Source organism: Pedobacter glucosidilyticus (genome assembly GCF_002483235.1).
Lineage (GTDB): Bacteria > Bacteroidota > Bacteroidia > Sphingobacteriales > Sphingobacteriaceae > Pseudopedobacter > Pseudopedobacter glucosidilyticum_B.
Genome location: NZ_DLHN01000033.1, coordinates 1 through 51777, shown reverse-complemented (window position 1 = coordinate 51777; position 51777 = coordinate 1). Strand labels below are relative to the sequence as shown.

The 51777-nt window shown below is 34.2% G+C and carries 45 protein-coding genes and 1 tRNA gene; 15 read left to right on the top strand and 31 right to left on the bottom strand.

The window, feature by feature from the left end:
- Nucleotides 1–144: 144 nt before the first annotated feature.
- Complete coding sequence (locus tag B2745_RS14165) at nucleotides 145–1137, bottom strand: D-alanine--D-alanine ligase (RefSeq protein ID WP_349681787.1); 993 nt, start codon at nucleotides 1135–1137, stop codon at nucleotides 145–147.
- Nucleotides 1138–1253: 116 nt separating this feature from the next.
- Here B2745_RS14165 and B2745_RS14160 point away from each other — a divergent pair, with 116 nt between their 5' ends.
- From B2745_RS14160 to B2745_RS14125, 8 genes are all read left to right on the top strand, one after another.
- Nucleotides 1254–2018: a PASTA domain-containing protein gene (locus B2745_RS14160; protein WP_304067957.1), complete on the top strand. Its 765-nt coding sequence runs from the start codon at nucleotides 1254–1256 to the stop codon at nucleotides 2016–2018.
- A gap of 7 nt (nucleotides 2019–2025) precedes the next feature.
- Entirely contained in the window at nucleotides 2026–2334 is a 309-nt protein-coding gene (locus tag B2745_RS14155) for a rhodanese-like domain-containing protein (RefSeq protein ID WP_304067955.1), read from the top strand.
- Between the two features lie 18 nt (nucleotides 2335–2352).
- Nucleotides 2353–3402: an endolytic transglycosylase MltG gene (gene mltG, locus B2745_RS14150; protein WP_304067953.1), complete on the top strand. Its 1050-nt coding sequence runs from the start codon at nucleotides 2353–2355 to the stop codon at nucleotides 3400–3402.
- A gap of 3 nt (nucleotides 3403–3405) precedes the next feature.
- Nucleotides 3406–3813 (top strand): acyl-CoA thioesterase, encoded by a 408-nt coding sequence (locus B2745_RS14145; RefSeq protein WP_304067951.1) that lies wholly within the window; start codon nucleotides 3406–3408, stop codon nucleotides 3811–3813.
- Nucleotides 3814–3822: 9 nt separating this feature from the next.
- Nucleotides 3823–4809 carry a YihY/virulence factor BrkB family protein gene (locus B2745_RS14140; protein WP_304067948.1) on the top strand — a complete coding sequence of 329 codons (987 nt, stop codon included), beginning with the start codon at nucleotides 3823–3825 and terminating at the stop codon, nucleotides 4807–4809.
- A gap of 2 nt (nucleotides 4810–4811) precedes the next feature.
- On the top strand, nucleotides 4812–5153 hold the full coding sequence (locus B2745_RS14135) for a cupin domain-containing protein (protein WP_304067946.1): 342 nt from the start codon (nucleotides 4812–4814) through the stop codon (nucleotides 5151–5153).
- A gap of 120 nt (nucleotides 5154–5273) precedes the next feature.
- Nucleotides 5274–5361, top strand: a tRNA-Ser gene (locus tag B2745_RS14130).
- Between the two features lie 196 nt (nucleotides 5362–5557).
- A complete protein-coding gene (locus B2745_RS14125; protein ID WP_304067943.1) occupies nucleotides 5558–6634 on the top strand; it encodes a glycoside hydrolase family 88/105 protein in 1077 nt (358 codons plus the stop codon).
- 83 nt (nucleotides 6635–6717) lie between these two features.
- Here the strand turns inward: B2745_RS14125 and B2745_RS14120 are convergent, their stop codons facing one another.
- The 5 genes from B2745_RS14120 to glgX form a co-directional block, all read right to left on the bottom strand.
- Nucleotides 6718–7260 carry a hypothetical protein gene (locus B2745_RS14120; protein WP_304067940.1) on the bottom strand — a complete coding sequence of 181 codons (543 nt, stop codon included), beginning with the start codon at nucleotides 7258–7260 and terminating at the stop codon, nucleotides 6718–6720.
- Nucleotides 7261–7587: 327 nt separating this feature from the next.
- A complete protein-coding gene (locus B2745_RS14115) occupies nucleotides 7588–8469 on the bottom strand; it encodes a mechanosensitive ion channel family protein (RefSeq protein ID WP_304067938.1) in 882 nt (293 codons plus the stop codon).
- Between the two features lie 57 nt (nucleotides 8470–8526).
- The gene (gene treY / locus B2745_RS14110; RefSeq protein ID WP_304067935.1) at nucleotides 8527–12675 is read right to left on the bottom strand and encodes a malto-oligosyltrehalose synthase; all 4149 of its coding nucleotides are present in this window, start codon (nucleotides 12673–12675) and stop codon (nucleotides 8527–8529) included.
- Nucleotides 12676–12692: 17 nt separating this feature from the next.
- Entirely contained in the window at nucleotides 12693–14492 is a 1800-nt protein-coding gene (gene treZ / locus B2745_RS14105; protein ID WP_304067932.1) for a malto-oligosyltrehalose trehalohydrolase, read from the bottom strand.
- A 2-nt stretch (nucleotides 14493–14494) separates the two neighbouring features.
- Nucleotides 14495–16612: a glycogen debranching protein GlgX gene (glgX, locus tag B2745_RS14100; protein ID WP_304067929.1), complete on the bottom strand. Its 2118-nt coding sequence runs from the start codon at nucleotides 16610–16612 to the stop codon at nucleotides 14495–14497.
- Nucleotides 16613–16738: 126 nt separating this feature from the next.
- On the opposite strand from glgX, the gene B2745_RS14095 reads away from it, so the two are divergent.
- From B2745_RS14095 to B2745_RS14080, 4 genes are all read left to right on the top strand, one after another.
- Nucleotides 16739–17401 (top strand): 3'-5' exonuclease, encoded by a 663-nt coding sequence (locus tag B2745_RS14095; protein ID WP_304067927.1) that lies wholly within the window; start codon nucleotides 16739–16741, stop codon nucleotides 17399–17401.
- 18 nt (nucleotides 17402–17419) lie between these two features.
- Entirely contained in the window at nucleotides 17420–19330 is a 1911-nt protein-coding gene (locus B2745_RS14090) for a DUF294 nucleotidyltransferase-like domain-containing protein (RefSeq protein ID WP_304067924.1), read from the top strand.
- A gap of 252 nt (nucleotides 19331–19582) precedes the next feature.
- A complete protein-coding gene (locus B2745_RS14085) occupies nucleotides 19583–20743 on the top strand; it encodes an ATP-binding protein (protein WP_304067922.1) in 1161 nt (386 codons plus the stop codon).
- Nucleotides 20736–20954: a winged helix-turn-helix transcriptional regulator gene (locus B2745_RS14080; protein ID WP_304067920.1), complete on the top strand. Its 219-nt coding sequence runs from the start codon at nucleotides 20736–20738 to the stop codon at nucleotides 20952–20954. The genes B2745_RS14085 and B2745_RS14080 overlap by 8 nt, the downstream gene beginning before the upstream one ends.
- Nucleotides 20955–21350: 396 nt before the next feature.
- Here B2745_RS14080 and B2745_RS14075 read toward each other — a convergent pair whose 3' ends face one another.
- The 20 genes from B2745_RS14075 to B2745_RS13980 form a co-directional block, all read right to left on the bottom strand.
- Nucleotides 21351–21626 carry a hypothetical protein gene (locus B2745_RS14075; protein ID WP_304067918.1) on the bottom strand — a complete coding sequence of 92 codons (276 nt, stop codon included), beginning with the start codon at nucleotides 21624–21626 and terminating at the stop codon, nucleotides 21351–21353.
- Nucleotides 21626–23179: an ATP-binding protein gene (locus B2745_RS14070; protein WP_304067915.1), complete on the bottom strand. Its 1554-nt coding sequence runs from the start codon at nucleotides 23177–23179 to the stop codon at nucleotides 21626–21628. The genes B2745_RS14075 and B2745_RS14070 overlap by 1 nt, the downstream gene beginning before the upstream one ends.
- 1 nt (nucleotide 23180) lies before the next feature.
- Nucleotides 23181–23714, bottom strand: coding sequence for a hypothetical protein (locus B2745_RS14065; protein ID WP_304067912.1), 534 nt, complete (start codon nucleotides 23712–23714; stop codon nucleotides 23181–23183).
- The gene (locus B2745_RS14060) at nucleotides 23714–23905 is read right to left on the bottom strand and encodes a hypothetical protein (RefSeq protein WP_304067909.1); all 192 of its coding nucleotides are present in this window, start codon (nucleotides 23903–23905) and stop codon (nucleotides 23714–23716) included. Before B2745_RS14060 ends, B2745_RS14065 begins: the two co-directional genes overlap by 1 nt.
- Nucleotides 23906–24504: 599 nt before the next feature.
- The gene (locus tag B2745_RS14055; protein WP_304067907.1) at nucleotides 24505–25626 is read right to left on the bottom strand and encodes a hypothetical protein; all 1122 of its coding nucleotides are present in this window, start codon (nucleotides 25624–25626) and stop codon (nucleotides 24505–24507) included.
- A gap of 21 nt (nucleotides 25627–25647) precedes the next feature.
- On the bottom strand, nucleotides 25648–26100 hold the full coding sequence (locus tag B2745_RS14050) for a hypothetical protein (protein ID WP_304067905.1): 453 nt from the start codon (nucleotides 26098–26100) through the stop codon (nucleotides 25648–25650).
- 607 nt (nucleotides 26101–26707) lie between these two features.
- Nucleotides 26708–27295: a hypothetical protein gene (locus B2745_RS14045; protein ID WP_304067902.1), complete on the bottom strand. Its 588-nt coding sequence runs from the start codon at nucleotides 27293–27295 to the stop codon at nucleotides 26708–26710.
- A gap of 71 nt (nucleotides 27296–27366) precedes the next feature.
- A complete protein-coding gene (locus B2745_RS14040; protein ID WP_304067899.1) occupies nucleotides 27367–28599 on the bottom strand; it encodes a hypothetical protein in 1233 nt (410 codons plus the stop codon).
- A 108-nt stretch (nucleotides 28600–28707) separates the two neighbouring features.
- The gene (locus tag B2745_RS14035) at nucleotides 28708–29952 is read right to left on the bottom strand and encodes a hypothetical protein (RefSeq protein WP_304067897.1); all 1245 of its coding nucleotides are present in this window, start codon (nucleotides 29950–29952) and stop codon (nucleotides 28708–28710) included.
- A gap of 160 nt (nucleotides 29953–30112) precedes the next feature.
- On the bottom strand, nucleotides 30113–30262 hold the full coding sequence (locus tag B2745_RS14030; protein ID WP_304067894.1) for a hypothetical protein: 150 nt from the start codon (nucleotides 30260–30262) through the stop codon (nucleotides 30113–30115).
- Between the two features lie 112 nt (nucleotides 30263–30374).
- Nucleotides 30375–31379, bottom strand: a complete 1005-nt coding sequence (locus tag B2745_RS14025) for a DUF4407 domain-containing protein (protein WP_304067891.1) — start codon at nucleotides 31377–31379, stop codon at nucleotides 30375–30377.
- A 9-nt stretch (nucleotides 31380–31388) separates the two neighbouring features.
- The gene (locus B2745_RS14020; protein ID WP_304067888.1) at nucleotides 31389–31970 is read right to left on the bottom strand and encodes a hypothetical protein; all 582 of its coding nucleotides are present in this window, start codon (nucleotides 31968–31970) and stop codon (nucleotides 31389–31391) included.
- Between the two features lie 9 nt (nucleotides 31971–31979).
- Complete coding sequence (locus B2745_RS14015; protein ID WP_304067885.1) at nucleotides 31980–32369, bottom strand: HNH endonuclease; 390 nt, start codon at nucleotides 32367–32369, stop codon at nucleotides 31980–31982.
- Nucleotides 32370–32410: 41 nt separating this feature from the next.
- The gene (locus B2745_RS14010; protein ID WP_304067882.1) at nucleotides 32411–33478 is read right to left on the bottom strand and encodes a type I restriction endonuclease; all 1068 of its coding nucleotides are present in this window, start codon (nucleotides 33476–33478) and stop codon (nucleotides 32411–32413) included.
- Nucleotides 33479–34212: 734 nt separating this feature from the next.
- Entirely contained in the window at nucleotides 34213–35391 is a 1179-nt protein-coding gene (locus B2745_RS14005; RefSeq protein WP_304067880.1) for a DUF4236 domain-containing protein, read from the bottom strand.
- On the bottom strand, nucleotides 35358–35540 hold the full coding sequence (locus B2745_RS14000; RefSeq protein ID WP_304067877.1) for a hypothetical protein: 183 nt from the start codon (nucleotides 35538–35540) through the stop codon (nucleotides 35358–35360). Before B2745_RS14000 ends, B2745_RS14005 begins: the two co-directional genes overlap by 34 nt.
- A 121-nt stretch (nucleotides 35541–35661) precedes the next feature.
- A complete protein-coding gene (locus B2745_RS13995) occupies nucleotides 35662–35862 on the bottom strand; it encodes a hypothetical protein (RefSeq protein WP_026902435.1) in 201 nt (66 codons plus the stop codon).
- Nucleotides 35863–36120: 258 nt separating this feature from the next.
- The gene (locus B2745_RS13990; protein ID WP_304067874.1) at nucleotides 36121–36786 is read right to left on the bottom strand and encodes a response regulator; all 666 of its coding nucleotides are present in this window, start codon (nucleotides 36784–36786) and stop codon (nucleotides 36121–36123) included.
- Between the two features lie 9 nt (nucleotides 36787–36795).
- Nucleotides 36796–38460 (bottom strand): tetratricopeptide repeat-containing sensor histidine kinase, encoded by a 1665-nt coding sequence (locus tag B2745_RS13985; protein WP_304067871.1) that lies wholly within the window; start codon nucleotides 38458–38460, stop codon nucleotides 36796–36798.
- Between the two features lie 128 nt (nucleotides 38461–38588).
- A complete protein-coding gene (locus B2745_RS13980) occupies nucleotides 38589–38741 on the bottom strand; it encodes a hypothetical protein (protein WP_304067868.1) in 153 nt (50 codons plus the stop codon).
- A 348-nt stretch (nucleotides 38742–39089) separates the two neighbouring features.
- Here B2745_RS13980 and B2745_RS13975 point away from each other — a divergent pair, with 348 nt between their 5' ends.
- The 3 genes from B2745_RS13975 (at nucleotide 39090) to B2745_RS13965 (ending at nucleotide 41410) form a co-directional block, all read left to right on the top strand.
- Nucleotides 39090–39992, top strand: a complete 903-nt coding sequence (locus B2745_RS13975; protein ID WP_304067865.1) for a hypothetical protein — start codon at nucleotides 39090–39092, stop codon at nucleotides 39990–39992.
- Nucleotides 39993–40638: 646 nt separating this feature from the next.
- On the top strand, nucleotides 40639–40926 hold the full coding sequence (locus tag B2745_RS13970) for a DUF1778 domain-containing protein (protein WP_304067863.1): 288 nt from the start codon (nucleotides 40639–40641) through the stop codon (nucleotides 40924–40926).
- Nucleotides 40916–41410, top strand: coding sequence for a GNAT family N-acetyltransferase (locus tag B2745_RS13965; protein ID WP_304067861.1), 495 nt, complete (start codon nucleotides 40916–40918; stop codon nucleotides 41408–41410). Before B2745_RS13970 ends, B2745_RS13965 begins: the two co-directional genes overlap by 11 nt.
- A 24-nt stretch (nucleotides 41411–41434) precedes the next feature.
- On the opposite strand, the gene B2745_RS13960 is transcribed toward B2745_RS13965, so the two are convergent.
- The 5 genes from B2745_RS13960 to B2745_RS13940 all read right to left on the bottom strand — a co-directional run bounded on the left by B2745_RS13960 (nucleotide 41435) and on the right by B2745_RS13940 (nucleotide 51452).
- Nucleotides 41435–41941, bottom strand: coding sequence for a hypothetical protein (locus B2745_RS13960; RefSeq protein WP_304067858.1), 507 nt, complete (start codon nucleotides 41939–41941; stop codon nucleotides 41435–41437).
- Nucleotides 41942–42057: 116 nt separating this feature from the next.
- Entirely contained in the window at nucleotides 42058–44610 is a 2553-nt protein-coding gene (locus B2745_RS13955; protein ID WP_304067855.1) for an AAA domain-containing protein, read from the bottom strand.
- A 257-nt stretch (nucleotides 44611–44867) separates the two neighbouring features.
- Nucleotides 44868–45548 (bottom strand): DUF6624 domain-containing protein, encoded by a 681-nt coding sequence (locus tag B2745_RS13950; protein WP_304067852.1) that lies wholly within the window; start codon nucleotides 45546–45548, stop codon nucleotides 44868–44870.
- 445 nt (nucleotides 45549–45993) lie between these two features.
- Entirely contained in the window at nucleotides 45994–48024 is a 2031-nt protein-coding gene (locus tag B2745_RS13945; protein WP_304067849.1) for an aceric acid hydrolase, read from the bottom strand.
- The gene (locus tag B2745_RS13940) at nucleotides 48024–51452 is read right to left on the bottom strand and encodes a glycosyl hydrolase (protein ID WP_304067846.1); all 3429 of its coding nucleotides are present in this window, start codon (nucleotides 51450–51452) and stop codon (nucleotides 48024–48026) included. Before B2745_RS13940 ends, B2745_RS13945 begins: the two co-directional genes overlap by 1 nt.
- Nucleotides 51453–51777 lie beyond the last annotated feature (325 nt).

The window sequence follows — 51777 nt, the reverse complement described above, 5'->3', positions numbered from 1 at the left end:
GGCCGTCTTTCGTTCTTCGGAAAGGAAAATTTAATTTTCAAAGGAACTTCCTGAATATCCACTTTTTGGGTATCTTTCTACTTTATACTTTATACTCAGTACTTTAAACTTCAGACACCCGTCCTCGGTCTTCGGACTACCTAACTACTTCCCCAACGCCTCCTCTATCAATAAAGCATAAAAATCTGTTGTGGTTTGTCCATTGGCTCTAACCTGCTGCGGAATAATACTATTAGCAGATTGCCCAGGAATCGTATTGATTTCAATAAAATAAAAATCCTGCTGATTAGACGCTAATATAAAATCTATCCTCACCATACCTTTGCAATTCAATTGTTGGTATGCTTTAGAAACTATTCTGCCTACCTTATCTTTTACACTAATATCAAGTTCTGCCGGAGTAATTTCTTCTGTAACACCATCCGTATATTTAGCCTCAAAATCAAAAAACTCTTTTTGGGTTTTAATCTCCGTGATGGGTAAAACCTTAATCTCACCTTTTTCTTTATAGATACCAACGGTAAATTCTCTTCCTGATATAAATTCTTCAACCAAAACTTCAGAACCCTCAGCAAAGGCTTTTTTAACAGCTTCATCTAAATCTGCCCAATCATTCACTTTAGACATACCGATGCTACTACCCCCATTATTAGGTTTAATAAATAAAGGAAGTTTTAGTTTCGCTTTAATTTTATCTTGACTGTATTCATCCATTCCAAATAATTGGATAGATTGTGCAGTAAACAGTTCATCTACATCTCTCACAATAGCTTTAGAATAAGCCTTATTCATGGTAATGGCAGAAGTTGTAGTATCGCAACTGGTGTAAGGCAAACCTATTAAATCAAAATAACCTTGTAGCTTTCCATCTTCACCTGGCTCGCCATGAATCATGATAAAAGCACAATCAAATGTTACTTTCTCGCCATTTACATGGATGCTGAAATCATTTTTATCAACAAAAGTTACAGTACCATCACCTACTTGGTAGTACCATTTATCTTTTTCTAATATAATTTTATAAACCTGATAAGGTGCTTTAGATAAACTTTCTTCTACCTGCGCTGCACTTCTTAAAGACACTACAGCTTCGCCAGTAAAACCTCCGGCTACTAGGGCAACATTCTTTTTGATCATGCGCCAAATATAATTTTAAATGATAACATATAACTCTTCGTGAACTAAAAAAAATTGATTCTATTTCCTGAATTTTGGCTAAGTTTGAGGTATTATTTTTGATTCAATTTTACTAAATGAATAAATTTTTCAAGTATCTGGCAACACCCGAATTTCGTAAACAGCTAATCATAGCTTTTGCTGCCATTGTAATTTTATTATTTAGTGTATTCTTAAGTTTAAGATATTATACTCGCCATGGCGAAGGCTTACCTGTACCAAATCTCAAAGGTTTAGACATAGAAAGCGCCATTAAACTACTTGAAGCAGATGGCTTTAGATACCAAATAGATTCTGTTTTTGTGATGGATAAAAAGCCTGGATTAGTTTTAGAGCAGGACCCAGACCCTGAGACAAATGTTAAAACCAATCGTATTATTTATTTAACAATTGTAAGCTCACAAACACCTGACGTTAGTTTTCCCGACATAGACCACATGACATTAGTAGAAGTACAAGCTATTTTAGCCAATTACGGTTTAAAACTTGGCGATACCACTTACAAAGCAGATATAGCCAGAGATGCTGTTTTAGCTTATTCTTATGCCGGACAACCTTTACGTGTTGGCCAAAAAATACCAAAAGGTTCTAAAATTGATTTAGTTTTAGGCGATGGTATGGGCGCCAGTGAAATTGAAGTGCCAGATTTACGCGGACTAACTTTAAGCGAAGCCAGATTTTCTTTAAAAGGCTCATCCTTAACTTTAGGAGATATTTTATACGAGGGCAATGTTAGCGATACTGCTAATGCTATTGTGATATCACAAACACCATCTGTACAAGATTCTGTTATAAAAGTTAGTATCGGTACGCGTATCAATTTGGTCTTATCTAGCCAATAATTTATTTATGGATGATATTATAGCTGATGAATTTCTAGCACTGCAACAATCAGGAGCTTTGGAACGCTATTTACTTTTAGATGTAAGAGAACCTTTAGAATTTCATACCCATAATGTAGGAGGTATCAATATACCGCTAGGAAAATTACAAAATCTAATTAGTGAAAACGACATTGACTTTGATACGGAACAAGCTATCATTGTGATTTGCCAAAGAGGATTGAGAAGCAAGACAGCTAAAAGCATCTTAAACCAAAACGGTTTTAAAAACGTTAGAAATCTTACCGGTGGATTATTAAAATTAAGACAGATATAAATTACTCTTTTACCCAATATGGCTCAAGAAAAAACATCCAATTTAAGAAAAATTGCCATTGCATTATTCATCATTGTATTTGCTGCTAGTGCTTTTATTTTACCTAAAATTTACTTCAAGTTCATCGCAGACAATGTAAACATTAGCGAAAAAACTTATTTATACATTCCTTCTGATGCAGATTTCAAGCAGGTTAAAGATTCCTTAGATGCTAAAGCACAATTTAAGCGTCCCGAGTATTTTTACGATTTAGCTAAAGAACGTGAGTTAGAAAAGAAATTTAAACCTGGTAAATATGCCTTAAAACCCGGTATGAATAACAGAGCAATTATTAACATGCTAATTGCAGGTAACCAAGAACCCGTTCAGGTATCTTTTAGGAATTTAAGACTTAAAGAAAATTTAGCTGCTGTTATTTCAAAAAAACTAGAGTTTGATTCTACACAATTTATGCAATTGCTAGATTCTACAGCTTTTATAAAGCAATATGGCTTTAATAAAGATAATGTGTACACACTTTTCATACCCAATTCTTATGAAATGTACTGGAATGTTTCTGCCGAAGATTTCTTCATCAGGATGCATAAAGAATACACTAGCTTTTGGAATACGGAGCGTAAACAAAAAGCAGAAGCTTTAAATTTAAGTCAGCAAGAAGTATCTATTTTAGCTTCTATTGTTGATGCTGAAGCTTTAATGGATAAAGAAATGCCTACCATTGCAGGTTTATACTTAAACAGACTAAAAAGAGGTATTAAATTAGAAGCAGACCCTACCGTGATTTTCGCTAATCAAGATTTCACCATCAGAAGGGTACTAAATAAACATTTAACTAAAGTATCGCCGTACAACACTTATCGTGTAACAGGTTTGCCTCCAGGGCCAATCATGATGCCTTCTATCAATGCAATTGACGCTGTTTTAAATTACGAAAAGCATAATTATATCTATATGTGTGCTAAAGAAGACTTTTCTGGCTACCATAACTTTGCCGATAATTTAGCAGACCATTTAGCAAATGCTCGTAAATTTCAACAAGCATTAAATCAAAGAAATATCAAAAAATAAGGCATGTTTAGCTACGAAACCAATATCAGAGTAAGATATGCCGAAACAGACCAGATGGGTTATGTTTATTACGGCAATTATGCAGCTTTTTATGAGGTTGCTCGTACAGAAATGCTGAGAAGTTTAGGCATGACATACAAGTCTATGGAACAAGATGGCGTGATGATGCCCGTATTAGAAATGCGAACCAAATATTTTAAACCTGCTAAATACGATGAAAACATCACCGTTAAAGTAACCATCAAGGAAAAACCAGGTATAAGAATTATTTTTCATTATGATATTTTTAATGAACAACAAGAACACTTGAATACTGGCGAAACAACTTTAGTGTTTGTAGATATGGAGAAAAACAGGCCATGCCTACCGCCAAGCAACTTCATGGAAAAAATTAGCGTATTTTTTGATTAACTTCGTTAAATGCAGTGGCTACATAACTTTTTATATAGGTTTAGATTTTATCAGCATATTATAGAATGGACAAAGGTTTTAATTTTACCGGGCTTTAGTCCGCTACCTTTTTATACCGTAGCTGTTTTTTTCTTTCAGGAAATCAAGAAAGACTCTTTAGTAAATAAAGCATCTTCTCTTGCCTATAATTTCATGATGGCTATCTTCCCATCCATCATTTTTCTTTTTACACTCATCCCCTATATCCCCATAGATAATTTCCAAGATCAATTAATGACAGTTATTGCCTTGGTATTACCAGAGAATGCTTATTTAGCTTTAGAATCAACCATTGAGGATATTGTTAAAAATCAAAATGGTAAATTATTATCCTTGGGTTTTATATTAGCCTTGTTTTTTGCTACCAATGGTATACATACATTAATGCAGGCTTTTAATAAATCATCCTTAATTATAGAAACCAGAGGATGGCTAAAGCAAAGAATAGTTGCTTTTAACCTTACTGTTTTAATTGCCTTTTCTATCATCATAGGTATAACTGTTCTTATTGTTGGCGAGTTTGTTATTACTACATTTAGAACGGGCTTAAACTTAGATAGTAATGGCTTTTGGATTTTTCTCATCACCATTACCCGCTGGATGATCATCATAGCTGTATATTTTATTACCACTTCTTTACTTTATAGATATGGCCCAGCAAATTCTAAAAAATGGAAGTTATTTAGTGCCGGTTCTTGGCTAGCTACCTTGCTTGCCATTATTAGTACCATAGGTTTTTCGTACTACATCAATAATTTTGGGGCTTACAACAAATTATATGGCTCCATTGGTACTTTGTTAGTGGTGATGATTTGGCTTTATATCAACTCGCTCATTCTCTTAATTGGTTTCGAGCTAAATGCCAGTTTAGATTTATCAAAAAGAAGTATCAAAATTGTAAAGCCAAGATTTAACTCTTTTAAAACAGAACCTCAAAATAAAATCAAAACATCTTAAATATGACCACAAAACAAGCGCCTTACCAACTTTCTAGTTTAATTACCGAAGAACAAATTAAAGAAGGATTAAGCAGACAAATTTTTGGTTATGATGACCAAGTGATGATGGTTAAAGTATTTTTTAAAAAAGATGTTATTGGTGATTTACACGCACACCCCCATGTACAGGTAAGCTATGTGGCAGAAGGAAGCTTTGAAGTTTATATTGGTGATGAAACCCAAATACTCAGAAAAGGTGATGGATTTTACATCAAACCCGAAACCATCCACGGTGTAAAATGCTTAGAAGATGGCATTTTAGTAGATGTATTTAATCCATTACGAGATGATTTCATCTCTTAAACCTATCATATACCCCATTCGGATAATTTTAATGTATTGATAAATAAAAAGTTAAGCCAAAAAAGAGAAAAATAACATTTTCTACTTTGGAGATTTGCTTTGAGTTTGTACTTTTGCGGCGGAGAGTTGGCAGAGTGGTCGATTGCGGCAGTCTTGAAAACTGTTGACTGTAACAGGTCCGGGGGTTCGAATCCCTCACTCTCCGCCAAGTATAGAAAAGCCTTAAAATCGCATAATTTTAAGGCTTTTTTGTTCTATTTTCTAAAAATAGAAACCTCTTTTCCAAGCCATTCTAACTCTAAAATTATTGCCAATTTAACTTAATACATTGCTAGTCGTGTTGCAATACAAAATCCGCCATTCAACTTATATTTACGATCATAACCAATGGCAACTCAACAACCATGAAAAAACTAGCTTTACAACTTATTTTTTTAAGCTTTGTAGTACATGTACAGGCTCAACAACCATTATCTACGCTTCAGGAATGGCCTAAAGGCTATCACCCAAAAGAAGTAGGCTTAAAAATAGTTAGTAATTTCTTGCCACGACCAAATATGCTAACACCACAAGATACTACCATACATTATGCACAAGTATGTACTTGGTATGGCAGTTTAACTTTTGCTCATCTCACTAAAAATAAATCCCTACAAAAACAACTGATTGATAAGTATGACACACTTATGCTAAATCAAGATATTATCCCTAGCAAAGAACATGTAGACTATAACGTGTTTGGTATTATTCCTTTAGAAATAGCTATTCAAACTAAAAACAAAGAGAAACTTGCCTTTGGTAAAGAAAAGGCCGATATACAATGGAGAAATCCGCTACCTAATGGCATGAGTAAGCAAACCAGGTATTGGATAGATGATATGTATATGATATCTGTTTTACAAGCTCAAGCTTACCGAGCTACAAAAAACCCTGTTTATTTAGAAAGAGCGGCACTTCAAATGGTAGCTTATTTAGATTCTTTGCAGCAAGAAAATGGCTTGTTTTTTCATGGTGCTAAAGGCCGATTTTTTTGGGGGAGGGGAAATGGATGGATGGCTGCTGGGATGACAGAACTACTTACAGATTTACCCAAAAACAACTTGCATTATGCTAAAATAATGGATGGTTACCAGAAAATGATGACTGCTCTCTTATCATATCAGGATGAAAAAGGTTTATGGCATCAATTGGTAGATTACCCTGAAGCTTGGGAAGAAACATCATCATCAGGTATGTTTACTTTCGCCTTCATAACGGGGCTGAAAAAGGGTTGGCTAGACCCTGTAAAATATTTACCGGCAACACAAAAAGCTTGGAAGGCTTTGGTAGATAAAATTGATAATCAGGGCAATATACAGGATGTTTGTGCTGGCATGGGCCAAAGAGTGGATGCCGCTGGTTATTTAAACGCAAGAAGAGCAAATGGAGATTATCATGGTCAAGCACCTTTGTTATGGTGCGCTTCTGCCCTACTTAAATAAGCAGAAATAAAAACGCTTATCATTTAAAACTATTTATACCTGTTTTAAATATTTAGGCAAGCAAAATAATTATGTATAATAGATTATGGGACAACAATAGCGGTTGAAATATTTTGCCGACCATCGTAATCTACCTGAACTAGTCTGACAAAAACATTTTTTTTAGATATTTCATCCTCATCATTACACGCTGCCAAAAGAAAAATACCGAGTATAATTAACGAAAACTTTAAGTTCTTCCGAAAACTTAATCCTAAAAAAAACAATAAAGCTATGCTTTCTTTAAAAATATCGTTTATAGGTATACTAAAACTATAATTTATAAGCTCATTAGAATTAGCATTAATAGCGCTACTAGCTACTTCTCCTAGATCATACCAAACTACACCGTCTTCCGAAGCCTGTATAATAAAATGGCTATTATTTGCCTCACTTATCGTTGACCATTTTATGGTAACAGTTTCTAAATTACGTTCTGATGTAAAATTTAATAAACTAACAGGCAAAACCTCTATAGGTGACTCTACTTGTGAAATTGTAGCTCCTATTTTTTCACCTTGATAGTATTGTTCTGCTTTAACATTGTTGAAACAAAACCATAATGTTATAAATATTAAAAATTTCATAGTCATTTTGTTGTGTTGGCTTATGCCTGAAAAAATTGATGTAAATTCTCACGTCCAAACAATTACGTCTATTATGAGCTGGCTTCTTTGTCTACTAATAATTTGCTTCGTATTCAAGTCCTGTGAATTTAGTTGTGCATTTATTTATGAGTTTATGGATATTACCAATTCTCCAATTTCTTGCAACATAAAAATTCAAAACAGAAAACTCAAAACCAACAACTAATTACAAACAACCCTAATAAACTAATGACACTAATGAACTAATGACACTAACCCCCTGATAGCTATCGAGTCTAACAAACTAACCAACTACAAACTAACCAACTAAACTCCCCCTCTCAGCTCCAACACCGCCGTATTCAACTTTCTTCTGATTTCTTTTTCTTTAGCCCTGTCGTGATAATTGAGTAATACTTGTACTTTAAATTTGGTATAATCTTTCTTAATTTCTAGGGTTTTAACAGAGAAGCCATCTTTCATGGTATAATCTTCATAAGGTTTGATGACACTTTCTAGATATGCTTCTAAACTTGCTGGTGTCTGGTTTAAGTGAACATCCAGTTCAAACTCTACCGTAAGTTTTTTAATATTTTGTTTCGACTGGTTAACAATTAAAGAAGTAAAAATAACCGAGTTAGGTATCAGCACCATATCGTTATCTTCATTCTGGATGATGATATTGATTAAGGTAATATCTAAAATCTTCCCTTCTTGGTCTAATACTTTGATATGATCTCCTAAAGACAAACGGTCTGAAAACATGATGATTAAGCCGTTAATCATATTGGTTACGTACTCCTTAAATATCAAAGCTATAGCTGCTGCAACAATGGTTATGCTGGTTAGAAACTTGATAGGGTCTATCCCCATAAATACCATAATGGCTATGATGAGGAAAACCGTATTTAAAACCGAAACAATGCGGTTAATACCCAAGATAAAATTGTCTTTGATATTAGCCTTGAGGTTATTTTTACGTACATACCAATAAATGATGATTAAACGCACTACCGAAATAGAGAAACTTGCCCCCGTAACAATCAGTAAAGAATAAGCTACTTTACCAATAATAGGCACTTTAGCATAAATTTCTGGCTGGTTGATATTAAAATATACCAAAGTAGCATAAACAACAAGTTTAATAAAAATAACGAGGAGCTCGTTTGTGGTACTTCTTTCTTTAGCTGTGATATCTTTAATATTCATATAGGCTTTAATCTACATCAAATTTAAAGAAAAAGACAATTAAATATAATCAGACGACTAGCTGCGATGAAATATTTTAGTCAGCACAGCTAGCTTAGCTGCTATTTGAGGCTTTAATTCATCGCCCACGAGCTTAAAAGACCAATTTTGTTCTGTAATACCAGGCAGATTCATCCTACTTTGTTTATCTAAATTTAAAATATCCTGTAAAGGGATGATAGCCGTTTTACAAACCGAGGCATAGGCCATACGGATGATTTCTTCGGCTACATTTTGCTGGCTTATTTTCTTATTGCAATACAAATTTAGGTTAGCTTTGATAGGATTTCCGGCTTCTTTATACCAGCCTAACAAGGTATTATTATCATGTGTACCTGTATAAACAAAGAAATTTTCTTGATGATGATGCGGTGTATGCAAAGATTGCGGCATATCATCCCCAAAAGAAAACTGTAAAACTTTCATTCCAGCTAGTTCAAATTGGTCTCTTAGTTGAAAAACACCTTGATTAACATCGCCCAAATCCTCGGCTATAAAAGGTTTTTCTGGAAAGTGTTTTAAAATAAAATCAAAAAAATCAGCTCCCGGTCCCTCCTTCCAAGTCCCATCTTTAGCTGTTTGCGCACCTGCTGGCACTTCCCAATAATCATAAAAAGCCCTAAAGTGGTCTAGTCGCAAAACATCAAACCATTGGATATTCTTTTGCAAGCGTTTTAACCACCAATCATAATTTTGCTTTTTTAAAACATCCCACCTAAAAACGGGCATGCCCCAAAGCTGACCATATTCATTAAAATAATCGGGCGGTACACCTGCAATACCTTGGATTTTACCCTCTTCATCCAAAGCGAAAATATCTTGTTGCGCCCATACATCTGCCGATTGATGGTTGACATAAAAAGGCAAATCACCAATAATTTCCACATCATTTTGTTTGGCATAAGCTTTTAACTGTTGCCATTGCAAATCAAACAAGTATTGTTGCCATTTAATTTCTGTAATTGCTTCTTGGTGCTTTTCAGTTTCTGCTGTTAAAGCCTTTAATTCACGCTTTTTTACAGCACTAGGCCATTGGTACCAAGGCTTTTTATATTGCTGATGTAAAGCCATAAAAAGCGCATAATCATTTAACCAATAGCTTTCTTGCTGGCAAAATTGCTGAAAAGCAGGCGGTAATTGCTGTTTAGCCTGTTGCCAAGCTTTTTTTAATAACAACTTTTTGCTTTTTTCTACTTGAGGATAATCTACCCGGTTTTCTGGATGTATAGCAGCCCTATCTACATCCTTTTGTTGCAAATAACCCTGTTGTACCAGTGGTTCTAAAGCTATAAACAAATTATTGCCTGCCATACTGCTCCAACTGCTATAGGGTGAAAAAGCTTCTGAAACTGCCAAAGGCGTTAGTGGTAATATTTGCCAATAGCGCTGTTTGGCCTGTTTTAAAAAATCTATAAACTGATAGGCTTGCTGGCCTAAATCGCCAATACCATAGGCAGAAGGTAAAGAACTGATATGTAAAAGTATCCCAGCAGAACGCTTATCTTCCTTTTTGCTTTCTAAAATGGCAAAAGGTAAATAGCTTAAAATATCTTTAATATAAACAGCTTCCGTAGTTTCTTTGGTTATTAAATTTCGCCAAGGCTTGTTTTGGGCGTTTAGCAATTTTGTATCGCCCCAATCTATATCTTCTATTTTACACTGATATTTTTCGCACAACAATGCCGGATGCAATACCGCAACAACCAAAACTTCCTGCTCATTAAATACCCTTTTAAAAGCAATTAAATGCTCTTTAAACTTTCCTTCTATACTTACAGGTTGGTAGGCTGCATGGGCATAAAATTCTTTATTTTGCTTACGCTGATGGATGAGCAAATGTGTTAGCCAAAACTTGATTTTAGCATCAGTAGGGTGATTTAATAAATCTTTGATTTGATGGGGTTTAAGATCTTGCACCTCATCTAAATATTGGTTTCTAAGCTTGTAATCTATCTGTTGTCTGTTATCTGGGTCTACAAAAGTAAAATCCCAAAGCTCTGTACCTTGGTAAACATCGGGCACACCGGGGCAAGTAAATTTTAATAACAATTGCACCAAAGCATTATAAACCCCATAAGCAGCTATTTTTTGATGAAATTCTTGAAAACTTGCCATGAACGGATGCTCTGAATTTAGTAGCGCAGCTACAAATTGCTTTACACAGTTTTCATAGCTTTCGTTAGGTTTATTCCAGTCTGATTGTATTTTGCCTTCTCTTAAAGCTTTTACTAAATAGGCTTCAAAACGTGGTAAGAAATCGTCTGAAATATGATCTGGCATCGGGAAATTACCCACCAAATTTTGGTAAATAAAATACTCATCTTGAGGCTCAATTTTAAACCTACGTACCAAATTCTGATTCATTTTACGCCAGTGCCTAACTTTTTCTACCCATAAATTGGGTAAATGCGTTAAAACGTTTAGCCTTGCCCGGGCATCTTCGCCCCTTTTGGTATCATGGGTAGAAGTGGTATTTAAGGTTAAAGGCATCAGCGCTTGTCGCTTTTGCATCCATTCATGAAAATAAGCGGTAGAAATGCCAAAACATTCGGGATGATCGCCGACCTCATTATGCCCAATAAACCTAAAATTGGTATACATCAAAGTATCTTCAACGCCTTTGGCCATTAACGGCCCGCTAAACTGCATCAAACGCTTGTAAAATAAACTCGCGGTGCTTCTTATTTGCTTATCTTCCTGCTGCTGTGGTCTATTTAAAATCACATCCTCTAAACTATTAAACCCTAAAAGGTATTCAGGCTTATCGGCTTTAAGCCTGATGAAAATGCTTTTTAAACTTTCAAACTCTTCTTTTGCTAATGGAAAACTATCCCCATAAAACCTATACACAGGCACATAAACCAAAAACCAAGCGATGGCTTGTTTGATGTCTTCGGCACTAGCATCTGTTTCTAATTTTAAAGTATGGAAGTATTTGCAAAGGTTATATAACTCGCCCTGCATATTCTGGAATAGGAAATCAACTTTTTTCTCATGCACCTGTTCTTCAAAACTTTTTTCCTGAGGGATGATTTCTTGATACAAAGCATTAAATGTTTCCTCTGCCGGGCTGTAAGTCAGCAAGTTATTCACCAAACCTAAAAAATCATAACCGCTAGTTCCTGCTATTTGCCACTCTAGCGGTAATTCTTCACCTTTTTCAAGGATTTTCTCTGCTACAATATATTGATCACCAACAAGCTTTTGAAGCTGTTGCAGGTATTTTGTGGGGTTATATAAACCGTCAATATGGTCTAAACGTAAAGCTTGGATAAGATCCTGGTCTAAAAGGTTTTTGATGAATTGATGATAATACTTAAAAACCACCTCATCCTGAATGTTTAAACAAAGCAAACCATTTACAGTAAAAAAACGCCTGTAATTGATACGCTCGCTAGTATCTTGCCAATAACAAAGCTCATAATATTGTTTGTTAACAATGGCTTTTAATAACGTTTGCGATTGGTTAATATCTTGAAGCGTTTGATTTAGTAAAATCTGTATCTTCTTATCCTTTAGTTTTTTATGACTTTCCTGAATAAAAATTTCCCAAGCTTTTGCAAAGGCTTCTTTATTTTTAATGTCCTCTAAATCTTCTAGTTGTTGCAGCAGTTTATCTAGCTTTACATATTTGATTAAACTTTTATAAGAGGCTAAATTAAGTGGGTAACAGGCATCAAAATATTGAAAATAAAACCTACCCATTTTATAAATTAACTGCAGCTCTTGTTTCTTGATAACTTCTTGCAACGACCTGCCTAAAAAAGGTACCATTAGTTTTCCGTTAAAGAAATTAGAGCTAAAAGGAGTATCAAAAAAACTTCTAAACCTAGATTTGCTTCCTTTCTCTAAAACGTCCATCAGCCACTCATTATCCGGATGAAAAGCCATGTGATTGGGTACAATATCTTGCAACCACATCATCTGGTTCTTTTTCAAGAAGTTTTGGATAATCTTTAATTCTGATAAAGAGCCTATTTCTGGATTTATCTGATGTGGATTTACCACGTCATAACCATGTACGCTTTCTTTAACGGCTTTAAAAATAGGTGAAGCATACAACGTATCAACCCCCATCCTTTTAAAATAGCTTAACACTTCTTTAAGCTGTTGAAAGGTAAATTGATGGTTAAACTGTAGACGATAAGTTTGAGCAGGATATTTCATAGGTAGCATTGCGTTTTTTATGACTTGTATTGATAGATTTTAATAGCATTAGGGCCGATTTTGCCCTCCCCAACTGGATGACCAGCCCATTTTTCGTCGGCAGAATCAAAAATCAATTCATAAGCCTGAATTTCTGAATCTGGAATACTTTGCTGCTTATCTGAAAAATTGAGGATACATAAAACCTTTAGATCTTCACCGTTTCTGCTGAGGTAAAGCATTTGCTGCGTTTCATCTGCGTAAGCTTTTAAACCCATTCTTTGAGCGTGTTTAAATATTGGGTGTGTTTTACGAAGCTGGATGAGGGCTTTATAATAGGCAAACATAGTTTTATGCTGTTGTAAATCAAGTTCGCTCCAAGGGAGTTTAGAAGCCTCAAAAGTAGAGATAGCTTGCGGGTCTGGTACTTCTTGTTCGCTTACAAATGCTGCAAATTCTTTCTTTCTACCTTCCTGTACAGCTTTTATCAGCTCTTCGTCTGTATGACTGATAAAATATTGAAATGGAGAACTTGCCGACCATTCTTCGCCCATAAACAGCATCGGGATATAAGGCGAAATAAAAACTGCGGCAGCCAGGAGTTTTTGCATCTCGAAACTAAAAAGCTGGCTACTACGCTCTCCCAACATACGGTTACCCACTTGATCATGGTTTTGAGAGAAAACCACAAAGCGCTCTCCTACTAAACCAGCTGCACTACTACCAAATTTCTTTTTACGATGTGGCGAGTATAAGCCATCAAAAACAAAAGCATCTTGATAGGCTTTGGCTAAAGACGATATACCGTTAAAATCTTCATAATAACCTTTTTTATCGCCTCCAGCACTTACTCTTAAAGCATGATGAAACTCATCTATCCATTGGGCATCCATCGCAAAACCATTTTGGCTAAGAGGCTCTAAATATCGCCTATCGTTTAAATCACACTCGGCAATTAAGAAATGTGTTTTTTGATGTTCCTGATTAAAGGCATCTACATGCTCCTTAATTTCTGCCAGAATATGCTTAGCGCTAAAATCTTTAATGGCATGTACGGCATCTAAACGTAAGCCGTCTATATGAAAATCTCTTAGCCATAGCAATACATTTTCGATATAAAAGGTACGTACAGCATTGCAATGAGCATCATCAAAATTGATGGCTTTACCCCAAGGCGTTTGATATTTATCGGTAAAAAACGGTCCAAAATCATTTAAATAATTCCCTTCCGGACCTAAATGGTTGTATACTACATCTAAAATAACGGCAACACCTTTTTCATGACAGGCGTTTACCAACTCTTGTAAACCTGTATAAGCACCATAACTATCTTGAACGGCAAAAGGAAAGACGCCATCATAACCCCAATTTCTATTTCCAGGGAATTGGGCAACAGGCATCAATTCTATGGCATTGATACCCAAATCAAGCAAATAATCTAGCTTTTGGATGATAGCTTCAAAAGTTCCTTCTGGTGTAAAAGTTCCAACATGCAACTCATAAATGATTACATCTTGCATGGCTGGAATTTGCCAATGCTCATCTGTCCATTCAAAAGCATGTAAATTGGCTACTTTTGAGGCTTGATGAACATCAGGCTGCTGCAAAGCTGTAGGATCTGGCAAAGTTTTATCATCAAGCAGTATAAAATATTCGTCTTCTGGCTGTAGTAAATCTGTTGTTTTTTGCCAATAACCAAAATCGGTCTTTTCTAAATGGATAATGGTTTCATCCTTAGGTTTTAGAACCGATACTTTGTTTGCATTGGGGCACCATAAATTAATGTTTGTAGTACCGTGGCAATAGTTTACGCCTATTTTTCTGCAAGCTTTCGTCATACCTATATGGCTTTAAGTAAAACTACCGACCTGCCCTTTACCGGAATTTCATCTTCTGATTGAAGTACTGTTTCTTCATCAAACTTAGCCTCAGAAGTATCCAAAACCTTTAACCATTTTTTACTATACTTATCGGGCGGTAAATGGTAAATAATGGTATCATGATGGGCATTAAACATCACATAAAAATCATCATCTATAATTTTTTCGCCATCTTCGCTTAAAGATCTGATGCCTTTTCCGTTTAAATAAACTGCCAAAGAGCGGGCAAAATCATGCTGCCAATGTTCATCATCCATCTCTGTACCTTCTGGCAAAAACCAGGCAATATCTTCTAAACCTATCCCTTTTACTGGCATACCTTGAAACCATTTACGTCTGCAGAAAGTAGGATGTTCTTTTCTTAACCTGATCAATGATGCGGTAAACTGCTGTAGCTCATGATCCATTTTTTCCCAATTGAGCCAAGAAATCTCATTATCTTGGCAATAGGCATTGTTATTTCCTTGTTGGGTTCTTCCAAACTCGTCTCCGGCAACTATCATGGGTACACCTTGCGAAAGAAATAGCGTAGTTAAGAAGTTTCTTTTTTGCTGATTTCTTAGGGCGATGATAGCTTCATCATCTGTATCTCCTTCTGCGCCACAATTCCAAGAGCGGTTATGGCTCTCGCCATCCTGATTATTTTCTCCGTTAGCCTCATTATGCTTCTCGTTATAAGAAACCAAATCATGCAAAGTAAAACCATCATGAGCGGTTATAAAATTAATACTGGCTGTTGGCTTACGGTAATCATCCTGATAAAGATCTGAGCTTCCGGTAAATCTATCTGCAAACTCGCCCAACATACTATCAGCACCTATCCAGTAATCTCTGATACAATCGCGGTACTTACCATTCCACTCGGCCCAACCCGGCGGAAATTTCCCTACCTGATAACCACCTTCGCCAACATCCCAAGGCTCTGCTATCAATTTAGCTTGTGAAATGATAGGGTCTTGGTGGATGATATCAAAAAAGGAACTTAATTTTTGTACCTCATGCAGTTCTCTGGCAAGTGTAGAAGCTAAATCAAACCTAAAGCCATCCACATGCATTTCGGTAATCCAATAGCGTAAACTATCCATAATAAGCCTTAAAACATTAGGCAATCGGGCATTTAAGGTATTGCCAGTTCCGGTATAATCCATGTAAAATCTCGGATCTTCTGTTAACCTATAATAGCTACAATTATCTATCCCTTTAAAAGATAAGGTAGGTCCTAAATGGTTTCCTTCTGCCGTATGGTTATAAACCACATCTAAAATCACCTCTATACCTGCTTTGTGCAGGGCTTTTACCATTTCTTTAAATTCGCGTACCTGCTCGCCTAATACTCCTGATGATGAATACCTAACATCTGGCGCAAAAAAACCTATAGTACTATACCCCCAATAATTGTTTAAACCTTGGTCTTGTAAATATTTATCGCTTACGAAATGGTGAACCGGCATTAATTCTACAGCGGTAATACCCAAATCTTTTAAATAAGCAATTGTTGCCGGATGCGCCAAAGCCCGGTAAGTACCCTTTATTTCTTCTGGTATATCCGGATGTTGCATGGTAAAACCTTTTACATGGGTTTCGTAAATGATAGATTTATGCATAGGGATATTTGGTGATGTATCATCTTCCCAATCAAAATAGGAATCAATAACCACAGCTTTAGGAATATAAGGTGCACTATCTTCCTCGCTAAAAGAAAAATCTTCATCCTCATGCCCCACCTGATAAGCAAATAAAGCATTGTGCCATTGTAAAGTGCCTGCTATAGCTTTGGCATAAGGGTCTATCAATAATTTGTGTGGATTAAACCGATGTCCATTTGCTGGTTCATAAGGTCCATAAACTCTAAAGCCATAAAGTTGCCCTGGTTTTAAATCGGGTACATAACAATGCCAAATCTGATGTGTTCTTTCTTTTATCCTGATTTTTACCGATTCTGTCTCGTCTTTTGTAGTGTTAAACAGACACAGATCTACACCAGTAGCATGGTCAGCATATAAGGTAAAATTAACGCCTTTTCCGTCCCAGGTTGCTCCTAATGGGTATGGCTTGCCTGGATATACTTTTATATTCATAGATGATTTTTTTGTGAATGATAGCTAAATATTAAATCAGCATCAGTAACACTAAAAATTGTACCTATTTTTTTTATATCTCTTAATTGTTTAAAACATGAGTAATAAAGTTATATTTTCGGGATAGTGAAAGATTTTTTTCTAGTTATAGATACAGAAACATCTGGTTTACCTAAAAAATGGGATAAACCCTATCAGGAGACTGATAATTGGCCTACATGTATCCAATTGGCATGGATTATTTATCGTAAAAACGGCGAAGAGGTGAAAAGAGAAAACTTCTATATCAAATCTCAAGACCTCAAAATAGAAGAATCAGCATTTAAAATACACGGTATAAAACCAAGTTTTTTAGAAGAAAATGGCGTTAAGCGTAAGCAAGTGCTACAAAAATTCACTTACGATATTAAAAAGTACAATCCTTTATTGATAGCACATTTTATAGAGCTGGATTTTCATATCATTGGTGTTGATGCTTACCGGGCAAAACTTAAAAACCCTATAGAAAATAGTCCTTTGTTTTGTACCATGTTAGCCAGCGCAAAATATGTTCATAATCCATCTGTTAATTTTTTAAGGCTTGCCGAATTGTATGATTTTTTGTTTGATCAAAAGATGCAACAGCAGCACCATGCTTTAGTAGATGCAGAGGCTACCGCAGCCTGCTTTTTTGAAATGCTTAAACGTGGTGATATTACAGCAGCGCAAATAGAAACACAACAGTTTAATTTTAAAACAAAACTACCTAAAGCTAAAACCAAGTCTATTTGGCCATTTAGGATGTTTTAATGCTTAATCATAAAAACGATGATTGAAAAAAGATTAACCATATTAAAAAACACTACTCCTTTTAATCTGTTGCCTGATGATGTTTTGCTGAGCATAGCAGATAGCCTACAGGAGATAAGGTATAATAAAGAGACTTTAGCCTACAGGCAAGAGATTACCAAAATGAAAGGTGTTGATATTATTGCTGAGGGCGAATATGAAACCTTTTTTTATGATGGGCAAAACAATAAACGCTCTGTAGAGATACATCATACAGGCTATTGCTTTGGTGGCATATCGGTACTATTAAACAGAAAAAAGGCCTTAAAATCCGTTATTGTTAAGAAAGGTACCTTGGTTTATTTTTTACCGAGGAAAGATTTTAGAGCTTTATGTAGTGCTTATGATGATTTTTTTCAATACTTCACTACTGATTTTGGTAACAGAATGCAGGATGAAGAATTTGCACATTTCTTTAAAAAACCACCTTCTTTTGAAGAAAGTTATATCGCATCAGAACAGTTATATTCCAGAAAAATTGAAGCTGTTGCCTACCGAGATTTAATCTGCTGTAACCCAGATTTCCCTATCTGTGATGCCGCTAAACTCATGGCCGACAAGAAAGTAAGTTGCTTGTTTGTAAAAGATAACACACAACAAATCATAGGTTTTGTTACTGATATTACTTTAAGAGACCGTGTTATAGCCCAATGTGTGGATGCTAAACAGGCTATCCAAACCATTATGGATAACCCCATTGTAACCATTTCTACCAATGCTTATGTGTATGAGGCTATTTTATTGATGTTTAGAACCAAAGCCCGATACTTGGTGGTAGAAAAAAATGGTGAGTATCTAGGCTTTTTAAGCAGAAACCGCTTATTGAGCGAGCAGGCGCAATCTCCCTTAGTGTTCATCCAATCGGTTAAGCTGGCTTTAAATGCTAAAGAATTAAAGCAAAAATGGGAGAAAGTTCCACTGATTATTACCCAATTATTGGGCAGAGGTGTACAAGCAGAAATTGTAAATCAGGTGATAACTACCATTGCCGATACCATTGCCCAAAAAGTGATAGAAGAAGTGATTACAGAACTGGGTAAGCCACCTGCAAAATTTGTTTTCATGGTTTTAGGTAGCGAGGGAAGAAAAGAGCAAACCCTTAAAACCGACCAAGATAATGCTATCATTTATGAAGATAAGGCTAATGAGCAGCGTGAATTGGTACGCTCTTATTTCTTAGAATTTGCCAAACGTGTTTCTGATAAATTAAATGATATTGGCTTTGTGTATTGCGAGGGCGGCTATATGGCTAGCAATCCTAAATGGACACATTCTTTATCGCATTGGAAACGTAACTATAAGAGTTGGATGGAGGAATCTTTACCAGAAAGCGCCATTAAATTCTCTACTTTTTTTGATTGCCGATACCTGTATGGTGATGAGCAAATTATGAACGAGTTGCAAGACTTTTTAGATGAAGAACTAAAAAACCCGATGGAAAGGTTCTTTGTTTTTATAGCAAAAAATGCGCTTCAGTACAATCCTCCTTTAACTTTCTTTAATAATATCAGAACACAAACTTTAGGGAAATCAGAGGTTTTTGATATTAAAAACGCCATGACACCTGTGGTAGATTTGGTGCGTGTTTATGCCTTACAAAACAGAATTTTCAAACTTAATACTGGCGAAAGATTAAAAGCCTTACAAGAAAAAGGTGTTTTTTCTGAAACTCAGTTTCATGAGTTGATGCAGTCTTATTATTATTTGATGAGTTTAAGGCTAAAAAATCAAGCTTCACAAGTGATTCATGAAAAGATAAAACCTAATAATTATATAGAGCTTAAAAACCTTACCCGTATAGAACAGGTTACCTTAAAAGAAATTTTCAAGACGATAGAAAACTTTCAAGCAGGTATAAAAATGAGGTTTACGAATAATCTTTTAGGTTAAGTGATTTTGGATTTAATAGATGAGAGTTTTAATGAGTTTTAAATGACTGATGGTGAGGAGTCGAGTGTCGTCTTAAGCGGAGTTGAAGCTTTTTATGAGCATACTAGGGAATATTTCGACTCCGCTCAATGTGACAAATATGATTTTTGACAACCTATGTTCTTTTTTGAAAAAGATAGTTGAGGTTAATACTGTTATTAAGTCTATTTTGGTCAGACAAACTGAATTTTAATTTTATAAATTAGCTTATCTATGTTAAGTTCCGAGGAAATAAAAAGTATAGTTAAGTCTGTAGAGGGATACAATGCTGAGTTTAAAGTAAGTATTCCCAGCAAAGTTCGGGAAATTACTTCTGAAATATGCGCTTTTGCTAATGCTGCCGGTGGGATTTTATTATTAGGCGTTACCGATAAAAACGAAATAAAAGGAATTGATATAAACAATGTACAGCGATCTGCCATGCAGAATTCTCTGAATGAAATCAACCCTCAGCTCCATTTCTCATTTTACTTTGTTGATGTTGACGGCTGTCAAATTGGTGTCATAGAAGTAAGTTCAGGTCCGCAGAAACCCTATATCTTCTCTGGAGCAATTTATGTTAGGTTAGGACCTAACTCGCAAAAGCTTACGGGAGCTGAAGAAATGCGAAGATTTTTCCAACAAACTGATAAAATTTATTTTGATGAAACACCATGCTTGGGTTTTAATGCTTCAGAGGATATAGATACTGATTTTTTTGCCGAATTCAGAAAATTAGCGAATTTTTCGCATGGTATTGATGATATTCAAATACAGAAGAACCTTAAGCTTTACCATGATGTTACTTATCTTAAAAATGGTGCAGTTTTATTTTTTGGAAAATTACCCGAGAATTTTTTTGATAAAGCCGTGATACGCTGCATAGCTTTTAGAGGAACAAACAAAACCAACATTACTGACGACAAGTTAATGACCGGACCTTTATACAAGCAATATCTGCAAGCAATGAACTGGCTTAGAAATAAGCTAAACATTAGCTACAAAATTGAAGGATCAGGACCAAGGAAAGAACTATGGGAAATTCCCGAAACTGTTTTTAAAGAGACTATCATCAATGCGCTTTCTCATAGAGATTACTATGATAAAGGAGGCCGTATAAACATTGAATTATTTGATGACCGAATAGAAATTTCTAATCCTGGCGGATTGGTTGAAGCAATTACCAAACAAGAATTTGGAAAAAGAAGCCATAGTCGTAATCCATTAATCTTTGGGTTATTCGAAAGAATACACATGGTGGAACAAATTGGTTCAGGTATTAGCCGGATAAAGGATCTGATGAGCGAGGCTTCTCTATTGCCTCCTGAGTTTTCTTACGAGGGCTTTGTTCGTGGTTACTCTGTGGAGATCTGTCCAAAAAGAAAAGTTGGGTGAAAAGTTGGGTGAAAAATTATCTAATACAGAGCTGCTGCTGCTTAAGGAAATTTCTTTTAATTATAAAGTTTCTCAAAAGAAATTAGCAAGTCTCTTAGGAATATCTACTACTACTGTTGAGAAAAATATTAGAAACTTAAAAGATAAAGGATTTTTAGAGCGTTCCGGACCTGCTAAGGGAGGACATTGGGTAGTATATTTAAAAGAATAGGTCTAAACCTATTTCATTAGCTTGCTCAACATTATAAACCTGAGTTCGATTAATCAGAAAACTGCTAATTGCTTAGAATTATAAGTTTTATAAGCAATTGAAGGTTTTTTAGGAAAAAAAAGAATAAGCCATTAACCCTGCAATAATATTAGCAATAAAGTTATTAGAGGGCCTATGTCTGGAATGATACAACTAGCAGATTTTATAGGCTTATGTATGCCTTGTCAATATTGAGTTTCAGTATCATTGTCTGCTTTGTTTGTCAGGCTGTGTGTCGGTGTATTTTTATTTTTTTGAACGTTGGGAAATTTTTTAAAAACAATTTCTAAGCGTTGGCAAAGTAAGCTCTATTTCAATTTTTGGTCGTGTGTTAGCTTGTGCGAATTGCAATAGAGCTTACTTTTTGCGTGGCTTTTGTATTTCATTTTTTGTTTTCTCCGTTTGTTTTTTGTTTTTGTCAGTCAATGAACTTGCGACCATTATTGTTAGAAATATTATTGTTCCAGTAACTCCTAAACTCATTGATAATTTCTTTTTCAATAAATCGAACTTGCTGTTTACATAGTAGTCACGTCTTGCAAGAAAAAAGTCTGCATACTTCCAAGCCAAGAAACCTCCCAAAATTGAAAGTAAACTACCAATAACAAGTAATGATATGATTTGAAATTCCATTAAATAATGATTGAACGTTTGCCAATAACTTTGTCGTTTGGTGAAGCATCCCAAGAAACACCTGATGCAGGAACTGCTCTTTCTCTTCCCCAAATCCTGATAGCTTCAATTTTTTCGGGAGCTGTCTTGCTTAAAGGAACTATGTTTCTGAAACATTTTTCAAATAATGTATCATCAACGATGCTATCACCGTGGATTACTGCTTGAATTGCAACATCCCTTACTGCTCCTTCAAGGTCTGAACCTGCAAAACCGTCTGAAATTTCAACAAGTTTACTCAACGTGTCTGTTGATGGTTGATTTAGTAGGTGTCGTTTTATATACAAATTGATAATGTCTTTTCGTTCAACTTCACCTGGTAAGTCCACAAAAAACAACTCATCAAATCGTCCTCGGCGTAAAAGTTCAGGCGGAAGTTTAGAAACATCATTTGCAGTTGAAACAACAAACACTTTTGCCATACTCTCCTGAAGCCAAAACAAAAACTGTCCAACCATTCTATTAGATGTTCCTCCATCATTTGAACCAGTCGCACCTGAAAGCCCTTTCTCAATTTCGTCAATCCATAAAACACAAGGTGCGGCATTGTCGGCTGATGCTAATGCTTCTTTTAATCTGTTTTCTGATTGTCCTAGATATTGTCCTTGAATTGCAGCAAGGTCAAGGCGATACAATGGCAAATTCCAATTTGCAGCAATAAATTTGGCTGATAATGATTTGCCACAACCCGGAACGCCAACTAAAAGAACACCTCTTGGTGGTCTCATTTTTCTTGCTTTTAGATCGGCTGTTAATAGTTGCTTTTGATTGTCAAGCCAACTTTGAAGTCCGCTAAGTCCAGCAACAGAAAGAGTAGAAGGGTCAAGTTTTACCTTTTCTAAACCTGATATGTCGCTAAATAATTTATCTTTTGCATTGCTTAATTCCTTGATGTCGTCTTTAGTTAAAGAACCTTTTGCCATTTGAGTAGCCAAAACATTTTCTGCTTCAATCTTGGTCATATTTGCTAAAATGGTAGCTGCCATTTTATAATCTGTTTCGTCCCACTCAAGCGGTATTGAACCTTTGTAAGGAGTAACACATTCTTTAACCACCTCCAACATTTCTTCTTCGTTGGGTGCATCAAGCGTTATTGTCATTCCTAATCGCTGTAATTGGGGCCAAATACTTTTGGTCGTGATTAAACAAATACTTCCTCCTCTTTCTATTGCTTGAACAACACAATCATAAATGTGTCTTGAAACTAAGTTATCATCTTCAATGTCGCTTACTTCTGTAAAAACAAAAGTCAAATTCTGTCTTTGTGAAATGTTCTGAACAGCATAATCTAAACCACCTGCAACGGAACGGTCATCATTTACACTCTTTTTAGATTTTATATCCATTGTTCCGTGTGATAAACTATGAACATAAATAGGGATGTTAATTTCTTCCGCTAATTGTTGTACTACCTCTAAAATCCTAGCTCTTTCGATACTTCGGATTGATATAAAAGGTATTCTTGCTCTGAACATTCGCAAGAGCGAAGTCTTGAACTCTGCTTTATTTGCCATTTTAAAATATTATTTTTCTTCCCGCTGGTGGGATTGTTTCGTTTGTATTTTGTTTGTTGTTTTTCTTATCTGTTTTAATTTCTTCAGGTATGTCGTTAAGACCAAATGTGTTTAACAAAATCAACATTTTTTCTCTACCGCTTGAAATCTTCGAAACATTATCCTTTAATGACTTTTTTATTTCAGCAACAAAATCTTCAAGGTCTTTCTTTAAGGTTTTTCGTAAATCTTCTGGAAGTCCTTTTAAAACAGCAAACTTGCTTAATGGATAAAGATTTTGTTTGCCGTTTCGTAACGCAATTTCAACGTCGTCCTCCGACTTACAGTTTTGCATTTGGAACGAACGTTGGAATTTATCAAGCCAATTTTGTTTTCGCTTTTTATAGACTTCTTCAACTCTTGAATAAAAACGAGAAGCCGTTCCGGCATCAACCGTGAAACTGCCTTTAGCCAATTCTTCTAATGCTGTATCATCACCATTACCGAACTTATCAAGAAGATTTGTCCACTCAGAATATGTTGTCGGTGCTGCCATTACTGTGGTTTAATCCTTGGGTTTATAATTTGATTTGGCGGAACAATATCCCAATCAGGAAATTTCGCATTTCCTTTTTCTGCCTCTGTCCTTCCTTGAAACAAATTTGGTTTTATAGTATTTTCTTTTTTCGGTTCGTGGTTGGTGTTTTCAGATTGTCCTGAATTGTCACCTAAAATTATTTTGTTCATTGTTCTAAATTTTAATTGTTAGATAATATTTCTTGCCGTTTCTTTTGATATACTCGAAAAATCTTCGGGAGTAATTGAAGTTAAAAGGTGTCTTAATTTTTCAGCATTGCTGTCTTCTGATGTGTGTTCTTTTCTGTAATCAACGGTTTCTGCTATGCAACCCCTTAAAACTTCTTTTGCTTTTCGTTTACGTTCTTCAACATTTTCAGTGATTTGTTTTTTAGCCTTGTTATGATTGTTTATTGCATTCCAAATAAGAACGCCACCAATACCAAGTCCAACTATACCAGCAATTACGTGTAAGCTAAATGCCCAAAAGCCAAGTAAACAAACTAATGCTCCAATAATTATACCTGCAAAAGGAAAAGAAAGTTTACCAAGTTCAGTATCTAATACATTTTGATAAAAAGCCTCTTGTTTGTTTACAAGTTCGTTTTCATCGCAACCGTCTTTTGTCGATGTTTTAAAATCATCAATTGCAAGTTCAACAGTTTGAGGAATTTTATTTCTGCTTTGTGCTGTAAATGTGTCGTGGGCTTCAACTATCCAAGGTTGGCTTATCGAAACTGCAAGAGCTTGTGTTACTTTAGTTGCACCTGCTAGCTCAGGATTGAAGGAAGCGTTTGTAAGTAGTTGTAGAAATCAACTTGTTCATCAAAAATATGTTTCTCAGCATCCATAACGGCTAGTGCCGCTGCTTTGTCACCGTCCATTTGAATTATGAGTTGATTAAATCTCACTTGCTCTTGTAATGGCAATTCTTCATCATCAAAATTTGTTACGAGCAAGGATAGTATTTCGTCTAACTGAACTTTAACACCTTTTGAAAAATCTGCTGATGATGAAATGATATTTTTAAAGTGGGAGTTTAAAACATTGTGTGTTTTAGCTTCTTTCAATGAATTTTCTAAAGCGTTCCAATTCGGAGAGAATTTTTCAAGTAATGGATATTTCCCGTCTGACAACGGCCCCATTGCTTCAAAGAATTTTACCCATTGAGATTTTTGTTCACTGATAAATGTGTCGCCTTGTGTAAGTTGATCTAACCAATTTTTAACATTGGTCATCATCAATTGTCTTGATGCAGGTGGGAATACACCAGTCGTAACCGCTTCCAGTATTATTATAAACTCTCTGTCTAGATTATGAGGGTTTTGATGCATAAAATAGCGTTCAAGCCATTTCAAACTTGCATCGTTTCTTGTAAGCCTTCGCATAACTAACATAAAGAAAAGAGTTGTTTTATAGTCGTCTCTTTTCAATGCTTCATTTAAAGCCTTTTCATTTGTGCTTTTATCACTTCTTACCCAAGCTGCTAATGCTACCAAAGCAGGTGCTAACCAATAGCCTGGGGCTTTTATCATAACTTCTTCAGTCGTAAATTTTAAAGTATCATCACTTACAACTCCCGTATCAACACCTTGCAAAATACCAGTTGCCATTCTACGCACTTCGGCATAATAACCAAACTTGATCTGCAAGTCTTGTTTTAAATTTCCTTGTCGTGTTTCTGCAAGTTGTAAGGCTTTGTGTTTTAAATCTGCTTCTACAAAGTCTGCAAAAGTATCAGCAAGTTTTACCAATTCACTTTCCAGTTGGTCTTGCTTAAAATTTAGTGTTCCTAATTCTGAATGAACTCCGCTCATATCAGAACTGATTGACCTTAAAGCACTATTTATAATGGAAAGGTCAGCGTAAGAAATTACTTGTTGATTTGACATATTATTTACGAGTTTAAAGATTTATAATTTGGTGGCTGTTCCGTCTTCACGAATTAAAATGATTTTGTCTTTATAAACTTCAACCATCGCATAAGCATTATGCTTTGCAACAGTTCTTGCTTTTTCAAAGTCTGCTTCCATTGTTTCGTTGGTTTTATAATGTTTTATGATTTGGCTTCCGCTCAAATCAAGCGTATGGACTTCATAAGGATGTCCGAGAAAACACTTAGAAACGATGCCTAAAGGCAAACTAGTAAGTTCGGCTGTGCCGAACTCTTCTTGTATTGCTTTCATTAGTTCATCCATTCCTTTTGTATCGGTTAGTGTCTTAGCATCAAGACCAGCTATCAAGTCTAAATATTTTTTAGAACGTTTCTTTAAAATATCTCTGTCGTTAATGAAGCCAGTTGTTACAGTTTGCTTCTTTCCCGTGTCAAGATTTACATTGTCGTTTTGTAAAATTATTCTTGCCATAGTCTTATGATTTTGATTATTAATATAATAGTGCGTTGGCAAAAAATGGCTCTTTTGGTTTTGCGAAGGGTCGGCTTGTGTGTCGGGCAAAACCAAATGTGCCATTTGTGCGGTGGGAAAAAATTGTTTTTAAAAAATGTGCGGTGTGAAAAAATAAAAATACAGAAGCGTTGGCTTTTGGGTCGGCTGTCTGGTGGTTCATTGTCCCGTCACTTTATGTTTAATTCTGTCGTTCATTCTTGGTGTGTCGTTTTTTAGGCTTGCAGGTAACTAGTAAATATCCCTATCCTATAGCAGATTCCGCACTATAGATTCATAATATGCGCTATCCTTAACCTGCACTAACCTACAGGAAGGATAAAATATAGTTTTGGAATTTGTAATAAATGAAAGTTTGTTAAGGTATGATGCAGCTCCATTTATATTATTGACCATTAGCTTTTCTTGTGCTTGTAGCTTTAAAAAACCACTGCTTAAAGTAAAGAAGGCTATCATAAAGAAATTTATCATAGGCTGATTTAATTTATTGTAATTATAAAGATATTTTTAATGGAAATGAAAGGATTTATGAGTATTCTGTACCTATATACCCAACCTGATCAACTCATTAATAATTTTTTAAAGGTATTTTTTCATTTACTCTTCTATCTGCCATAAATAAAACTCTATCTGCTTCTTTAAAATCAATATTTAGCATTGAACAAGCTTCTCTTAAATCCTGTAGATAGGTTAAATATAATTGAATTTGCTTTTCTATAAGTTTTTCATTCTGGTAGGTAGTAGTCTTTAATTCTTTCTCTGGATAAATAATTCTGAAAACCCTTTGATCAATGATTTGATAGACTTTAGGATTTCTAAATCTTAAAATGGTAGAGGCCATAGCCAATTGCACACCTTTGGTATTTAATAGTAGTTTGAGAATATGCTTCGTTTTTTCTAGGTCAATCTGTTCATCTTCAGGACTTATTGAATTCAGCGTTGTGATTAACTCCTCATCAAATTTCGCATATCTATTTACCTTCCATAACACAATTTCATTGAGTCGGTTTTGATCAAAATCACTCTTATCCGCATCTAATTTTTGGGTTAAATCATGTTGATAATTAAGTATATAATCTTTCTCTAAAAGTTCGAAATCTTTATCATAAATTGTTTTAGGTACTGTTTCTGACTTTTCAGCATGCTTGTTTTCCATTTTTGCATAGGTTTAAATTGTAATTATTCACACATTAAATTAGCTAATGGTGATAAAGAATTAATCTCATGTTATGTTAATATACTCTCAATTTTACTTTTCCATTTTATAAATCCATCTTTAATGGCTGAATAATCATGTTCTATCCGGATAAAGGGATCTTCCTCTGTACTTATATAGGCTGTCTTCCCATTTACCTTTATAAAATTCAAAATATTTTCTAATCTCTCTATTCGCATATTGAGAAGCTTTGGATCTTTTGAAACATGCCAAATATATGTTGCTTCTTTAGTATTAAGTGTTTCCCATATAAAATGGTAATGCTTTTCTCCCTCAATTAAAAAAATGAATGAGAAGGGTTTATGGATAAATCTCAGCTTTAGAATATGATGAGCATGCTTATTAGATAAAAACCTTAAATTTTTGTAATGCTTGGTATCTTGTATCTTCAATATATCTTCAAAAAAACTTGCATCGTTCTCATAGAAAGTATTTGATTTAAGCTTTTCATCTGTAAAAGTTTCAAAGAATTCATCCATAGTAAATAAATTCTTATCGACTTCAATGTTTAGCTTTTTCAAAGTTGTTTTTACATAATCAAACCTTACATTATCTATAATTTCTTTATCTATTTTTTCTATTTCAGGCGATTTTGAATCTATTGTAGTAACTTCATTGTTAGTAAGTTCAACAGTAGCAAATACTTGTATCTTTTTTGTTTTAAGGACATTAGAGAAATAATTTTTTACAGCATCATACTCCTCCCTGATATCATCATTTTGAATAGTAAAATCAAAGGGCTTAGGAAAATTGGCTAGCTTACAGCTAAATGTAACCCCACCGTGGATAAAATAAACTTCTTTTAATGGAATGAAAAAAGTATCAGTTATCGTTTCTTTATGTGGCTTAGGCTGTGGCGTGTTAAAACTGGAAGATACTTTTTCATATTGATTACTTTCAGGAGGATGGTGAGATATTGGAACTTTACCTAATAAAGTATTGATAAGTCCTTGAGTATCTATACCGCGAAATGTCACTTGTTCTATTTGGCTTAGTTTATTTGAAATTTCTATTTGGTTAGGCCCGAATTCTGTTTCGCCTACATAATAGGTTATGATTTTACCAACTATTTTCTTTTCATCTTCAAGATGCTTTAATACTTTAAACTTCCAATAAGCTGGAAGTTTGAAGCCTTTGCTAATTGCATAGTCAGACAAACCTAATTGTTCAAGTCTAAGTGGTTTATCTTTTACTAAAAATGCCTGTTTGTTATTAAACATTATAACAAGTTCTTCTCCAATCATTTTAAGTTATCAATATTTATGGCCTAGCCTTAAATATATGGGATTTCAACTTTAAAATCATAATCATAATTATCCAAAAATATCGCTTAATTTAGATTACTAGGCAATTCAATTATTGAGAATAACTTTAGAAATTACAACTCTCAGCTTATCTTTCAAGTCATAATTAATATCTAGCTCCTCTGCTTTATTACACATTTCTAAAAGTTTTGCAAAGTCGGTAATTTCATTATTTATAGATTTACTAAAAATATTCTTTAAATCATTTTTAATATCTTTAAATGAGCTATTTGGATGCTCAATTTTGTTTAAAATTCTTATCCTTAAATCATCGGGGTTCTTTATGTTTTTTACAATTGATAATTCGTTCAAGAATAAATTAGAATAATTATAAACATCCTCAATACATGAAAGAATTTCTAACGTCTTATTAACTCCGGTTGTGTGATTTATTGATACATTCTTTTTTGCAAGCTCTCCGTTCTCTGGATACAAATAAATACCAGTACCCTTAGTATGTAGCTTTATTATGTTTATAAAACTTAATGCTCCTTTCCCTAGATCATTTGTTGAAACACTTATAGCAGAACTTATTTTACCAAAGTCTCCTGCATCTTTAATTTCATTAGATGAAAGTATTAGCTCCATCTTAGATTCATTTAAAGCTGCAAATGAAATAGCATAATTATTTCCTGGGTTTTGTTTCATATAATTATGAAATAATAACATTGATGTAACAAAGGTGAAATCAACACCATATTCATTATAATTTCCAGATGTTATTCCTCTCACAAAGATTTCATCATTATGTTCCACTAATCTATAAGACCTGTGTTTATTAAACCCTTCCTTTTTTTTAGACTCCTTCTTAAAATAAGCAAGATTATAATTAGCTAAATCAACTAAATCATTATCAAAAAGCATATTAGCGTATTTGGTCATAGAAAAAGAATCAAAATAAGTCGATTTAGACTCATAGAGTGCAAATGCTTCTAACCCAGAAAGGATTTCGCCATTTTGATCAATGTACTCATCAAATCTAAACATTAACGGGTTAGACTCAGGAATTCCCTCTACCTGATAATTTCCATATTTAAAGCTAATTTGATTAGTTTCTGCTTGTATTTTAAAGTAATGATAATTCTTTTTTATACTTTGGATTTTATAAAAAACAGTATCTATATTTTTTATAGTAATACTCTCGTCTAAAATAGAATCTAATTTAAAAACGTTGAATATATTTTTTTCATAAGGATGTCCTTCAATTAAATTGCATAATTGTTTTATAGAAATAAAGCCCAAACTCTCTTTCACGTTAAGCTCTAGTCTTCGTTGGATAAAGCGCTCATTCATAATAATATGATCTCCTTTCTTATTTTTTTATATATACTTTTAGCCTTGAAACTTTTAAATCTCTATTAAGAATTTTAAAAATTTAAATGCGTGATTTTTCACTACCCATTTAGTGATACTTGATGAAAAACAATATTTTATCTACCTGAATATTCAGTGGTCATTTCTGGTCACCTGGCTTGTGCTTATGTGGTTTTAAGTCAGGATGTTTGGGCTTAGTTTCTGGCGTTACTCTCCTTCTTTTATCAGGAGTTCCATCTTCCTTTTTAGGCTTTGGACCTGGTTTAATTGCTAAAATTGCTGCACTCATAGTTTTATAGATTTTAGATAATGTTTTTGATGGATGAATATAAATTCATATTATTTTATTATTTGAACATCTAGAAAAATGTACCAATTGAACTTATTTTATTGTAGTAACCTCAATTTTTTCCCTCTGCCATTTTAGCAAATAATTCTAGCTTCCTATTTTGTAATTCCATTTGATGTTTGATGGTTCTCTCATAATCATTTTCCTTTTCATTTGACTTACTAATAAGTACAAGCATTTCTAAACCTAGTAAAAAGAAAAACCAGATAAGCCAGACAACTAATGCCACACCAGAATCACTAATTAGACTGTGCATTACTTTTAGCTCATCTAAGAATCCTACTTTGGAACTTATCTCTTTTTCTAGTTGAGGCCTTATATTGAGTAAGGTATTTTGCTTTGTTTCTTTTTGTTTGATAAAGGTTTTAATGCTTTCGTTTATAGGTTCAATTTGAGATATTTTTGGATTTGGTACATTTTGACTTGTTGTCACTGGTACTGGTATAGTTTTTTCATCTACAATCGGTTTCCCTGTTATCTCATCGGTTTTAGTGATTTTTATATTTCTCATTCGAGATTCTGTAGCATAAGTAGTTATTGTAGGGCTTTTAGTAACTTCATTTATCAATTCTTTTTTTTCTTCTTCTTTTTTCTTTATGGTTGTTTCTAAATCATTAATTAGTTTATTAATTTCCTTAGTTTTAGATTCAAGTTCTGAATCAACCCTTTCTCTGATAAACTTTCTTTTTTCTAATTCTATATCATCTTTGAAAATTATTTGATCGATGATGATAGCCCCAATAATAGCCATCATCAAAGCAATAATCCCACGAAAAATATAAAGCCATCTAGTTGGATTGATAGATAAAATAATTTGTCTTTCTATTTGAACAATAATGGTAACGAAAACAATTGCCCCAAATAAAGAACCTAAAATATCACCATGTAAGTATCTACTGGTAAAAGTATAACCGATAAAAGACCATAGCATACAAATAATAACAATAGCTGACGTATATTTTTTTACAGCTTTTGCAGAGACCTCACTAGAATTTCTAACAATACCATAGTTGTAACCTGTCATGAAACAACCGAATTTTAACCACCAATTTTTCATATCTTCTGTTTAAAAGTTTCTTTTCATAATAGAATGGTGCGATATTGCTGCTAAACCATTTCTAAAACCTCTGGTATAGCTAATAATCACACCTTGCCCTAAACCTTTGTTGTTTTTTGCATCTTCTTCTATTTCTAAAATTTGTTGGATGTGACTTACTGCTGTATCTTTTTTAACAGTGAGTTCTTCAACTGTATCTATCATCCCACTTCTAGTTCTGCTTTCTATATGAAAGTTAATTTCTCTAATAAAATCCTCATAGAAAGTTTTTATTCTCTTGATGGTTCTTTCAAGATCATTTTTTAACGCTTCTATGTTTTGTTGTAAATGCGTTGTATCAGGATTTATCAGCGCATCATCATAACCTTTAGATTCATGATTTCTTTCTAAAAACTGAAATAATAAAGTAATACCGTTTTCTACTGAATTTGATGTTACTGTTTCTTCTGTGTAATTAGCTTGTGGTTTTTCCTTTTCAATAAAGATGTTTTCTGGTATTTCAGGTAAAACTGTTTGTGGTGTTTCAGGTGTCATTGCTTCTTTGTTTACTTGTGCACCGTTTTTTCGGTTAAAAAAACTAAATAATCCCATTTTTAATTATTAAATATTGATAGTAGGTACTTTAAATTTACTATGGCCTCTCCTGTGGCAACTCTCGCATAAGGTAATTAGAAGATGTTTAGGGTATTCCCAAGGGAGCTTAAACTTATTCTCTCTTACTATGAAATGATATTGTCTATGATGTACTTGTAAAGCGCTTTTACTATAGCAAACTATACAACTTTTATCTCTTGCCAGTATCTCTTCCCTTATAGCTTTCCATTCTGGTCTAAATAATAAAGCTCCATAAGTTCCATGAGCCGGAATCTCTACCATTTGTGATTCAAGATGGCTTGATTTTAATTCATCTTCAGCTTTTATAAAACGTCTGTAAGGAGTCTTACTTTTAAAGCTTATATGTCTGTATTTACTTTGGGTTGGATCGTTCATAATAAAAGATTAAGATACTCTAATGACTAAAAATCAGTTGTTTAATAATTAGAAACAGCAGTCTCTAACTCCTTACTATAATTGTAAATATCATCTAAGCTTTCTAAATCATACTTCGTTTCTACTCTACCTTCACCAAATATTCCTATTGTTTTTTTGCTTAAACTATTGAAGTATAATCTACATATAGGCTTTCTATTATTGTCGTCTAACAAAATCCCGAAATAAGATTGTACATCACGAGCAACGATACGTTTTGCATCTACTTTTTGGCGTAGTATAGCCCTTACAATATGGTAACCTTCTAATTCTTCTTCTGTAGTTACAACTGTTTGGTCATTAGCTGCCATTACTGGCTCGTTTGTTACCTGTGTTTCTATTTGGTTGCTATTAGCTTCTTCTTTCCCCAATGCCGTTTTAAGTCGGTTAGTAATAGCATCATTAAGTACTTGATGCGAAGAGCGTTTCACCAATTCTGTAAATTGGGCAAGTATTTTCTCTGTGAGCTTTCCTTGATAAACCTGGCTGGCAAAATGTTTTACAAACACAGGGCTAGGTTCTTTAAGTTCAGAAGTAATCAAGGCTTTTAACTCATTTGTGAATTTTAAATCGGAAGCAGTATTAGAAATATTTTCTACATCAAAATACGATTTATGGAACTTCTTTAATTCTTCTATCTGAGCGTCTTTAATATCTGCTATATTAAATTCAAAAAATGGTTTATCATCCATTTTATTAGCATCCACTAAATCTGTATAAAAGCGATATTGTAGTCCATTGGTTAATAAACTAAACTTAGCTTTACAAACATGGAAATACCTAAACAATTGGGAGTTATGTGGGTCTAATTTTTCTAAATGGTGCTTACATTCTATGATGATAATAGGCTCACCATCTTTCATGATGGCATAATCTACCTTTTCGCCTTTTTTAATTCCTATATCTGCAATAAATTCTGGATTTACTTCAAAAGGGTCAAAAACATCGTAACCTAATAATTTTATAAAAGGCATGATGAGTGCGTTTTTGGTTGCCTCCTCTGTTTGAATTTGAGGTATCATTTTTTCAGTCCGTAGCCCAAACTGCTTAACTTCATCTTTAAAGTCCATGTTATTTCTTTTAGTATTTGTTAATTAAGATTGAATTTTCTGAGTAGTTAGGTAGAAAATTGAGGGTAATAATATTGCGACAACGGTTATTAGGCTTGGTGTAATGATAGTGTAGAAATATTTCATAGTATAAAGTGTAGGGTAATAATAAAAATTATTTTCTTAATTATAAAATCAGGTTGTTTTTTAGTTAGGAGAATTTACCATTATTATCATAAAAGCTAAGTTTTTTGAACAACCTTTTGAACAAAATTAAGGTATTTAAAGAATGACTTTTTACGGGAAACCGTAAACTGACTTAATTAAAAAAATAAAAAATACGATTTGATTAAACGTTAGGTATAATTAAGATTAACCTATTGCTTATTATTCTTTCTCCATTTATATAGTAAAAAAAGAATTCCTAAAGAAGCTACACCATACCATAGATAAGTTGAAGGTCTATTGAAAAAAGAGTTATTTTTTGGAGTATTAAACTTCTTACTTATTGAGGAATTACAAACGCCACAAGAGCCGCCGGATACGTTACAATGTTTACAGTAATTGCAAGTGGTACAAGCGCTACAATTTGAGGAGCCTGTACATCTGCCTGAGAATGCTTTTTCTGGAATGATGATACATAGAAGAATTAAAAAAATAGCAAAGTATATTTTGAGAACTAGATGTATTGAATTAGGATATATCATATGAGGAATTATTTCATCATATACATGAATTATTTTCTAGTAAATATTTTATAGTGATGCTTTTGCAACATAATCTAATTTAATAAGCTCTATCTGATATTCAAGAAATGCTAAATTAAATTCTTCAGTTTGTTCATAATTACTAAACAAATAACGTTCATTAAGCCCGGTTTCTGTGCGTAACTCTATATCACCATAACGCACAATAGGTATTTGGTAATTAGCCTTAAATCTTTTATCTGGAGTACCATTTTTATTTACTTTAAACCAAGTTTGGTCTATCACTCTGGTATCAGAAGGAACGTTTTCTGTTTCTATAAATCTGGTTGCTAAAAAGTTAATTTGTAGCTCATTATAAGAAACAATTGCAAAATGTTCACGATTATTCCAAACTACCATAAAATTAGGGTAGAAATATAAATCGGCACCATTAGCATTATCCCAAATCATTGCAGGTGTTTGAGACTTAATTTCTGGAAGATGTCCTGTTTTAAAAGATACTGATTTTCTCATTACGCTAGCTGAGGCTGCAGAACGGGTAGTGAATTGGTCATTAGCATATTCAGAAGTGATATCCCAAATATTTTTACAGTTAGATAATTTATTAAAAGAATCGTATAGTCTAGAATATTGAGTCTGCATCTCCTCGTCAAATTCAAAATCTAATTGAACTGTCGTATTCTCTGCCTGTTGTTTAATTTGCTCGATAGCTTGTTTTTGTAAGATAATATCTTGTTTCAAGGCTTTTGTTTTCTCTCTTATTAAGAAACCGTAGAGCAGACAGTAACTCCAGAAAAGTTTAGATTCATTCTTTTGAAGCTCCAACTGAACCGTCTTTAAATCATCCCATAATTCTTGACGTTGGGTATGAGCGGATAGTATTGTATCCTTAATACCTTGCATATCTTGTGAGGTAATTTCCTCTGCATCCAGACTGAAAATATTATCGTTCTGGTCTCTAAACTTTATCTTAGATTCTTCATATTCAACAACATGAGATGAAGGTAATCTCTCTTCTAATTCCTCAGGTTGTTGTGAATTTTCTAATGACAGCCTTTGTCTATTGTATAAACCAGTCCCAGGAATACTAGTATTGAGGTAAGTTCCTTGTTTTCCAATATTAATACTTGCGCCTTTTACACCAATAGTAGTACTTATACCATTCTTACCAATATTAAGGTATATACCTGGTATTACTTTAATTCTTTTTCTAAAACTCCATGCCATAAATTACTTATTACAGGTAAACTTGTTTTATTCTCATTAAGCAGATGATAGGCTATCTCTTTACTTTTTATTGTTGTTCCAGTTTTTAAAAGCATTCTTTTTTCACCAGAAACAGTATAGACATTAAAGTAAGGATTGCAATTCTTCATTCGGAATTTTAATGCAATAAATACCTTTAAAATCCCCTCTTTTATATTCCATAGTTTGATATTTACTTATAAATAATTTTATTAAATATATTTAAATGAAGTGTAATAGCAAGTTATCCATTTAGGTTGTATGACAAGCTTTAGAACATATACGGCAGCCATTAGATTGTGTATAAGTCTTTTTCGCTTCTTTTACAGCATCGGCACAGTTACTAAATGAGCCTAGAAATTTTTTAACATAAGGCAAGTAGATACAATCTTCTTTGTGTACTTCATGATCTCCGTTGGGTTGGGCTTGGTGGTTAACATAATAAAGGCTCATCTTATAAAATTTGGATTACGGGTTTAAATTTTTCTTTCCATCATCGTATCAAAAGTAGTATTGCTAGTCCTGCTGTTTTTACGGGAAACCGTAAAGAAGAAATTATTTTTGATAGAAGTAGAAAGGAAAACAATCACAATAATCTTGCTTGTTACACTGAAAATAATCGAAATATCATCTGATATATGATGCAGAAAAGACTTCGACTCCGCTCCTGACACGAAATGATTGGGGATAAATTTTTATCTAAAAACGGAGTTATATGATGCCCAGATCTTTACAAAAGGCAATCAATTGCTCGTTTTTAGAACAGCCCAGGGTTTCTCTCATGAGGTTAAGGCGTTTTTCTACACTGCTTAGCCCTGCTGGTTTGTATCCATTCTTTTCCAGATAATAGGGAATATCTTTTTGGAGCATGCCTTGAGAAAGTTGGGTAAGCAGGATGATATCATATTCGCTAAACTCATAAGTGTTTTGAGTTTTAACTGCTTGCTTTAATGCAAAAGGCATGTACTTGTTTCCTTTACTTAGGGCTTCTAGTGCTTTCTTTAGTTCCTCAACATCTCTACGGGCTTTACGTACATAGGCATCAATATCCAGATCTTGAAAAAGCTGATGGATAATTGACACCTTACTTTCTACGGAGAATACCAACACTTTGATATGAGGTTGTATCTTCCTAATTTCAGCAATCAAATCTACCCCATTTTGTATGTTTTGCTTGCGATGGTCTTCCTCAAAGGATAAATCAGTAATTAATAATTCGTAAGGTTCATGTGTTAAAAAGGCTTTTTGAGCTCTTTGAAGGGCATCATCGCAGTAATAGGTATAATCGCATAGTGCAATCCCTGCATCTTCAAGCGTTTTCCTTACAGAAACATTAGAACTTTCGTGGTCTTCGGCTATGAGTACTTTATGAAACATATTTTTCTTTTAAGTAGCGGGAAAAAGGATAAGGATTTTGAGCCCTCCTTCTGCACCTTTTGCAAAAGTAATATCACCACCTATCTGATGGATACGGTTTCCCGTATTGTGCAACCCATTTCCAAATTTTTTTTCTTCGGGTATACCTATACCATTATCTGTATAGTGAATTTTTAAGTATTTCTCTTCTGTTTGCTCAAACCGGAGTGCTACTTGGCTAGCTTGGCTATGTTTTTTCATGTTAACCATCAGCTCTTGAAGTACCTGTTTTAGCTCGTACTTATCTGAAACTTTAACCCTATTCCAGAATTCTGGTGTATTTCCTATGATAATTACTTTGGTTTGAGTAGAGGCAAAAGAATTAAGAAGTGTAGCGATAACGATTTCAAAGCCTTGAGCACTATCAGTAACATCATCATAAGATATATCTCTAGACTGTTCATAAAGCATTTCCATTTGATCCAGAATTTTATCTTGTTCTGTTTGTACACCATTTTCTATTTCAGACATTAAGCGGTATAAACCATTGGCAACCACATCATGTACTTTTTTTGATGTTTTTAATTGGTTTTCACGTATCGCATTTTTTGCTTCCAGTTCTAAACGTTCTTTCCTCTTTTTCTGCCAGATGAGGGTAATGACGCTTCCAGTAATCATCAAGAAAATTAAAAGAGCAATCCAACTATTACGCTTTGTTTTTTCTCTTTGCAGGATAAGATTGTCTGCCTTGTGTTTCTCTGTTTCGTAACGGATAAGCGCAAACTGATTTTTTGCTGTACTTCTAGCTGTTTGCAAGCTATCGTTTAGGTTTTGATAGAGATTGAAATAAGTTTTGGCTTCTTCTGGAGGACTTAACTTGATTAAATGCTGAATGGCAAGCAAACGGTCATCTGCACTATTCATCTCATGGGCTGTTTGATAACTTAACTTGGCATAGTATAGTGCCGAATCAACTTGTTTCTGTATATGATATTGCGTAAGTTGTATATAGCTAGCGTTTTGCCCACTGATATTTTTTTCCTGCTTTCTTATGCTTAAAGCATGGTGAAGTTCTGGCAAAGCAAAATAAGTAGGATTTTGTTCCCATTTGGTAAATGCGGAATTTGAAATAACCCTTGATAAGTTTAAAGGTCTGGTTTCTTGCTTTAAAATCTCTTGGTATAGTGCTAAAGCTTCTGCATATTTCTTTTGTTTTCTATAGACATTGGCGATGTTATTTTTCACCACTCTTATAGCATCGCTATCGGCTGTAAAGCTTAAAGTTTCTTGATAAAATGCTATGGCCTTATCATACTCTTTGAGGTTAAAGGAAGTGATGCCTAGATTATTAAAGTTAGATCTGATGTAAGGATGGTGCTCTTCATTTTTAAAATCAAGGTAAGGAATAGCATTTAAGGCTAGTTCTCTGGCTCCAAAGTTATCTCCTTGCTCGGTAGCAATCATCCCCATATTGATGAGGCAAGAGCCTGCTTGAAGACTATCTTTGCTTAGCAGAAATTGTTCTTTCGCCTTATTGAAATAGGAAAAAGCAAGTTTTGCTTTACCAGAATCTAAAAAAATGAAAGCGGTATCTAAAAGCTGATATCCAGCAGAATTTTTCTTGTTTTTTTGCTCAGGAGTATGGCATCCTTCAAAAATAAAGAAAGCAACAAGTAATAAATAGAAAATTTTCAAGTCTAATTTTTATCCTAATTTAGAAATAAAAGAAATAATTTCTATTTGCGATGAAGAGTAAATTAGATTTAAGGAAGTAGTACATAAAAAAGGAGGCCTAAGTCTAGCTTAAACCTCCTGATAATTATTTAACCTTTTGGTCTTGGCGTTGGTAATTGTCCATTCTCACCTCCTGAACTATTTGTTGTTGTGATGATAACTTCGTTGTCTGGAGTATTATTCTCTGTGTTATCAGCAGGAGCTACCAATCCTAATAAGATAGCAATTAAAAATTGAATCATTTTCTTAAAAATTTAATGTGAATACCTGTGCTAGCCCACCAAACCGTATTGGTGGATTAAAGCATTTTTTAAGAGGCGCCTCTTAAATTTTTGGGAAGTGTTAAGATTCAATAGCGGGAGCAGGTGCTTGCTTCCCAGGTCAATAACTTACTACCGCTATTTCCTCTTTTTAAAAGGCAGTTATTCTTGTTAAAAGAATTGACCACCGATATCGAAAGCAAAGGTGCAATAGCGTAAGAAGCTTGTTATCAAATGATTCCGATAATTCCGGTTGTTACGTAGCAATTCCGGAAAACCGTAAAAGATTCCGTAAATTCCACCGTAATTTTATCCAAGATTCTTATTAACATGTTTTCAGAATACAAGAAGCAGGTCATTAAACTTTATGAAGAAAAGCTTGAGGCTATGGCATTGCCGCTGAATTTGCAAAATCCTACTCCGGCTAGATTAAAAGATGAATGTCTTGCTGTTATTGCGAAAAGATTTAAAAAAGGTGATGAAAAGGTTTTAAGAGATTTCTTTGGGGATTGTGTAGATGTAGAAGGTTATATAAGATATATCCGTAGCATGGATGTAGATAGGTTTAGACCCCTGATTAACCATTTAAATAAAAAAACTGAAAATACAGATGAGAAAAATATCGAACTATTGGCATGGTTGATAGATTTTTCTCCACGTCCTTATATTTTTAAGTTAGATACTTTAAAAAAAGAAGAAGATTTTATAGGTCATAAAGAAGTTGAGAAACCGGCAGCGGTTGAAATTTCACCCGAATTAGAAAAGGAATCCTCAAAAGAGGTTGATAAGAAATTAAATCATATAACGGTTACTAAAAAATCTATGAATGCCCTATTTTGGCATAAATCATGGAAAAAACTAGCTATTTCTGCCATATCCATATTCATCCTCCTGTTCTCATTTAAAAGCTTAGATTTTTTTAAAGAGAAGGATTGTATGTATTGGGATGGCGTAAATTACAAGTCTATTTCTTGCGACCAGAAACTACCTAATATTCAGGTTATAGCTTTAGATACTTTTAAATTGAAGCATTTCAAAAAAATAACCAAACCAGATACACTTACTGAAAACTGTATCCGTAAGATGTGGTATTCTAAGATAGATAAGGAAGTAGAATTTTTTACAATTGGAGGGATGCATCCAGAGTATCCAGAAAAGGCATTAAAACCTATTAGTGAATATATTTTTAGTAAATATATTAAAGTAAAAGCTCCCCCTACTCCCTCTAAATGATAAAAATATCTTATCCATTATTTTAGAATAATAAGTTTTTGGTTTAAGTAATTGTAATTTTAAAAGAAAAGTTAGGTAACCAACCCCACCCCAGCTAAACCGGGGCGGCAGCGATACCCCACAGGACATTTGGAGCTTTTGCGGAAAATGGACGAGGAGTAAAGCAGAGCACCGGACTGGCGGAAGATAGTAGTATAAACTTTGCTTTTCTAAAAAAATATTTAATTAAGGATTGTTTATATCTGCTATAACCACAGATTAAAACCTGTGACTATGATGATAACAAACCCAACGATACGATTGTGAAAGCATGATAGGCACCTGTTGCGAGTGGACGAAAGATTACTCATCCTTCAATCAATAAAAAAAGATTGCTTCTTCGTTCCTCATCGCAATGGCAGGGAAAAATTCAAAAGTAGTAACACGGAACTGGCAACAGACAACCAACAACCACAAACTGATTCATTTAAAAAGCTAGGAAAACTAGTAAATTCTAGTAAAAACTTTTTTTTGTACGTAATTTACACGTACATTTGTATTTGTGTTTAGAATTATATTAATTCTCGTAATCAAGAAAATAATAAAACACTAAATAAAGCTATCAATAAGTCAAGAAATAAGATAATACTTAATAAAAACAAAGAATATGGCAACTTTAGTTAATGACAGAATTGATGTTCGAATTAGCAAGGAACAGAAAGAGTTGATTAAGTTTGCGAGCGAATTGAAAGGGTTTAAAAATCTCTCTGAATTTGTTGTTTTTTGCATAAATAATGAAGCGAATAAGATAATCATTGAGAACAACCAAATTTTAAAAAGCATAGAAGATAAAAAGATTTTTTTAAATGCGCTGTTAAATCCACCAAAACCAAATCATAAACTTAAACAAGCTCAATTAAATTATCTAAAATTTATTGAATCTAATGGAGCTTAGAATAGTACACCTTGAAAAAAAACATGATAAATCTAAATTCACTTGTGGATATGAACTTTTAGACAATTACATAAGGAAACAGGCCAGGCAAGATGTAAATCGTGATTTATCAGCTTGTTTTGTGCTAGTAGATAATCATGATACAGTAAAAGGATATTATACATTATCTGCAAATTCAATTAAAAGAGAAGAATTTTTAGATGACTTGGCGAAAAAACTTCCACCAAGTTATACCGAACTTCCAACTATTCTTTTAGGACGATTGGCAATTGACGAATCGATTAAAGGAAATGGTTATGGGGAAAAAATTTTATTAGATGCTTTAAACCGTAGTTTAGCTATATCGGAGAGTATGGATTCAATTGCTGTTGTGGTTGATCCAATTGATGAAAAAGCACAAAATTTTTATTTACAATACGGATTTATTTTACTTCCAACTTCAGGTAAAATGTTTTTACCAATGAAAACTATAAAAGAAATGTAACTTCTGCCTGTTGCTGGCAACCATCTAATTGAGTCTAAAAGTTTGTTTTCTTTTTGTAGTGATAAAGACATCAATACTTCTTTCTAAATCTTGTCCAACATTGACGGGTTTATATCTAATAACCATGTTTATTTTTTCAATAACAGAAGGTTCAAACCTTACATCAGAAGTATCTTTTAATGGTTCCTCATCTACCATAAATTTTACCGGAACGGTGTCATTACCATTAAGCTTTGAATATAAATCAGCAAGGCTAACAAAGGCAATCTTTTTCTTTCGGGTTATGAGAGTTACTCCTCTCGGGTTATGTAAGCTTTCTCGGTTTTCTATAAACATTCTTACTTCCTCAATATTATTTAAGTCTAAATATGTTTTGCTTAGTATGGTTTCCACACTATCAACATAAATTTTATCTGGAGTTGCATAAAATGTTTCTGAAACTTTAATCTTGGTGGAACTAGAATTATTTCTCGCCTGTCCGAGTAAAGGCAGATACAAGATTGATAAAAACATGAATACTAAATGTTTCATTTCAAGCAGATTAGGATAGGCTGTTTTACACAAAAGTTATTAACGTTTATTTGTCGGCTATGGATAGCTAAAGCAATATTAGAAGCTATTGGCCTAAAATACTAAGCAAATTACACTTATTTAATTTGCTGTATTTCATTAAGTTTACTGATTAGTTTTTCCTTCTCATTACTTTCATTTGTCTTAAATCGTAAGATAGGAAAATTATATTTTTCTAAAATTTTATCTTTCATTTGGTCTCTTACAGCTTGTTTAGTTCCACCTTTATGAAATTCAAAACCATCAACTTCAATAGCTAAAACAGGAACTTTACCAAGTTTATTGTAAATCAAGAAATCTAAATGTGTAAGAGGATGAGAGGCATATTTTGCCTCTTCTTCATCAAGTCTTGATAAATTCCTAATCAGAAGTCTCATTGGGAAATGTAAAATAACATCATATTTAGAAAACTTTTCATCTGATAAAACTTGTTTTATTAGCCCAAACATTAAATTCTCGCTATCAAAAGATGATACTTTGTTTGATTTACTAAGAATTTTCTCTTTTTCTTGTTCATAGCCTTTATATAACAAATCAAAAATAGAGTTTAACTCACTTTGAATAACTGAGAAGTTATTATATTCTATATATTGAATTAAATCAGCAATGTTACTATCCTTCTGATTTTCATTTCCATTTACTACTAAAATAAGTTGTTCAACAGCTCTGGAAACAGCTACATTTAAGCGATTAGGATGATCTGTAAAATCAGAAATTTCATTGTCAACCGTAGAGAGAATAATAACATCATTTTCTCTTCCTTGAAACTTGTCTACCGTATCTGCCTTTATTGAAGTTCCTTTAAATGTTTTTTGTAAAGCATTTGTTTGATTACGATATGGTGTTACAATACCTAAATCAATATCTTCAAGTTGTTCATTAGGAATAATTTCTTCCTTGATAACATCAATCTGACGTTGATTCATACGTTCTCTCGCATGATTTCCTTGTGAGGTTTTATAAACAATTAGTGGTGAACGCTTTTCGGTGTACTCCGTAAGGATAAGAAGCTCATTATTATAGAATTTCTTATTACAAAACTCTATAATTTTTGGATGACAGCGATAATGTTCTCTTAATAGTGTTTTTGGAATATTTGGAAACAACATTAAAATAGAAGATAACAAACTCTGACTAGCGTAATGATAAGCCTTTTTAAGGTTGTATGCATTAAAAACTTGATTCGTTTTTATTTGCATATCTGTATCTACAACATTAGGCAATTGTTTAGTATCACCAACAATAATAGCTTGTTTTGCACAAGATAAAGCAAGAGCTCCTGTAGCTAAATCAACCTGCGAAGACTCATCAATAATCACATAGTCGTAAGAAAGCTTTTCTGATAAACTTTGTCTTAACGAATAAGTTGTACTCATGATAACTGGATAATCCTTAATAAAATCTTCTGACTTACGACGAAGCTCTAATACTGTATAAGGTTCTCTCGTTTGGTGATGGTATCTTTTATATAGGGCTGATTTAAATAGCTGCATACACATCCCTGTGTAAATTTTCATTTTGTTATCAAACGAAAAGTTTTCCAACGAATGTTCTATAGATGCTATATTTTCTTTCAGTTCTTTTATTTTAGTTGAATAATAAGCTGATTGAATCATGAAAATCATTTCTTCAAATGAATTTTCATAAAATGATTTATCTTTAATACCATATTTAAAACGATAAATCCATCTTCTGATCAATCCTATCTTTTTCTGATTTTTTACTAGTATTTCAATAGAAATCCAAAATCTTAGAATATCTAAAGCAGAAATATTTCTTTTTAAAGCTACAGTTTTAGCTATTTTATCTTTATAGCGCTCTATAAAGTACTGATACTCTGTCTCAATATGATCAAGTTCTAATTTCAGTAATGCTAATTCATTTTTCTTTTCGAGATTTTCAGAGAGTTCTTGAACAAGAGCTGTAGTTCTGGTTTTTATTTCAGTCTTATCCTCATCGGTGAGATTAAAATTAGATAAGTCGGGGATTTCCTTTTGCGAGTCTATAAACTCTTTTTTGTTTTGAGAACTCCCAAGAAGTGCTGCTATAAATTCTATACCATTCTTTTCAAGTTTTTCATAAACATTTTTAGTTGCCGAATTATTACTTGATACCACCGCAACAGTTTTACCATTTAATACAGCATTTGCTATAATGTTCAGGATAGTTTGAGTTTTCCCTGTCCCAGGAGGGCCTTCGATAACGCTTAACTTATTAGAAAAAGCAGTCTCTAATGCTTTTTTCTGACTTAGATTAAAACCAAAAGGGAAAAAATTCGGATTCGTAAGAGGAATATCCCCTTCGGGTAGATAACCATTTAAAAAATTTGATAACACACAATTTTCAGTAATTTCTGTAATGCTATCATAGCTTTTTGAAAGTATATTGTTACCCTCTTCTGTTTTTAAGCCTACCGTATTAGCTATTTCTTTTAAATAGTTAAATACACTAAAAGCTTCATCACCAGTTACTGCAGTCCTAATAATTTTCGCCCTATCTCTACTATAAGCAAACTCTTTTGAACTACCTTTGAAAACTATAATACACTTATCGCCACGGTATGAGTACTGAGCAATACGATTTGTTTCATCTCTTTCATCTATGTATATCAGTTCTCTTTTGATTGACATTTTAGATATTATTGCTTTTAAGAGATGGTAATTTAAAGTTTATTTTTAAAATCTCTTTAGTTCTGTATTTTGTATTATCTGATAGCCAAAGAAACCTCTTTCCAACTTGAGAACTATATATTTGAAATCAGTTTAAGAAAACGGCTTTACGTACATAACTATTCTCACATCTCACTAAAGTAATTAAATGACTAATGAATTAACATGAACTCCCACCAACTACTTTTATATAAATTAGCTTTTAGCAGAATTTTTTTTTATTTCATTCTTTCAATTTCTTGATAAGTATAATTCTTGTATTCAATACCAAATCTTTTCGCATTTTCTTCTACAGTAGTTTCAAATCCTGCTTTTTTTCTTCGATTGTTAACTTTCTCAGCATTTTTAATCGGTAAAACATAGATAACTTGTTCCTTTTTACCTGTTTGTTTATTGATGATAAATTTCCCTTCTAGTTGGGTTCCATAAATTTGCGGTTTCTTCTCCTCTATTAATTTTCTGTCAAGCATCATGGCGACGTCCGTAAAAGGGATTTCTTTGTTTTTTCCTGCTTTTTCAATCAAAGAGTAATATTTTTTAATGTTTGGTGAATGTTGTATTACGAGAAATGCTGCGGTATTAGTAGGTTGCCCTACCAATGATTTACCTGGATAACCATATTTTGAAATTATTTTTTCAACCTTAACTAAATTAAGACTGTCTGTTGCAGTTATTATTGCCAATATATGATGGTCTAAAAATTCCTTTGAATAGCCCGTTCGTTTTGCAATTTCTTGTTTTCTTAGTTCGTTAGTCTGAACGTCGATATATTCTCTGAATATTTGGTCTCTTATTAAAATACTATCAAGTTCATTTTTTAAGTCTTGATTAATTGTATTCTGTAATTTACAACCAAATGAAATTAAGCTGATGATTATTGTAAATATTGTTTTGTTCATCTAAGAAGTGTTATTAGTAAAATCTCTACTAAATTATTGCATAGTCTTACTCCCCTAACACACATAATATTGATTGTATTAAAGAATTTCTATTTGTTTTTACCACAAAGAAATCACTCTTAAAGTATCTAAGTAAACTTCTAAATTCACAGATATTTTTACAAGTTAGAGTTTAACCCTAAGTAAGTAAATGTTTACGGAAAGTCAAAACTAGAAATAATTCATAAAGGCTAATAAGACTGTAAATCTAGAGCAAAATATCAAGCTTCGACTCCGCTCCTTTAGTATGACAGTAATTATGGTCTTATAAAATCATCATCTTGAAGAGAATAAGCAATCCATCATTCAAAATCAATCCTTCAATCAATAAAAAAAGATTGCTTATTCGTTCCTCATCGCGATGACGGGGAAATCAATCATTCAATCCATCAAAAATCAATAAACATTATCTACTAAACGGTAACCACACAGACATTTCTGCTACATGGCCCCTATTGCCCCAAGCGTAATAAGGAATCAATTTTACTTTTACTTGCTCTGTTTGGGTATTTACTTTTTGGTATAATTGGTTTGTCCAGTTTTGTGCTTTTACCAAGTTAACATCGGCTTCTAAAGCCATCATTTTGCTATTTGCAAATTGTAAAGGGACAGCTTTAAACTGGGTATTTGCTGGTATATCGAGGTTAAAAATACTGCTACCTTGTGGCATATCTACAGACTCGGCACAGTAAACCACCGGACCACGTTTTACCGCAATTTGGTTTCTGTTTTCTTCTACCAAAGGGTTGGCTGCTATCATTTCTGCTTCCATAGGGATGCTTAAACTTATCACATCTCCCTTCTTCCATTTTCTATGAATCTCAGCATAAGTACCAGGAGTAACAGCTGTTTCAAGGGCTTTACCATTCACCATAACACTAGCTTTTGAGGCCCAGCCCGGTATCCTTAAAAAGAAAGAAAATGGGTTCTTACTGCTTTCTTTGATGGTGAATGTAACATCGCCATTCCAAGGGTAGGCTGTTTCTTGTGTTACTGATAAAGAAGAACCATCTTTTAAAGCTGTTTTTAATTCATTAGCACCGTATAAATTTATCCAGACGCCTTTATCAGAAAGGCTATAAGCGTAATTGCTTACTTCTGCAAGGGTACGTACCGTGTTAGGCGGACAACAATTAGACAGCGAAATATACTCTACCCTATCTTTAGACCAACGTTGTTTAAAAGGCAAGGCATCGCTATAGCTTAAAGGATTGGTGTACAAAAATCTTTTCCCATCTAAACTAATACCCGATAATACACTGTTATACAAGGCTAATTCTATCACATCGACATATTTAGCTTCTCCGCTGAGCTGTAGCATACGGTAATTCCATAGCACATTGCCAATATTGGCACAGGTTTCATTATGCGCTGTAAAATTTGGCAATTGGTAATCTCGGCCATAAGCCTGATGTATTTTTTGCACCTCTGTAGGATTATAAGAAGTACCATCTGGCGATACGCCATCATACAAAGACCCGCAACCACCTGTAATGTACATTTTATGCTGCGTAACATCATCCCACATCTTATCTAATTGCTTCCATAGGGTTTCATCGCCTGTTTCAGCATAAACATCGGCAACGCCAGCATATAAATAATTGGCTCTAACCGCATGCCCCATCACCTTTTTTTGCTCTCTAAACGGAATTCTGTCTTGGTTATCATCAGTACCATCATCTATCTTCCCTTTAATGTCTATTAAGTGTTTGGCTAGCTCTAAATATCTTTTATCGCCAAGGGTACGGTACATTTCTATCACACCCATGTAATGCGATGGGCAAATGGCATTTCGGGCTAAAGTTGGCGATGCTTTTTGATAAAAATTGTACAAATAATCTGTGGCTTTAACGGCTACATTTAGCAAAGAACGCTTTCCGGTAGCCCGGTAATGGATGCAAGCGGCTGTCATTAAATGACCAATATTATAAGCCTCGAAACTTAAACGGTCTTGAAACTGATCTCGAATACCCGTGTTACGCTCCTCTATCATGGCTTTAGTATAGATATAACCATCCTCTCGCTGAGATTTGGCAATAGTGGCTATCGCCTCATCCATCATGTTGTTTAACTTTTCATCTTTTGTGGATGCGTATAAACTAGCTACAGCTTCTAAGGTTTTATAGAAATCACCATCATGAAAAGACGGACCTTTATGATTTCCTTTAGCCAAACCAGCCGCTATTTCAAAATTTCTGTAAGCATGGCTGATGTCTGCACTGGTATAAACTTTCCATAGCTGGGGCACCATATTTTCTTTACATACCTGGAAACGCTCTGCCCAAAAACCGCTTGTCCAGTTTACAGCACCCATGTCTACGCTTTTTAGCTTAGCATAAGGACTAGCAGCTGTATTTACCATAGCTTTTGTTTGTGCATAGCTATTATTTAAAGCTAAAAATCCAGCTAATAAGCTGATATAAAATCTCTTATTCATTATTCTATTACTTTTAACAGAGCAACATTTCCTAATAAACCGGCTTTATTTAAGGCTTTGCCTGCTAGCCTAAAAGGAGCTGTTGTTTTGGTGATTCTTTGATCTTCCGGCAGCAGTTGGTCGCCTATTAAACGGTTTGCCCAAGTATTGCTAACCTCTATTTCTAATTGATTTTGGCCTTTCTTTAAAGCCTTACTGATGTTTATGCGATAAGGAGCTGTCCATACAATACCGCAGTTTATACCATTTACTTTTACGCTGGCCATGTTGGCTACTTCGCCTAAATCAAGCCATATTTGCTCGTTTTTAGAAGCTTTATGAGTGAAGTTTTTGCTATAAGTTGCCGTACCAGAATAGTATTTAATTTGCGGGTTGTTATGCTTGCTCCAATCTTGTAAGCTATCTAGAAGGATGGTTTCGGTTGGCCCGCCATGACTTTCATTAAACTTTAGTTTCCAAGTTGTTGAAATATCTTTTAGCTTTTGATATTGGATATAATTAAAGCCTATGTTGACTTCCTTTGCAGCTAATGGCTCTTCAAAAATGACAAATAAAGATCCGTTTGCCGGGAGTTTTAAAGAGATATGGGTATAGCCATCTTTAACTTGATATTGCTTTAGTGGGATGTTGGTATCGCTAACGGCATCGTATAAACGAGCTTGTTTATCGCTTACGCGGAAAGCAAAACTTAAATCTCTTTCTGCATCTAACTGGTTAGCAACAAAATAAATATCTTTTGTTTCGGTTTTACGATGATTCCAAGCTACTGCATGAGCTTCTTTTCCATCAGTATCTTTCACCAAAACATCTTGAGCTGTACCTAAAAAACTAAAATCTTGAGGTAAAAATGGCGCTTTAATTAATTTCCCTTTACCCAAGTTTTTGTATTCGTAATAGCTTCCGCCGATTTTAACATTTTCAAAAGTGCCTCCCCAAATACGCTCTAACAAGCTATTAAACAGCTTTTCATCAGCTTTTAAACCTGTTCTAAATTTGGGCTTATCGCCGATGATACATATCGCACCAGCATTGACCAATGCTAGAATTTTAGCTAATGAGCTTTCAGCATAATATTGATTGGGGTTTAACTGATGTTTTAATGGCAACACCAAAATACGATAGGCCGCACCGCTAGCAAATACAACTTTACCCTCTTTAAAACTAGCCGTTTGCAAGACATCAGCATTGAAAGAATCATAAGCATAGCCTCTTAAAGGGTTAACCCAATTTTCTGGCTGCGCCATATTTGCCGATGTGGTTACACCTGCTATCCTTTGTGTAGGTAAAGCTTTATTCGCCATTCTTTGTACCTCAGCAGCTACCCTTTCTGCACCAAAAATACCCGGTAAGGTATTTACCAAACGGTCTGGCAATAGGGCTCTTGAGGGGAATTCATCTCCTACAAAAACGGCAATATCAGCCATGGGTTTACCTTGTTGTAGTAAATTCTGGCAACGTTCTGCATAAGCTACCCATGCTTTGCCTGGCTCCCACCATGTTTGGTCTCTTTGGAAGTATAAACCCACGCCATCTAAAGTCATACCTGGTTTTCTATCTAGCCAAGGGTTATGTACATAAACATGGTAAACCAGTTTATTTACTCCTGAAGCATAATTTCTGTCTTGTAGGGTTTTTAAATTACCGGGATGCTCGTCCCACTCCATCCTTACCGTTGTAAAAGCTTCTGCTTGGATGATGTTTTTACCATAAATATGGGCCCCAGAAATAGCATCTAGCATATCATTAGGTTTATCATGAGAAGGACTTTTTGCCCAAAACTCGCCCATGGGTACATCAACCGTCCCGAAATGCTTTAAACCATCGCCTAGCATTACTGGCGCTGTAGTCTCGGCAGTAAATATAGCGCCATGTTGCTGTGCTAAATTCTTAAGGGTGATGAAGAAATTGTCATGCATCAGCTCTGCTATGGTTTTGCGCATATCGTACAAAAACTGCTCTGCTTTTATGCTACCCGCTATAGGGAAACCCGCTAATGTGGGTAAAAATAAAGTTGGGTCGTACCCTCTCCTTTTTTGAAACTCGGCCATAAACACCGGCGACCAATTTTGGCTACCACACTCCCAGCTATCCACATGGAAAACACCCAAAACTTGTTTGGCTAAATCGGCGCCAGCCACACGTAAAGCTTCGCCATACCATTTATCAAACTGAAGTTTTACAGCTTCGGGATTAAATTTATCTACCTCTAAGCCCTTTCCTGCTCCGGCGGTTTCATTTTTATGTCCGGTAGAGGTATGTCCTATACGGATGATGGTCCACTCGGTATGCGTTTTTGGTGCTGCCCATTTTAAATTTCCTTTATCGTTTAGCTTATCGCTGATGTTGATGATGGATGAAATGGGTATAGCTAAATCATCAGAAATATTTTTACTATGCTCGCCCACTCGCCAAATCAAACCACTTTTACCTTCAAACTGATTGATTTTTGGTAGGGATGAAAGCTCGATACCGTTAATTTTTAAGCTTTGTTTCCATTTGGCAGCATCTAAATCTTCGGCTCCGGGTTCTGTACCTTCTGGATTATAAACAAACCTGAAATATTTTGCGCTTACAGGTGGTATTTCATGCGTTACAGGGGCATCCCAATCTAGCCAGCCTGTTCGTGGTGCTTGTAAACGACCTAAGCTTTTGAAGTTTTGACCATCATCACTTACCTCCACCAATAATCGGTTAGATTGATGGTTGAAATTGTTAACACTGATTTTAATAGAGCGGCAAAGAAAGGGTTTGTCAAAAGTGTACTGAATCCAACAAGGTTCATTACTGGTGAAGTTCTTTTTATGTCCGCTTTCTGTTAAAAAAGAGGCGTCTTGCCCATTGCTAGTACTTACTATGGGTTTTATTTCTTGTGTAGTTTGTGTTTTACCACCCGGTGTTGGGAAGGCTAAAACTGCAATATCTTGATAATAGTTCTGGTAAGTTTCTGGTTGTTTTAAAGCAGCATGAAACAAAGTGCCGCCTTTTAAAGTACTGGTAATAAATACCACTTTTTGCATAGATAGCTGAGGTGTTATCCAAGGGCCACCAGCCGTAGCAAAGCCATCATTAGGTAAAAGAGCTATTTTAATATCAAAACTTTTGGCTTCTTCTATAGCGAATTTGAAGATATCCCACCAAGCTGGTGTTAAGGTTTCTATCACCGGCTCATACAAAGGCGGATTGGTTTTACCTTTTATAGGTGCGATATAAGCGCCTGTTATACCTGCCTCTTTCATGGCTTTTAAATCAGCCGTTATACCTTCTTTAGAGAAAGATGCATGCATCCAATACCAAAACACCCAAGGTTTAGCTTCGTGGTTTATTTTCTGAATATGAGGAGCTAATGTTTGCGCCTTTACAGGCAGGAAAGAACTGAAACACAAAAATAAAAAGGCAATAAAATAAGCATGATATGCTTTAAATGTCATGTTTTCTTTCTTTATTATGGATGATTTACCCGTATGATGATAAAATTTGATTATCAAAAAGGTTCATATCTCAAAAATAAGCTAGAAAAACGCGTTTATCGTGTAAGATATTTTCTTTGTTTTATAGGATGTTAGCTTTGTAAATGAAATTGGTTTGAGCGTATGGATTTATTGCTTTTATTGTGGATTTTTTTTGGTAGATTTTTCGCTTAAGGCTTTCTTACCCTAGTCGGGTAGCGGCTTCTTTCTTTTCTTGTAATTGCTTTTTCGCACAAGGCTTTCCGGCCTCATAGGCGGCCAACCCTAGGCACTTTTTTCTTGAAAA

What these genes read in the sequence shown, in the direction of transcription:
- B2745_RS14165 (WP_349681787.1), bottom strand. Translation starts at nt 1,137, where the DNA reads ATGATCAAAAAGAATGTTGCCCTAGTAGCCGGAGGTTTTACTGGCGAA.
- B2745_RS14160 (WP_304067957.1), top strand. Translation starts at nt 1,254, where the DNA reads ATGAATAAATTTTTCAAGTATCTGGCAACACCCGAATTTCGTAAACAG.
- B2745_RS14155 (WP_304067955.1), top strand. Translation starts at nt 2,026, where the DNA reads ATGGATGATATTATAGCTGATGAATTTCTAGCACTGCAACAATCAGGA.
- mltG (WP_304067953.1), top strand. Translation starts at nt 2,353, where the DNA reads ATGGCTCAAGAAAAAACATCCAATTTAAGAAAAATTGCCATTGCATTA.
- B2745_RS14145 (WP_304067951.1), top strand. Translation starts at nt 3,406, where the DNA reads ATGTTTAGCTACGAAACCAATATCAGAGTAAGATATGCCGAAACAGAC.
- B2745_RS14140 (WP_304067948.1), top strand. Translation starts at nt 3,823, where the DNA reads ATGCAGTGGCTACATAACTTTTTATATAGGTTTAGATTTTATCAGCAT.
- B2745_RS14135 (WP_304067946.1), top strand. Translation starts at nt 4,812, where the DNA reads ATGACCACAAAACAAGCGCCTTACCAACTTTCTAGTTTAATTACCGAA.
- B2745_RS14125 (WP_304067943.1), top strand. Translation starts at nt 5,558, where the DNA reads ATGAAAAAACTAGCTTTACAACTTATTTTTTTAAGCTTTGTAGTACAT.
- B2745_RS14120 (WP_304067940.1), bottom strand. Translation starts at nt 7,260, where the DNA reads ATGAAATTTTTAATATTTATAACATTATGGTTTTGTTTCAACAATGTT.
- B2745_RS14115 (WP_304067938.1), bottom strand. Translation starts at nt 8,469, where the DNA reads ATGAATATTAAAGATATCACAGCTAAAGAAAGAAGTACCACAAACGAG.
- treY (WP_304067935.1), bottom strand. Translation starts at nt 12,675, where the DNA reads ATGAAATATCCTGCTCAAACTTATCGTCTACAGTTTAACCATCAATTT.
- treZ (WP_304067932.1), bottom strand. Translation starts at nt 14,492, where the DNA reads ATGACGAAAGCTTGCAGAAAAATAGGCGTAAACTATTGCCACGGTACT.
- glgX (WP_304067929.1), bottom strand. Translation starts at nt 16,612, where the DNA reads ATGAATATAAAAGTATATCCAGGCAAGCCATACCCATTAGGAGCAACC.
- B2745_RS14090 (WP_304067924.1), top strand. Translation starts at nt 17,420, where the DNA reads ATGATTGAAAAAAGATTAACCATATTAAAAAACACTACTCCTTTTAAT.
- B2745_RS14085 (WP_304067922.1), top strand. Translation starts at nt 19,583, where the DNA reads ATGTTAAGTTCCGAGGAAATAAAAAGTATAGTTAAGTCTGTAGAGGGA.
- B2745_RS14075 (WP_304067918.1), bottom strand. Translation starts at nt 21,626, where the DNA reads ATGGAATTTCAAATCATATCATTACTTGTTATTGGTAGTTTACTTTCA.
- B2745_RS14070 (WP_304067915.1), bottom strand. Translation starts at nt 23,179, where the DNA reads ATGGCAAATAAAGCAGAGTTCAAGACTTCGCTCTTGCGAATGTTCAGA.
- B2745_RS14065 (WP_304067912.1), bottom strand. Translation starts at nt 23,714, where the DNA reads ATGGCAGCACCGACAACATATTCTGAGTGGACAAATCTTCTTGATAAG.
- B2745_RS14060 (WP_304067909.1), bottom strand. Translation starts at nt 23,905, where the DNA reads ATGAACAAAATAATTTTAGGTGACAATTCAGGACAATCTGAAAACACC.
- B2745_RS14055 (WP_304067907.1), bottom strand. Translation starts at nt 25,626, where the DNA reads ATGTCAAATCAACAAGTAATTTCTTACGCTGACCTTTCCATTATAAAT.
- B2745_RS14050 (WP_304067905.1), bottom strand. Translation starts at nt 26,100, where the DNA reads ATGGCAAGAATAATTTTACAAAACGACAATGTAAATCTTGACACGGGA.
- B2745_RS14045 (WP_304067902.1), bottom strand. Translation starts at nt 27,295, where the DNA reads ATGGAAAACAAGCATGCTGAAAAGTCAGAAACAGTACCTAAAACAATT.
- B2745_RS14040 (WP_304067899.1), bottom strand. Translation starts at nt 28,599, where the DNA reads ATGATTGGAGAAGAACTTGTTATAATGTTTAATAACAAACAGGCATTT.
- B2745_RS14035 (WP_304067897.1), bottom strand. Translation starts at nt 29,952, where the DNA reads ATGAATGAGCGCTTTATCCAACGAAGACTAGAGCTTAACGTGAAAGAG.
- B2745_RS14030 (WP_304067894.1), bottom strand. Translation starts at nt 30,262, where the DNA reads ATGAGTGCAGCAATTTTAGCAATTAAACCAGGTCCAAAGCCTAAAAAG.
- B2745_RS14025 (WP_304067891.1), bottom strand. Translation starts at nt 31,379, where the DNA reads ATGAAAAATTGGTGGTTAAAATTCGGTTGTTTCATGACAGGTTACAAC.
- B2745_RS14020 (WP_304067888.1), bottom strand. Translation starts at nt 31,970, where the DNA reads ATGGGATTATTTAGTTTTTTTAACCGAAAAAACGGTGCACAAGTAAAC.
- B2745_RS14015 (WP_304067885.1), bottom strand. Translation starts at nt 32,369, where the DNA reads ATGAACGATCCAACCCAAAGTAAATACAGACATATAAGCTTTAAAAGT.
- B2745_RS14010 (WP_304067882.1), bottom strand. Translation starts at nt 33,478, where the DNA reads ATGGACTTTAAAGATGAAGTTAAGCAGTTTGGGCTACGGACTGAAAAA.
- B2745_RS14005 (WP_304067880.1), bottom strand. Translation starts at nt 35,391, where the DNA reads ATGGCATGGAGTTTTAGAAAAAGAATTAAAGTAATACCAGGTATATAC.
- B2745_RS14000 (WP_304067877.1), bottom strand. Translation starts at nt 35,540, where the DNA reads ATGAAGAATTGCAATCCTTACTTTAATGTCTATACTGTTTCTGGTGAA.
- B2745_RS13995 (WP_026902435.1), bottom strand. Translation starts at nt 35,862, where the DNA reads ATGAGCCTTTATTATGTTAACCACCAAGCCCAACCCAACGGAGATCAT.
- B2745_RS13990 (WP_304067874.1), bottom strand. Translation starts at nt 36,786, where the DNA reads ATGTTTCATAAAGTACTCATAGCCGAAGACCACGAAAGTTCTAATGTT.
- B2745_RS13980 (WP_304067868.1), bottom strand. Translation starts at nt 38,741, where the DNA reads ATGATTCAATTTTTAATTGCTATCTTATTAGGATTGGTAGCTCCTGCT.
- B2745_RS13975 (WP_304067865.1), top strand. Translation starts at nt 39,090, where the DNA reads ATGTTTTCAGAATACAAGAAGCAGGTCATTAAACTTTATGAAGAAAAG.
- B2745_RS13970 (WP_304067863.1), top strand. Translation starts at nt 40,639, where the DNA reads ATGGCAACTTTAGTTAATGACAGAATTGATGTTCGAATTAGCAAGGAA.
- B2745_RS13965 (WP_304067861.1), top strand. Translation starts at nt 40,916, where the DNA reads ATGGAGCTTAGAATAGTACACCTTGAAAAAAAACATGATAAATCTAAA.
- B2745_RS13960 (WP_304067858.1), bottom strand. Translation starts at nt 41,941, where the DNA reads ATGAAACATTTAGTATTCATGTTTTTATCAATCTTGTATCTGCCTTTA.
- B2745_RS13955 (WP_304067855.1), bottom strand. Translation starts at nt 44,610, where the DNA reads ATGTCAATCAAAAGAGAACTGATATACATAGATGAAAGAGATGAAACA.
- B2745_RS13950 (WP_304067852.1), bottom strand. Translation starts at nt 45,548, where the DNA reads ATGAACAAAACAATATTTACAATAATCATCAGCTTAATTTCATTTGGT.
- B2745_RS13945 (WP_304067849.1), bottom strand. Translation starts at nt 48,024, where the DNA reads ATGAATAAGAGATTTTATATCAGCTTATTAGCTGGATTTTTAGCTTTA.
- B2745_RS13940 (WP_304067846.1), bottom strand. Translation starts at nt 51,452, where the DNA reads ATGACATTTAAAGCATATCATGCTTATTTTATTGCCTTTTTATTTTTG.